We start from the raw sequence: 56,996 nt of genomic DNA, 5'->3' as shown, positions 1-56,996 counted from the left end.
CGAGGTGCGGCTGGAAGACGGCTTTGAATACGACGGCGACACGGTGATCGGCACCCGCACCGCGCTGTACACGCTTGAGATCAAAGACGGCAAGATCGCCGCCATTCACGCCGCCAACGCCGCGTTGCCCGCCGGCGTGCCCCGCTATCAGGCGCAGGGCCGGCTGCTGCTGCCGGCGTTTCGCGATATGCACATCCACCTGGACAAAACCTTCTACAGCGGCCCGTGGCAGGCGCCGCGCCCGCGCCAGGGCAAAACCATCATGGACATGATCGCGCTGGAGCAGACGCTGATCCCGAAACTGCTGCCCACCTCGCAGCAGCGGGCGGAAAATCTGATCGCCCTGCTGCAATCCAAAGGCAGCACCGTGGCGCGCAGCCACTGCAATATCGATCCGGTCAGCGGCCTGAAAAGCCTGGAGCACCTGCAGCGCGCGCTGGAAAACCACCGGGCGGACTTCAGTTGTGAGATCGTCGCCTTCCCGCAGCACGGCCTGCTGCACTCCAAAGTCGATGCGCTGATGCGCGAAGCGATGCAGATGGGCGTGCAGTACGTCGGCGGGCTCGATCCGACCAACGTCGACGGCGCGATGGAGAAATCGCTGGACGCCATGTTCCAGATCGCCCTCGATACCGGCAAAGGCGTGGATATCCACCTGCATGAAACCAGCCCGGCCGGGGTCGCCGCCATCAACTACATGATCGCCACCGTGGAGAAAAACCCGGCGCTGCGCGGCAAGGTCACCATCAGCCACGCTTTCGCCCTGACCACGCTGACGCCGGGCGAACTGGCGGAAACCGCCACCCGGCTGGCGGCGCAGCAGATCACCATCGCCTCCACGGTGCCGATCGGCAGCCTGATGATGCCGCTGCCGCAGCTCAGCGAGAAAGGGGTGTTCGTGATGACCGGCACCGACAGCGTGATCGACCACTGGTCGCCGTTCGGCACCGGCGACATCCTGGAAAAGGCCAACCTGTACGCCCAGCTGTACCGCGGCTCCGACGAGTATCACCTGTCGCGCGCCATGGCCATCTCCACCGGCGGCGTGCTGCCGCTGGACGATAAGGGCCAGCGCGCCTGGCCGAAAGCCGGCGATGCCGCCGAGTTCGTGCTGGTCAACGCCAGCTGTTCCGCCGAGGCGGTCGCCCGCCTGCCGGCGCGCAGCGCCACCTTCCATCAGGGGCGCCTGGTGGCTGGCCAGGTGAGCAAAGCTTAAGGTCGGTCCGCTGTTGTCATCATGATGGCCGTTTTTGGCCTTCTGCCAGAGTAATCAGCGGCGCAATATGGTCGCTACACACATTGGCGGAGGGCCGAAAATGTCACAGAGCGCGTTATTGATCATCGATGTCCAGCAATCATTCCAGCACCGTCCATTCTGGCAGGAGGACGATCTGCCGGCGTTTCAACAGGCGCTGACCCGTCTGATCGCGGGCTGCCAGCAACGCGGCGCGGCGCTGGTCGACGTGCTGCACGTCTCGCCGCAGGGGCCGTTCTCGCTGGCTTCAGGCCACGTGCAGCGCCTGCCGTTCCTCACCCACCAGGCGGATATCACCGTGCATAAGCATGTACACAATGCGCTGACTGAATCCGGCCTCGACGCCTGGCTGCGCGAGCGGGATATCAACCACCTGATCATCTCCGGCATCCGCACCGAACAGTGCTGTGAAACCACCACCCGGGTGGCGTCCGATCTCGGTTATCGGGTGACCTTCGTCACCGAGGCGACGCTGACCTTCCCGATGCGCCATCCCGACGGTGAAGTCTTTACCCCCGCGCAGCTGAAGCGGCATACTGAAACCGTACTGGTCGATCGTTTCGCCCGCATCGCCAGCGTGGATGAGGCGCTGGCGCAACTCGCACAGGAGTAACCATGCCGCAGGCCGTCTATTTTCTGCTGTTGCCCAACGTGCTGTCGCTCGACGTCAGCGGCCCGGCGGAAACCCTGCGCCTCGCCGGGTCGTTCAGCCTGCGTTACCTCAGCCCGGCGCCGCAGGTCGTCTGCTCCATCGGTATGACGCTGAGCGGCCTGCAGCCGTTGCCCGAACGCCTGGAAGACGGCGCCATTCTGGTGTTGCCGGGCGTCGGCGATTCGCAGCGCTATTTCGCCGGTGAAGAGGCCGAGCAGGCCCGCCGCTGGCTGGCGACGCTGCGGCCCGCTCTGCAGCGGCAGCGCATCACCCTGGTGTGCATCTGCTCCGGCGCGCTGCTGGCGGCGCAGGCCGGGCTGCTCGACGGCTATCAGTGCACCACCCACCACGACGTCATCGAACGTATCCGCCTGCAGGCGCCGGCGGCGCAGGTGAAAGAGAACCGCATCTTCGTCGAAGACCGCGGCGTCTATACCAGCGCGGGCATCACCACCGGCATCGATTTGGCGCTGCATCTGGTTCACCGTCACTGCGGCTCCGGCCGGGCGCGCGACGTCGCACGCGACATGGTGGTCTATTTCCGCCGCGCCGGCGACGATCCGCAGCTGTCGCCCTGGCTGCGTTACCGCAACCACCTGCACCCGGCGGTGCACCGCGCGCAGGACGTGATGGCCGCCGAGCCGGAAGCCGACTGGTCGGTGCCGCAGGTGGCGGAGAAGGCGCACGTCAGCAGCCGCCATCTGGCGCGGCTGTTTCGCAGCCACGTCGGCATCAGCGTGCGGGAATATCATGAGCAGCTGCGGTTGGCGGTGGCGCAACAGCGCCTGCAGCAAGGGTATGGGCTGGAGAAGGCCGCGCTGGCGGCCGGTTTTTCTTCCGGGCGGCAGCTGCGCCGCGCCCAGCAGCGCCAGCGCTCGCCGCTATGACACCAGCCGGCGGGTATCCAGCCGCTGCAGGCCGACAGACAGCAGCAGGCTGCCCCCCAGCGCCACGCCGAACACCCAGAAGATATCCAGCAGCGGGTGGCCGGTGAAATCCAGGTGCCGGCTGCGCATCACGTTAACGATAAGGGCGTGAAAACCGTAAATCGCCAGCGAATGGCGGGAAAATACGCTCAGCCAGCCGATCGGCTGCGGCAAACAGTGTTTCACCCACACCAACAGCGCCACCGCCGCCATAAACACCAGCGGGCCGCTGTAGATGTAGTAGGTATCGGCGAAGTTGCCGTTGATGAACAGCTGATGCTTGGTGCCGCGCGCGATCAGCGCCACGCACAGCGCAAATCCCACCGCCGCCAGCCAGCCCACGGCGCGCCCGCGCGCCTCCATCATGCCAATCGCCCGCCCGGCCAACGCATACAGCAGGTAGTAGAAGGTATCGCCGTAGATATACAGGTTAACCGGCAGCAGGTGCGCGTTGCCGAAGGCCAGCTTGTCGGTATTCGGGTTGGCGAGCGCCGCCAACACCACCAGCGCGGCGGCCAGATAGCGGCGTGACACCGGCTTGACGCTGATCAGCGGCGACAGCAGGTAAATCACTGCGATGGCGTAGAAAAACCACAGGTGGTAAAACACCGGCTTTTGCAGGATGCCGCGCAGCGACGGCCAGAAACCGATCTTGGTGAAGGCCGCGATATAGATCAGCGCGATGGCGCTGTAGAACAGAATGCAGCAGGCGATACGAGTGAAATGCCGCCGGCCGGCGCTCTTTTCGCCGAAGAACAGGTAGCCGGAAATCATGAAAAACAGCGGCACCGACACGCGCGACAGCGAGTTCAGCACGTTGGCGATATCCCAGTTGTGCAACCCTATCGCCGCGCCGTTGGTGACGTAATAGGTGGTGGCGTGGATCATCACCACCATCATGCACGCCATCGCCCGCAGGTTGTCTATCCAGCCGATTTTCTCGCTCAAACGCTCGCCCGATCTTATGTCATATTGATATGTTAAGAAGAGGTTATCGGGCACGGCGTTCGGCGACAACCCAAAAGCGAAATATCAGAATGCACTTAAACAACACCTTATGATTGCGAAGGTGAACAATTGGCGGCAAAATAGCCGCCACAACTCGCTCAGTTTGCGCTTCCCGCCCTGGCAGTTCCTTTTTCTCTTTTACTATCAGTACAATAATATGAAAACGACATTACCACCTGCGGCACGTTTGGGCCGACAGGCGCTTTTATTCCCTCTTTGTCTGGTGCTGTTCGAGTTCGCCACCTATATCGGCAACGATATGATTCAGCCGGGCATGCTGGCCGTCGTGGCGGATTTCAACGCCGGCGAAGAGTGGGTGCCCACCTCAATGACCGCCTATCTGGCCGGCGGCATTTTCCTGCAGTGGCTGCTCGGGCCGCTGTCGGATCGTCGCGGCCGTCGCCCGGTGATGCTGGCCGGGGTGGCGTTCTTCATCGTCTCCTGCCTGGCTATCCTGCTGGTCACCACCATCGAGCAGTTTATCGCCATGCGTTTCCTGCAGGGCATCGGCCTGTGCTTTATCGGCGCGGTCGGCTACGCCACCATCCAGGAGTCATTCGAGGAGGCGGTGTGCATCAAAATCACCGCCCTGATGGCTAACGTGGCGCTGATCGCCCCGCTGCTCGGGCCGCTGGCCGGTGCGGCGTTGATCCACGTCGCGCCGTGGCAGAGCATGTTTGTGCTGTTTGCGGCGCTGGCGGCCATCGCCTTCTACGGCCTGTGGAAAGCGATGCCGGAAACCGCCACGCTGCAGGGCGAGGCGTTTTCCGCCGCCAACCTGTGGCGCGACTACCGCCAGGTGCTGGGCAACCGCCGCTTCCTGTGCGGCGCTCTGGCGATCGGTTTCGCCAGCCTGCCGCTGCTGGCCTGGATCGCCCAGTCGCCGGTGATCCTGATCAGCGGCGAGTCGCTGTCGACGCTGGACTACGGCCTGCTGCAGATCCCGGTGTTCGGCGCGCTGATCCTCGGCAACCTGACGCTGGCGCGCCTGACCGGCAAGAACAGCGTGGAGCGCCTGATCAAGCTGGGCGCGGGCCCGATGCTGCTGGGGCTGCTGATCGCCGCGCTGGCGACCCAGTTCTCCAGCCACGCCTACCTGTGGATGACCGCCGGCCTGAGTCTGTACGCCTTCGGCATTGGCCTGGCCAACGCCGGGCTGTACCGCCTGACGCTGTTCTCCAGCAACGTCAGCAAGGGCACAGTGTCGGCCACTATGGGCATGCTGAGCATGATGGTGTTCACCGTCGGCATCGAGCTGGCCAAGGTCGCCTACGTCTGGGGCGGCAGCGGGCTGTTCAACCTGTTCAACCTCATCAGCGGCCTGTGCTGGCTGACGCTGGTGGCGCTGTTCCTCGGCAAACGCCGCAACGGCGACCCCACGCCGCAGCCGAACGGCGCGGCGTAAACGCGACGATAAAACGCCGGTCCGGTTTCCCGACCGGCGTTTTTTATGCGGCTTCAGCCGAGCAACCCCCACAGTGCATACCCCGTTCCCACCACCGCCACCGCCAACAACAGCAACGCCGACAGGACAGAGATCGCCCGCCGCGCGCGCTGCAGCGCCGTTCCCGACAGCAGGGTGATATAGGTCAGCAAAATGGCGAAGTCCGCCAGCACCCACAGCGCGGTCAGCAGCGTCAGGCTGGCGCCGATCGAGGGGGTGACGGCGATGAACTGCGGGAAAAAGGCGACGAAGAAGATAATGTCTTTGGGGTTGGCGATGCCCACCAGAAAACCGTTCAGGATCGCCGAGCGTTTTTGCGGCGGCGCAACGGGCTGCACAACGGGGGCTCGCGCGGATAAATCCTCATACAGCGAGACGATCGCCATACGGCCGATAAACAGGCAACCCAGCAGGCCTATCCACTGCAGCAAGCGCATATCCACGGTGAACAGCCCGGTGATAATCAGCGCGGCGACGCCGATCAGCAACAAGGAGGCTCCGTTGCTGCCCAGCGCGGTCAACAGCGCGCGCCGGGCGCCAAAGCGCGCCGCGGTGTTGGCCACCATCGCCACCACCGGCCCCGGCGTGGCGATCAGCAACAAAATGGCGGCGAAATACGCCGCCAGTAACGACAGGTTCATCTTTATTTCACTCACATTCAGTCAGTTGGCGTCGTGCCATTATCATGCCGCCGCCCCCGCCTTGAAAAAGGAGTAATCCTGTCGTTTACTGTGAATCAGACTCATTATTAGAGACGCCGCGATGGCCAGTTCCCTTCCGCCGCTTTACGCCCTGCGCGCCTTCGAAAGCGCCGCCCGCACCGGCTCGTTCACGCTGGCCGCCGAGGAGCTGCATCTCACCCCGAGCGCGGTCAGCAAGCACATCAAAACGCTGGAGCAGCACTTTGGCTGCCGGCTGTTCCAGCGCAACGGCCCGCGTATCGAGGTCACGCCGCAGGGGAAAATCTTCGCCGCCGAGCTGCAGCAAGGGTTTGGCCGCATCGAGCAAGCCTGCGAGCTGTTCAGAAGCCACCGCGATCTGCTGCGGCTGAAGGCGCCCTCCACCCTGACCCTGCACTGGCTGCTGGACTGCCTGAGCCGGTTCCGGCAAACGGCGCAGGCGTTCGAGGTGCAGGCAGCCAGCGTCTGGATGGACATCGACAGCGTGGATTTTTTCAGCGAACCCTACGACTGCGCCATCCTGCTCGGCAACGGCCATTTTGGCGCCAATACCGCCGCCGCCAAGCTGTTCGACGAATGGCTGATCCCGATTTGCGCCCCCGCGCTGCTCGCCGACGGGCAGCGGGATCTCGCCGCCTGCCCGCTGATCCACCCGTCGCCCGATCGGCGCGACTGGCGGCGCTGGCTGCAGAAAAGCGGCATCGCGGCCCCGATCGATCTCACGCGCGGCCAGGTATTTGATTCGCTGGAACAGGGCAACGCGGCGGCCATCGCCGGGCACGGCGTCTCGATCGGCGATCTGGCGCTGAGCCTGCGGACGATTGAGGAGGGATTATTGGTGTTGCCTTGTGACGTCGCCGTGCGCACCGGCGACGGTTACTATCTGGTTTGGCCGGAAGAATCGGCAAAACGGCCGCTGATCGAACGTTTACAGGCATTTCTCACCGCCCAAACGCCCGACGTCAGCCGGGCCGCCGTCAGATTTATCGGGTAGGGGACTCGCTACCGAACAGCCCGCCGTCGCGCAGCAGATGCTCGTTACCCTTGCGGCGGGTAAAGCCGCTGCGATCGAAGAACTCCAGCACCTGGATCGCCAGCTTGCGCCCGACGCCGAGCCGATCGCGGAAATCGGCGGCGTTGGCGCCCCCGCGCTCCGCATCCAGCTCGCGGATCAGCGCCGCGAACTGATCGATGCGTCGGCTGAGGTAGTAGCGATCCACCACCACCGCCGTCACATGGCCCAACTGAGCCGCCTTGCGCAGCAGCGCGCGCACCCGGCTCTCTTCCTCGCCCAATTCGCTCGCCAGATCGCGCACCCACCACGGTTCGTCGCCGAACAGCGGTTCGATGCGCGCCCACAGCGGCGCCTCTTCGGCGCTGAACGCCAGGCCGTGTTCCGGCAGGTGCAGCCAGCCGCGCGTATTGCGCAGCGCGCCGGCCCGCAGCAGCCGATCGATCATCATAAACACCAATGCTTCAGGCTGCTGCGGCAGCGCCATGCGCCGCAGGCGGGCGCGCCCTAAGCCCAGCTGATCGGCGTGCTGTTGGTGGTACTCCGCCAGCACCTGCAGCAGGCGGCTTTCCGCCTGTTGCACCTGATCCTGCGCCAGCGCCCGGTCACCGACGATCAGCAGATCGCGGTTCGCCAGCAGCTCGTTCAGGCCATCGTCCGTCAACTGACACGCCCAGGCGAACGCTGCCAGTGACAGCGCGCCGTGCGGCAATTCAAGCGCCAGCGCCTGCGCATCGTCTTGCGCCAGCGCCAGGGCCTGCAGCCATGCCAGATAGTCTGGCTGACGCTTGCCGCGCTTGGGCGCATTCAGCCTGAGCACCCGAGCCGCGCCCAGCGTTTGCCGCGCGCCAATATCGCGCAGCACCAGCCGATCGTTCTGCGCCAACCACAGCGGGCGATCGAGGATCAGTTCCGCCAGCCCGTCGTTCAGCAACGAAATGCGCCCGGTGATGTGGCTGGCGGCATGGTGCAGATGCAGCGGCTGCCAATGGCGGATCGGCCGATCCGTCTCCAGCGCCACCAGAATGCGTTCCGCCGCCTCCGGCGGGCGCTGCGCCAGCAGCCAATCGCCGCGCGCGATCCGCTCTTTATCGACATCGCCGCTGATGTTCAGCGCAATGCGCTGCCCGGCCTGCGCCTGCTCCACGGTCTGATTTTGGGCATGCAGGCCGCGCACTCGCACCGGCGCGTCGGCGCCGGTCAGCCACAGCGTATCCCCCACCTTCACCCGGCCGCCGAGCGCGGTGCCGGTCACCACCAGCCCCGCCCCTTTGACGCTGAACGCGCGGTCTACCGCCAGGCGAAAACGGCGCGTCAGCGCATGTTCAGCGGGCGACAACGCCAGCAAATGCGCGCGCAGCGCCTCGATGCCCTCGCCCGCCGCCGCCGCGGTCACGAACAGCGGCGCATCGGGCCAGCCCTGGCGCGCCAATTCGTCGCGCACCTGACCGCGCACCTCATCGATACGCGCCGCGTCCACCCGGTCGGCCTTGGTCAGCGCCACCGTCAGCGCCGGGCGCCCGCTCAGACGCAGGATCGCCAGATGCTCGCGGGTCTGCGCCATCACGCCGTCGTCGCAGGCCACCACCAGCAACGCATGATCGATGCCGCCGACGCCCGCCAGCATGTTGGCGAGGAATTTCTCGTGGCCGGGCACGTCGATAAAGCCCAGCACCCGGCCGTCCGGCTGCGGCCAGTAGGCGTAACCCAGATCGATGGTCATGCCGCGGCGCTTTTCTTCCGGCAGGCGATCCGCGTTGATCCCGGAGATCGCCTGCAGCAGGGTGGTTTTGCCATGATCGACATGGCCGGCGGTGGCGATGATCATGATGCGCTCAGCGCTGCGATCAGCGCCCCTTCCTGTTCCAGGCAGCGCAGATCCAGCCACAGCCTGCCGTCGCCGAGGCGGCCGATCACCGGCTGCGGCAGACGGCGCCAGCGTTCGGCCAGCGCTTCCAGCGTGGCGCCGCGGCCGTCGCGCGGCGTGAAGGTCAGGGCATAGCTGGGCAGGCGATCCACCGGCAGCGAACCGCTGCCGATCTGCGACCAGCACGGTTCGGCGCGCAGGTCGAAATCGGTGGTGAACCGCGGCGTCAGCGCCGTCAGCAGCCGCTCGGCCGCCTGTTGCATCTCCTGCTGCGGGCGAGTCAACAGCCGCAGCGTCGGCAGCTGCTCAGCCAGTTTTTCCGGCTGCAGATAGAGCCGCAGCGTGGCCTCCAGAGCCGCCAGCGTCAGCTTGCCGACGCGCAGCGCGCGTTTGAGCGGATGCTGCTGCAAACGCGCGATCAGCGCCTTTTTGCCGACGATGATGCCAGCCTGCGGGCCGCCCAGCAGCTTATCGCCGGAGAACGTCACCAGATCGACGCCGGCGGCCAGCAGCCGCTGCGGCATCGGTTCGGCGGGCAGGCCGTACTGCGCCATATCGATCAGCGAGCCGCTGCCCAGATCGGTGGCGGTCGGCACGCCCTGTTCGGCCCCGAGCTGCGCCAGCTCGGCCTCGTCGACCGCCGCGGTAAAGCCCTGAATGCTGTAGTTGCTGGTGTGCACTTTCATTAACAAGCCAGTCTGCTCGTTGATGGCCTGGCGGTAATCCTTCAGATGGGTGCGGTTGGTGGTGCCGACCTCGACCAATTGACAGCCGGCCTGGCGCATCACGTCGGGAATGCGGAACGCGCCGCCGATTTCCACCAGCTCGCCGCGCGACACCACCACCTCTTTGCCGGGGGCGATCGCCGCCAGCATCAGCAGCACCGCCGCCGCGTTGTTATTGACGATGCAGGCGTCTTCCGCGCCGGTCAGCCGACACAGCAGACTCGCCACCGCCCGATCGCGATGGCCACGCCCGGCGCCGTCCAGATCGTACTCCAGCGTCACCGCCTCCCCCATCACCGCGTTCACCGCATCCTTCACCGGCTGCGCCAGCAGGGCGCGCCCGAGGTTGGTGTGCAGCACGGTGCCGCTGAGGTTGAACACCGGCAGCAAAGCCGGGCGTTGCTGCCGGGCCAGCTCGGCCCGCAGCGCCTGCGGCCAGTCGCCGCACCAGGCCGGCAAGCGTTGCCGTTGTTTGATCGCGTCGCGCGCCTGGGCCTGCAGCCGGCGCAGCAGTTCGCCGATCAGCGTCTGGCCATGCTGTGCCACCAGCGGTTCAATCGCGGGTTCACGCAGCAGGCGGTCGATGGCGGGCAGTTGGCTGTAAAGAAGGTGGGATTCAGTGCTCATGGTCGCTCGGTTTTCAGTTTAAACGTATCGGCATAGCAAAACCCCGCCGCAGCGGGGAGAAAAAACTCAGGGCGGCGCAGTGCGGGCGAAGCTTTCGCGGGCGAACAGGCGTTCGGCCAGTTTGACCAGCGTCGGGCGTTCGACGCACCAGTTGGGCAGGATGCGGCGGAAATTGAGGTAGCCCAGCGCGCAGCCGGTGGCGATATCCGCCAGCGTCAGCCGCTCGGCATTGAGCCACGTTTTTTCCCGCGCCAGCGCCTCCAGGGCGTCCAAGCCCTGCGTCAGCTTGTCACGCTGGCGCAGCATCCAGTTTTCGTCCTGTTTTTCCGGCGCGCGCCGGCTTTCACGGAACAGCGTCGCCGCCGCTTCGGTCACGCCGTCCGCCAACGCCGCCACCTGGCGAACCCGCAATGCGGCGGCGCGTTCGGCCGGCAAAAACGCCGGCTCCACCGCCAGCAGCTCGAGGTATTCGGCCACCACCGGCGAGTCGTAAAACACCTCGCCGTCATCGGCGATCAGCACCGGCACCTTGGCGAGCGGGTTCAACTCCTTCACCCGGCTGCCGGGCTCATACGGCGGATCGTTGACGAACTCGAACGCAATCCCCTTCTCCAGCAGCATCACGGAAATCTTGCGCACAAAGGGGCTGGTGTAACTGCCGATAAGCTTCATCCGGTCTCCTCCGCTTCGTCCTGGCTGCGGCGTCCTTACTTCACCGCCAGGGTATCGATAATCCGCTGCACCAGCGCCTGATGCACTTCCGGCGTTTTGGCCGGCGACAGCATTTGCAACGTCACCACCCGCTTGTTGAACACCGTCAACACCAGGGTGGAGACCACCTTTTGCCCGTTAACGGTCTGTTCGGTATCCACCCGGCGAAACTTCTGTTTGCCGACGCTGAAGTTCTCTTCTTTGGTGGTCTGGATATTCTGATAGCGTTCGGCCAGCACCGTGATGGCGCTCTGCGTCAGCTCTTTCAGCATTTTGTCGCTGGTGTTGAGCTTCATGCCGTCCGGCGGGATCACTTCGGACGAGACCGCGCTCTGGCGCGACTTGCCGTCAAGGAAGCGCTGAATGGTGGAGGTGCTGTCGTTGATGATGCCGCTGTTCAGCGTTTGATCGCTAAAGCCCGGCGGCAGCTCGAAGGTGATCTTGCCCTTCTGCAGCGACACGTTCAGCCCCGGCGGCGCGGGCGGGGTTTCTACCGGCGCAGGCGGCGGCGGTGGCGCGGGCTGCGTCACGGTCGGCTTGGTGTCCGGCGGCGGCACCGCCGGTTTGGTGTCGTCTTTGTTGTCGCAGGCCGCCAGTCCAACCGCCAACACGGCGACCGCGGTCAGTTTTGCCAGGGTGTTTAACATCGTGGTTCCTTTCGCTTGGCGCGTTATGGCCTAAACGTAGCAACTCGCCCGGGCGATTGCCAGAAGCCCGTTCTGAAATTGCTCATCCGGCCCCGCGCGAACGGGGCCGGGCGGTTACTCCGCCGGGAACAGGAACGGATTGATGCTGCTGCGGCCGAAGCCTTCTTCTTCCATACGGGCATCCAGCACCAGCGAAGCCAGATCGTCGGCCACCGCTTCGACCTGCGGGTCTTTTTCCTGATAGAGGATCTTCAGGTAAGTGCCGCAGTCGCCGCAGCTCTCCGCCTTCACCGCCGCCTGCTCGCTGTCCAGCGACCAGTAGTTGAGATCGCGGGTCTGCTCGCAGTTGCTGCACTTCACCCGCACCACGTGCCATTCGCTTTCGCACAGGTTGCAGTGCAGGTAGCGCAGGCCGTTGACGGTGCCGATGTGTACCATGCTGGAGACCGGGATGCTGCCGCACACCGGGCAGAACTGGCGCTGCTCGCCGTATTCGGCGCGCGCCTTGCCGGGGATCAGGCTGGCCATCTGCGCCCAATAGAGCGACAGCGCGGCCCAGAGAAACGGCGCCTTCTCGCTGCCCACCTTGCCAAACTCGCGGTTGAGCAAGGCGTCGGCCATCAGCTCCAGCTCGTGCGCCGAGGCCTTCTCCAGGTTGTCCAGCACCGCCAGAATGTGTTCCGGCGCCTGCGGGCGCAGCTCGGCGATCAGCGACGTCAACAGCTTGCGCCAGTGCTCGCTGCGCGGGAACACGCTCAGATCGAGCGGCGGTTTGCCGCTGGCGGCGCCCTGCGCCAACGCTTCGCTAAGATCGAGCGCCAGCGGGTTATCGTGCAGCGCATGCTGCTGCGCCTGCGCCAGCTCGGCGGCAAAGTTCAGGTAGTCACCCAGCGGGTTGTCGACCGCCAGCTGACGCAGACGTTCGGCGCGGCGGCTGTACAGGCTTTTCAGGTTGGCGAAAAGTAACGGCGGGATGTTCTCCGCCGTTGTGGACTTCTCACGCTGTGCCCCTAACTGCTCTTTAGGAACGATGCGGATACTCATCAGGGTTTATCTTCCTGTCGTTTCTCGCGGACCTCACGGTACCAGCGCGGATGATGTTTCTTGGCCCAGGCCGCCGGCACCCAGCCTTCCACCATCGCGGTAATGGTGCCTTTTACCCACAATGCGGCGTAAATGTGCACCATAATCACGATGATAAGGCCGACCGCGGCCAGCGAATGTACCAGCAGCGCGATGCGGATCAGCGGAATGGAGAACGACGGCGCAAAATACGGCCGCCAGATCACCACGCCGCTGGCCAGCAGCAGCACCAGGCTGATAATCGCCGCCCAGAACACGCACTTCTGGCCGAAATTATAGCGCCCGGTGTCACCCACTTCCTCGTTCATGGCGATTTTGTGGATGTTCTTGGCCCAGACGATATCTTCCCGGTTGATCAGGTTGTGCTTCCAGTAGCGCAGGAACATCAGCAGGAACGCGGCGAACATGATCACCCCGACAAACGGGTGCAGAATGCGCGCCAGCTGCGGCGTCCCGAAGATGTTCATCAGCCAGTTGAAGGAGGGGAAGAAGAACCCCAGCCCGCTGATGGCGGCGAACACGAAGCAGAACGCCACGATCCAGTGGTTGATGCGCTCCGGCGCGCTGTAACGCTGAATGGGCTTTTCCTTTCTCATTTGCGCGTCTCCTCGTCGTGCGACTCGTCGTGCTCGTCCTCATCTTCGACGCGGTTAGGCCCGACGCCGACATAGTGGAACACGCTGGCCGCGAAGGTGGCGGCAAAGCCGATGGCCGCCAAGGGTTTCCACACGCCCTTCCAGAAGGTCACCGCCGGGCTGATGCTCGGGTTGTCCGGCAAACCGTGGTACAGCTGCGGTTTGTCGGCGTGGTGCAACACGTACATCACGTGCGTGCCGCCCACCCCCGCCGGATCGTACAGACCGGCGTTCTGGTAGCCGCGGGTATTCAGCTCGCTGACGCGATCCGCCGCCACCTGCTTCATCGCTTCCTTGGTGCCGAAGTGAATGGCGCCGGTCGGGCAGGTTTTCACGCAGGCCGGTTCCTGGCCGACGTCCACGCGGTCGACGCACAGGGTGCACTTGTACACCCGGTTGTCGTCCTTGTTCATGCGCGGCACGTCGAACGGGCAGCCGGCGATGCAGTAGCCGCAGCCGATGCAGTGCTCGGACTGGAAGTCGACGATGCCGTTGGCGTACTGAATGATCGCGCCTTCCGACGGGCAGGCCTTCAGGCAGCCCGGATCGGCGCAGTGCATGCAGCCGTCCTTGCGGATCAGCCATTCCAGCTTGCCGTTTTCCTCCACCTCGGAGAAGCGCATCACCGTCCACGACTTGGCGGTCAGATCGGCGGGGTTATCGTACACCCCGACGTTGTGTCCCACTTCGTCGCGGATGTCGTTCCATTCGGAACAGGCCACCTGACAGGCCTTGCAGCCGATACAGGTGGTGACATCGATCAGTTTGGCCACTTCTTCCTGGTGGTCACGGGCGCGCGGCGCCGGCGTGAAACCATTGGTGGCGGATTTACGAATGATGTCTTGAGATTGCATGGCCATAATTCGTCTCCGTTACACCTTTTCCACGTTGACCAGGAACGCCTTGAACTCCGGCGTTTGCGTATTGGCGTCGCCGACGAACGGCGTCAGCGTGTTGGCGATAAAGCCTTTCTTCGCCACCCCTTCGTAACCCCAGTGGATCGGGATGCCGATGGTGTCGACTTCCTGGCCGTGCACCTGCAGCGTGCGAATACGCTTGGTCACCACCGCCTTGGCCTTGATGTAGCCACGGTTGGAGCTGACTTTCACGGTATCGCCCTGCTTGATGCCCTTCTTCTCCGCCAGCTTTTCGCCGATTTCCACGAACTGTTCCGGCTGGGCGATGGCGTTCAGCCGCGCGTGCTTGGTCCAGTAGTGGAAGTGCTCGGTCAGACGATAGGTGGTGCCGACGTAAGGGAACTTGTCGGATTTGCCCATCGCCGCCAGATCGTCCTTGAACACGCGCGCCGCCGGGTTGGACACCACGTTCGGGTGCAGCGGGTTGGTGCCGAGCGGCGTTTCGAACGGCTCGTAGTGTTCAGGGAACGGCCCTTCCGCCATCTTGTCGGTGGCGAACAGGCGGCCCATGCCTTCCGGCTGCATGATGAACGGCCCGACGTCGCTGCCCGGCGCGGCGGTGCTGTAGTCCGGGATATCGGCCCCGACCCACTTGGCGCCGTCCCACTCCAACAGCTGGCGTTTCGGATCCCACGGTTTGCCCTGCGGATCCGCCGAGGCGCGGTTGTACAGAATGCGGCGGTTGAGCGGCCATGCCCAGGCCCAGCCCAGCGTATTGCCGAGGCCGGACGGATCGGCGTTGTCGCGCCGCGCCATCTGGTTGCCGGCCGGCGTCCAGCTGCCGGCGAAGATCCAGCAGCCGCTGGCGGTGGTGCCGTCGTCGCGCAATTGCGCGAACGAGCTGAGCAGTTCGCCTTTTTTCACCAGCACTTTGCCGTCGGCATCCAGCAGATCCGCCAGCGCCTTGCCGTTGTTCTCCTGCGCCACCTCTTCCGGCGCCGGGTTGTCCGGCGTCAGGTAGTCCCAGGTCATGTTCAGCACCTGCTCAGGCACCGCGCCACCGTCGCGCGCATACATCTCGCGCAGGCGGCTGAAGATGCCCGCCAGGATCTCGCCGTCGTTCAGCGCTTCACCCGGGGCGTCCGCGCCTTTCCAGTGCCACTGCAGCCAGCGGCCGGAGTTGACGATCGAGCCGTTCTCTTCGGCGAAGCAGGTGGACGGTAGGCGGAACACTTCGGTCTGGATCTGCGACGGATCCACTTCGTTGAACTCGCCGTGGTTCTGCCAGAAGTTGGAGGTCTCGGTGTTCAACGGATCGATGGTCACCAGGAACTTCAGCTTGGACAGTGAAGCCACCACCTTGTTTTTGTTCGGGAACGACGCCACCGGGTTAAAGCCCTGGCAGAAGTAGCCGTTGACCTTGCCCTGCGCCATCATCTCGAAGTACTGCAGCACGTCGTAGCCTTTGTCCCACTTCGGCAACCAGTCAAAGCCCCAGCTGTTGTCCTTCTGCGCCTTGTCGCCGTAGAAGGTCTTCATCATGCTGACGAAGAATTTCGGGTAGTTGCCCCAGTAGTTCACCTGGCCCGGCAGCAGCGCCTTCGGCGTGTTAGCCTTCAGGTAGGTCTCGAGATCGGTCTGTTTCTCCGACGGCAGCGTCAGGTAGCCCGGCAGGCTCTGCGACAGCAGGCCGAGATCGGTCAGACCCTGGATGTTGGAGTGGCCACGCAGCGCGTTGACGCCGCCGCCCGCCATGCCCATGTTGCCGAGCAGCAGCTGGATCATCGCCATGGTGCGGATGTTCTGTGCGCCGACCGAGTGCTGAGTCCAGCCCAGGGCGTACAGGAACGAAGCGGTCTTATCCGCCACGCAGGTTTCGGCGATGTATTCGCACACCTTGAGGAAATCGTCCTTCGGCGTGCCGCAGATGTTGCTCACCACGTCAGGCGTGTAGCGGCTCACGTGCTGCTTCAGCAGGTTCCACACGCAGCGCGGATCCTGCAGCGTGACGTCGCGCTTGGCGAAGCCGTTCTCGTCGAACTGGTAGTTCCAGGTGGTTTTGTCGTACTTGCGGTTTTCCGCGTCGTAGCCGCTGAACAAGCCGTCTTCGAAGGCAAAGTCTTCCCGCACCAGCAGGCTGGCGTTGGTGTAGGCCTCGACGTATTCGCGGTTAAATTTGTTGTTGGTCATCAGATACAGCAACACGCCCGACAGGAAAGCGATGTCGGTCCCGGAGCGGATCGGCGTGTAGAAGTCCGCCACCGATGCGGTTCGGGTAAAGCGCGGATCGATCACGATCAGCTTGGCATTGTTGTGTATTTTGGCTTCCATCGCCCAGCGGAACCCCACCGGATGCGCTTCCGCCGCATTACCGCCCATGACGATAATCAAATTCGCGTTCTTGATATCAACCCAGTGGTTGGTCATCGCACCGCGACCAAATGTTGGAGCAAGACTTGCTACCGTTGGTCCGTGTCAGACACGCGCCTGGTTGTCTACGGCAAGCATGCCGAGAGCGCGACTAAATTTTTGCGACAGAAAACCGGTTTCGTTGCTGGCGGCCGAGGCGCACAGCATGCCGGTGGTCAGCCAGCGGTTGACGGTAACGCCCTGGTCGTTGGTTTTGATGAAGTTGGCGTCACGGTCTTCCTTCACCAGCTTGGCGATGCGGGTAAAGGCGTCGTCCCAGCTGATGCGCTGCCATTTGTCCGACCCTGGCGCCCGGTATTCCGGGTACTTGAGGCGGCTTTCGCTGTGGATGAAGTCAACCAGGCCGGCGCCTTTCGGGCAAAGCGCGCCGCGGTTTACCGGGTGATCCGGATCCCCTTCGATATGGAAAATGCTTTCTTTGGCGTTTTTGGCGCCATCACCAAGGCTGTACATCAACAGCCCACAGCCGACGGAACAATACGTACAGGTATTACGGGTCTCGCGGGCGCGCAGCAGTTTGTACTGCCGGGTTTCCGCCAACGCCACTTCGGGGGCAAAGCCCAGCGCGGCCACCGTCGTTCCTGCCATACCGCCAGCGCAGATCTTAAAGAACTGCCTTCTGCTGACCTGCATGGGGGTCTCCTTTACTCTCGATTGTCACATTGTTCAAATGCGCCTGCCCGCTAGCGCGGCAAACGCGAATGTCACTGTTGTTATGCTTGCTACGAACGCCGGCCATATTACCACAGCGTGCTTGTGGTTGTTACACACTCGTGCTCATTCAGTGAACGCATTGGCACATTTCGATACATTTCGGCGTTGGCGCTCCCTACAGTATAGAGAGTAACCAACGCGCCGGGGCGGCGGTTCGACGCGGCCCCCCAGCGCCCTCTTCTATCAGCATGTTAACGCAACGATTTGTTCATTAACCACACAGTTCACAGGGCATTGATAATCATTTTCAATATCATTTAATTAACTATAATGATCCGACTGCTTACGCGGTGCTCGCCCTTTGCGCCGCCCATACACCACTGGAGATGATGATTATGAGTTATTCACTGCCATCCCTGCCTTACGCTTACGACGCACTGGAACCGCATTTCGACAAGCAGACGATGGAAATCCATCACACCAAACACCACCAGACCTACGTCAACAACGCCAACACCGTGCTGGAAGCCTACCCTGAGCTGGCCAAATACAGCGTTGAAGAGCTGATCCAGGATCTGGATAAAGTGCCTGCCGACAAACGCACCTTCATGCGTAACAACGCCGGCGGCCACGCCAACCACAGCTTCTTCTGGAAAAACCTGAAAACCGGCACCACGCTGGGCGGCGATCTGAAAGCGGCCATCGAGCGCGATTTCGGCAGCGTTGAGAAATTCCAGGAAGAGTTCGAGAAAGCCGCAGCCACCCGCTTCGGTTCCGGTTGGGCCTGGCTGGTGCTGAAAGACGGCAAGCTGGCCGTAGTGTCTACCGCCAACCAGGACAGCCCGCTGATGGGCGAAGCCGTCGCCGGCGCTTCCGGTTTCCCAATCATCGGCCTGGACGTGTGGGAACACGCTTACTACCTGAAATATCAGAACAAACGTCCTGACTACATCAAGGCGTTCTGGAACGTGGTCAACTGGGACGAAGCCGCCGCGCGCTTCGCCGCGAAGAAGTAATTCGCCCCCGTTGATGAAGATGCCCGCCGCCGGCGGGTATTTTTTTGCCTGAAATCCGCTAAAGTTTGACCACTTCCTGCCGATGGTTTGTTCAATTGACGTTCGCCCGGAGAAGGAAAAACGCTATGGCGGCATTGCAAGCATTGGCAGGAAAGTTCACCCATCTCACCGTAGGTAAAAAGCTCGGTCTCGGCTTCGCGCTGTTGCTGCTGTTGGCGGTCGTCATCGCCGGCACCGGGGCGCAATACCTGCACATCATCGAATCCCGCGCCGATCGCATCGACTTCAGCAACCGGCTGAACGAGGAGATCAACCAGGCCAAATACAACCGCGCCATGTACGGCCAGACCTACCAGCCGGAGTATCTGCAGAACAACCGCGCCAATATCGATAACGCCGTCAAACTGATAGACCAGGGCCAGGCGTTGGACTGGGACGCCCAAAGCCGCAAGGATCTGCAGCGTCTGGTGACGCTGATTGGGGAATATCAGCAGCAGCAAAAAATCTTTGAGCAGGCGGTCTCGGCCAAAGACGCGGTGCGCCAGAGCTGGAACATGTCGGAAGTGCAGGCCAGCCTAAGCCAGGTGGAGCGCCAGCTCACCAACGGCGATCTGCAGCTGGCCTTCATCCAGCTGAACCAGAAGCTGACCCAGGTGCGCTACGGCGCGCGCGGTCTGCTGCTGAGCCTGAACAAGGAAACCGAAGCGCCGCTGATGGCGGCCATCGATGACGCGCGCGACGCGGCCAATGCCTTGAGCCGCCGGGTCAGCGACGCGCAGCGCCCGCAGCTGCAACCGCTGCTGGCTGCCCTGGACGATTACAAAAACCGTATCGCGGCCTACCTGCCGGCCTATGAGCACGAGCAGCAGATCAGCCGACAGCTCGGTGAACGCGCGCATGAGATCGGCACGCTGGTGAACGCCTTTATGCAGGACGAACTGGCGCAGACGCGCAGCAACATCAACCTGGCGCAGCTGCAGATGGGCATCACCACCCTGATCGCGATTATCGCCGGAGTGCTTATCGCCTGGCGTATCACGCTGCAGATCACCCGTCCGCTGCAAAGTACGCTGGCGATGGCGGAACGCATCGCCGGCGGCGATCTGCGCCAGGCGCAGACCAGCACCCGCCGCGATGAGTTGGGGCAGTTGCTGAACGCGGTGGCGGCGATGAGCCAAAATCTGCGCACCATGATTGAGAAGATCCAGATGGGGGTCAGCCAGGTCTCCACCGCCTCCGCGGAAATCGCCGCCGGCAACACCGATCTCTCGTCCCGCACCGAGCAGCAGGCGGCGGCGGTCGAGGAAACCGCCGCCAGCATGGAGCAGCTGACCGCCACGGTGAAACAGAACGCCGACAACGCCCATCACGCCAATCAGCTGGCCACCGACGCCTCGCAGACCGCGCAGCAGGGCGGCAAGCTGGTGGAAAACGTGGTCAGCACCATGCGCGATATTTCCAGCAGTTCGCAGCGTATCGCCGAAATTACCACCCTGATCAACGGCATTGCCTTCCAGACCAACATCCTGGCGCTCAACGCCGCGGTGGAAGCGGCGCGCGCCGGCGAACAGGGCCGCGGCTTCTCGGTGGTCGCCAGCGAAGTGCGCAGCCTGGCGAGCCGCAGCGCCCAGGCGGCGAAGGAGATCGAAGGGCTGATCGCCGAATCGGTCAGCCGGGTGAAAACCGGCACCGAACTGGTGGAAAGCACCGGCAATACCATGGAGCAGATCGTCCGCTCGGTTACCCACGTGCGCGACATCATGGCCGAGATCGCCGCCGCCTCCGATGAACAGACGCGCGGCATCGCCCAGATTGGCCAGGCGATCGTCGAGATGGACCATACCACCCAGCAGAACGCCGCGCTGGTGGAAGAGTCCGCCGCCGCCGCCGATTCGCTGGAAGAGCAGGCCGACATGCTGTTGCAGAGCGTTTCGGTGTTCCGTTTGGCGGAGCAGACCGAACCCGCCGCCGTGAAAGCCGCCGCACCGAAAGCGCCGGCCGTAAAACCCGCGGCCGCCAACGCCGCAGCGGAAGAGAACTGGACCACCTTCTGACGCCCGCAGGCGAGGAATATCCGTTCCTCGCCCTATCTTTGTGGCAACAGGTGGGTCGCGACTCCCCAATTCAACAAATTAAAACCAGAGGCGGTCGCATCAAGCATTGCGTAGCCGCAATTGCGATGACCGTATCTGCGGAGGTCCTCCTGCGGGTCAGCCCCTTTAAGCCACCAAATCAGTGCCTGCAGAGCATGGCCGTGCGTAACAACACCAAGCGTTTGATTTTGTCCTTCGACAGCCAGATCGGACAGACAAGCCATCAGGCGCCAGGCAACCTCATAAGCATTCTCCCCTCCCGGAGCCGACGCCTCTGCCTTACCGGCAAAGAGGCACTGCGTCGCTTCAGGATAATCGCGCATGGCCTGCGCATAAGATAATCCTTCCAGTCGGCCAAAATCTTGCTCCTGCAAACGCTTATCCATTTGCACAGTGCAGCCACATCTCTCAGCCAACGTCTCCGCTGTCGTAAAAGCCCGGCCAGCCGGTGAACTGATCAACAAAGTGACCGATAACATTTGCAAGCGAGCGCCAAGCCCAGCGATTTGACGTCGCCCCTCTTCTGTCAGCGGACTGTCACTTCGCCCCTGAATAATCCCCGAGCGGTTCCATTCTGACTCCGCATGCCTCAATACAATGAAACGCATGGTTTTTTCTCGACGATAAAAGCCTAAATATAGACAGGAAAAACACATCCTTCCGTACAGGTAAACGCCGGGTAGTGTACGGGAACAACTCAGGCTATGCTGAGCCCTCGACGCGAGACACGGAGGCGCACATGCATCACCCAGACGTTTACATCGGCAGCATCCAACCCTATGAAGGCGGGCGCCCCAGCGCCATCGCCAAACGCCAGGTGGATGGCGCCATCCGGCTCACGCCGCTCGGGCTGGAAGGCGACGAACAGGCCGAAAAAAGCTATCACGGCGGGCCGGACCGCGCGCTGTGTCACTACCCGCGCGAGCATTACGCCCACTGGCGCGAGCAGTTTCCGGCGCAGGCCGAGCAGTTTTGCGCCCCGGCCTTCGGCGAGAACATCTCCACCGAAGGGCTGACCGAACACAATGTGTTTATGGGCGACATCTTCCGCTGGGGCGAGGCGCTGATCCAGGTCACCCAGCCGCGCTCGCCGTGCTTCAAGCTCAATTATCACTTCGCCATCGAGGACATTTCGCTGCTGATGCAGCAAAGCGGCCGCTGCGGCTGGCTGTATCGGGTGGTGTCGCCGGGCGCGGTCAGCGGCGATCGTCCGCTGGCGCTGGCGGCGCGCAACAGCGACGTGTCGGTGGCCGAAGCCATCGCCATCGCCTGGCACATGCCTTTCGACGCGGAACAGTATCGCCGCCTGTTGGCGGTGGCCGGCCTCTCCGCCAGCTGGAGCAAGACCATGCTCACGCGGCTCGCCGAAGGGCGCCTCGAGGACTTCAATCGCCGCCTGCTCGGCCGTTGAACGCGCGGGCGGAAAAGATGAAAAACGTGCGCCGGATGCCGCGCTAAACATTTTCTTCCGCCTATACTGTAGCCGCACGTTTTTTCAGCCAGGAGCCAGGTATATGACTACCCCGACCCATTCGATTCATCACGCCGCCGCCGAAGGCTATCAGGCCAATGCCGATCGCTATGTGAAAGGCCGGCCGGATTACCCGCCGGAAATCGCCGACTGGCTGCGTGACGTCATCGGCCTGCACGCCGGCATGACGGTCATCGATCTCGGCGCCGGTACCGGCAAGTTCACCCCGCGCCTGCTGGAAACCGGCGCGCAGGTGATCGCCGTCGAACCGGTGCCGCAAATGCTGGAAAAACTGTCGGCGGCGCTGCCGCAGGTGAAAACGCTGGCGGGCACCGCCGACGCGATCCCGCTACCGGACGAGTCGGTGGATGCGGTGGTGTGCGCCCAGTCCTTCCACTGGTTCGCCACGCCGCAGGCGCTGGCGGAAATCCAGCGCATTCTCAAGCCCGGCGGCAAACTCGGCCTAGTGTGGAACATGCGCGATGCGCGCGTCGGCTGGGTGCGTAAACTGAATCAGATCGTCGATAGCCACGAAGGCGATGCGCCGCGTTTCTATACCGGCGAATGGCGCAAGTTCTTCCCGTTCAAAGGCTTTGAACCGCTGCAGGAGCAGGTGTTTATGCTGGGCCACCGGGGCGCAGTGGAGGACGTGATCTACAACCGCGTGCGTTCAACCAGCTTTATCGCCGCGCTGCCGCCGCCGCAACAGGAGCAGGTTATCGATCAATTGCGCCAACTGGTGGCGGAAGAAGAGGAGCTGCAGGGCCAGGACACGGTCACCGTGCCCTATCAGACCAAGGCGTATTTCACGACCAAGGTCTGACGCCCGGGGTTCAGAACGCTTTCTTGGCGTAGCCGGTGACCGCTTTCAGGCCCATCTCGCGGCCCAGCGCGGTCATCGGGTGCACCACGATCAGCCCGCGCGCGCTTTTCTTCAGCGCGCCCATATCGGCCTGCTCTTTCTTGGTGATTTCACGGCTGAACGGCAGCTGGCTCAGCTTCTGCGCTTCGGCGCTCAGCTTCTCGCCGCGCACGTTTTTCAGGCGCTCGATCTCCGTCGCCAGCTTCTCTTTCTCTTTGGTGTGCTGCGCGATCAACTCAGGGTTGCCCTGTTGGATCACGGTGGCGTCCTTGTGGTTCAAGGCGTCCAGCAGGTCGCTCAGGCGCTTGATCTCTGCCTTTTCTTTCTCTTTCATGGTCTCTGGCCCGTTGTGCCCAAAATGGCACGCTAATCAATGATACCGGCATTGTAGCAAAAGGCGCGCGCCGTTACCCGTCCTGCGCAATGCCGGGCGGCAGGCCGCTCATCTCGCAGGCTTTGGCACCCAGCCGGGCCAGCGCCTGGGTGTAGCGCGCGTTGAACGGGTAGCAGCAGGAGAGCCGCAGCGCGTTGCGGTAACGCCCGCTGGGCGAATACAGGGTGCCCGGCGTCAAACAGATCTGCTCCTCCAGCAGCTGATGGAACAGCGCCACGCTGTCCACGCCGGGAGGGAATTCGACCCAGAACACGAAGCCGCCCGCCGGCTGCGTGGCCAGCGTGCCGCGCGGGAAATGCCGGGCGATCAGCGCCCGTGCCTCGTCCACCTGCGCCGCATAGCGCTTACGCAGGTTGCGCAAATGGTGATCGTAGCCGCCGCTCTCCAGGAAGGTCGCCAGCGTTTCCGACAGCAGCTGCGACTCGGACATCGACGACACCGCCTTCAGCTTGCGCAACGCCTCGTGAAAACGGCCGCCGCAGATCCAGCCGACGCGAAAATCCGGCGCCAGCGTTTTGGTAAAGCTGGAGCAAAACAGCACCCAGCCGTCGCGATCGAACGCCTTCACCGCCGGTGACAGCGCGCCGCCGAACTGGATCTCGGCATACAGCCCGTCTTCAATCAACGGCACCTGATGATCGTTCATCAGCCGCGCCAGCCGCTTTTTCGCCGCCAGCGGCATGGTGCAACCCAGCGGGTTTTGCACCGTCGGCATGGCGATCACCGCATTCAGCCGCTTCTCGTTCAATAGCAGCTCCAGCGCGTCCAACGACAGCCCCAGCTGCGGATCGGTAGGGATTTCCAGCGCTTTCAGCCCCAGGCTGGCCAGCAGCGGCAGCAGGTAAAAGTAGGTCGGCGACTCCAGCCCGACGCAGTCGCCCGGTTGGGTGGTGACGCGCAGCGCCAGCTGCAGCGCTTCCATGCAGCCGTGGGTCAGCACCACGTCGCCCGGCTCCAACAGCATGCCCAGCGTCATCGAGCGGCGAGCGATCTGCTGACGCAGCCGCAGGCTGCCGGGCGGCAACGGATACTGCCCGATCAGATCCGGCTGGCGGCGCAGCTGAGAGGACAGCATGCGCCCCAACTTGCCGCCGGGATAAAAGTCGCTGGTCTGCGGGCAGGCCAACGCAATGTTGGTGAAGGCCGGGTTTTGCTGGGCGGCGAACACGGTGTCGATCAGCGCCAGCACGTCGTCCGCCGGCGGTTCGATGCGCCCGCTGGGCGCCGAGGCCATCTTCAGCGCCGGCAGCGTGCTGCGGACATAAAACCCCGACTGCGGCCGCGCTTCAATCAGCCCGCGATCCTCCAGCGTGCGGTAAGCCGACACCACGGTATTGATGCTGACGCGATGGGTTTGCGCACAGCGCCGCACCGAAGGCAAGCGGTCGCCGGGCCGCAGCGTGCCGCGGTGAATGGCCTCGGCCAGCGTATCCGCCAGCTGCAGGTAACGGGTATCCGGGGTTTCATCGAGCAGGGTCACAGTTTCTCTCCAGGCAATGGGTACAGTTTACATTTTGCACAACTGTAACCATGACAATAGCCGATTTGTGATTCTGTCACCATCCCATCGCAGCGATTATGCTGATCCTCTCGTTATCACCGTCATTTTCAAGGAACCTGCCATGCTGGACTCCGCCTTTGTCAGCTACGTCACCGTCATGTCGATCACCCCCGGCCCCAACAACCTGCTGCTGGCCTCGTCGGGCGTCAACTTCGGCCTGCGCCGCACCCTGCCGATGCTGTTCGGCATCTGCGTCGGTTGTGCAGTACAGCTGGCGATCATTATCCCGCTGCTGGCGCTGGCGCTGAGCTGGGCCGGCGTCATCCGCTTCCCGCTGGCGGTGATCGGCTGCGCCTACCTGCTGTGGCTGTCATGGAAACTGTTTCAGGCGGCCTCGCCGGACGCCAAAGAGCAGGCGCAGCCGATGAGCCTGCTCAACGGCGCGCTGTTTCAGGCGGTCAACCCCAAGGCCTGGCTGATGGTGATCAACGTGGCGATCCTGTTCACCCCGCGCGAAGGCGCCACCTTTGTCCATACGCTGTCGGTCATCGCCGGTTTCGCGCTGCTGAACTTGCCTTGCGTGCTGCTGTGGGCGGTGCTGGGCGATCGGTTGCGCAACGCGCTGCGGGTCACCTGGAAGCTGCGGGTGTTCAACGGCACGATGTCCGGGCTGATGGCCGCCACCGCGCTGTGGTTGTTGTTCGACGAGTGGCGCGCGGCCTTTGCCTAGCCGCGGCCGAGAGGAGAAAGCCGAGAGGGTTGCTTGGCGCCGATGCCGGCGATCAGATCGGTAATGGACAACACCATGGTGGAGCGCACCATCTGCTGATAGCGCTGGCGCTGCATGGCGATCAGCGCTTCATCCGCCTCGCCCGGCTGCAGGAAAGTCGGCACCGGCGGCAGCGCGGCCACGCAGTGCAGCTCGCCGAACGGCCCGAGTATTTCGTCGTCGACGAAGCGGTATTCCGAACCGTCGTGGTTCAGCTCTTCACGCATCGCCATCAGCAGTTCGGCGTCTTCATATTCGTGGCGGGAGATCACCCCCAGCCCGTACATCAGCTTCAGGCGCACCGACAGCTCCCCCAGCGGGCCGCTGCCGGACAATAGCGGTTCGACGGCATATTTCACCGCATAGTCGTCCTTGCGGAATACCTGCACCACCAGCACGTTGAGCGCTTCCGCCAGCAGCTCTACCGCCGCGATCAGGAAGCTGCGCACCGTTTTGCCCGCGTTCAGCTTTTCCAGAACCTGGTTTTCAAATGCCTGTGCTTCTTCCATCGTCGCTTTTCGAAAGGCGTGGGGAGGGCCGTCGATGCCGAACTCGGGTTCCAGGAGCGCAGCAAGCTGCGCTCGGGTGTTCATCATCACGATTCTACTTGTGCATGGCGTTATACACAGCAACGGCCTCTTCTACAACCTCGCTTTCCGCCGGCAGGCCGGAAATTTGCGCCAGCGCGGCTTTCGGCCCGAGCGTGTTCAGCAATTCCGCCAACTCCAGCGCCTGCGGATCCTGTTCGCTGCGGTAACTCATGGCGGCGGCGATGCCCTGGATCAGGTTGGCATGCGGCAGGCCGTATTCCAGCGTGCCCAGCAGCGGTTTGATCAGGCGATCGCCGGCGCTCAGTTTGCGCAGCGGCTGGCGCCCCACGCGCTCGACGTCATCGTGCAGATACGGGTTTTCGAAGCGGCCGAGAATTTTGTTGATGTAGGCGGCGTGCTTGTCGGCGTCGAAGCCGTAACGCTTGATCAGCACCGCGCCGCTCTCTTCCATCGCCCCTTTCACCACGCGGCGGATCGCCGGGTCGAGAATGGCGTCGCGAATGGTTTGCAGCCCGGCCCGTTGGCCGAGGTAGGCGGTGATGGCATGGCCGGTGTTGAGGGTGAACAGCTTGCGCTCGACGAAGGCCATCAGGTTATCGGTCAGCTCCATGCCGGCGATCGCCGGAGGCTGGCCTTTAAACTGCTTCTGATCGACGATCCATTCGCTGAAGGTTTCCACCGTCACTTCCAGCGGATCGCTGCTGTCCGCCGGCGGCACGATGCGGTCGACCGCCGAATCGACGAAGCCGACGTGCTGCTCAACCCATGCCTGCTCGTCCTGCGGCAGCGCGGCAAACACATGCTGCTTCAGCTGGCTGGTGCCGCGCACCATGTTCTCACAGGCGATGATGTTCAGCGGCTGCACATTGCCCTGCTGATGGCGCAGCACCAGCCCTTTGGCGATCGTGCCGGCGATTTTGGCGAGAATTTGCGGGCCAACGGCGGTGGTCACCAGATCCGCCTCGGCGATCAGCGCCACCGCGGCTTCGCTGCCGCTGTTGACGGCGCTGACGTTGTTGACGCTCTCTACGCGCTCTTGCTCGCCCACCACATGCACCTGGTAGCTTTTACGGCTGTTCAGCAGATCCAGCACCGTTTGATTGACGTCGGCGAAGGTCAGCTCAACCCCGGCGTCCGCCAGCAGCTTGCCGATAAAACCGCGGCCGATATTCCCTGCGCCAAAATGTAATGCTTTCATAACTCTACCTTCTTAATGTCGAAGGGTGCAGCAAGCTGCACCCTTTAAAATGATTCTGTTATCCGGCTTTTTTGCCGCCGAGCAGGTCCAGCACTTCCTGGACACTGGTGGTATTCGCCAGCCGCTCGATCACGCTCTCGTCATCCAGCGCGTTGGTCAGGCTGGTGATCACCTGGATATGTTCGTTGTTGCGCGCGGCAATGCCGATCACCAGGCGCGCCACTTCGTCCTCTTCATCGCCGAAGCGCACGCCCTGCGGGTATTGGCAGAACACCACGCCGGTACGCAGCACCCGGTCTTTAGCCTCGATGGTGCCGTGCGGCACAGCGATCGACTCGCCCAGGTAGGTGGACGTGAGCTTTTCGCGCTCCAGCATCGCCGGCACGTATTCCGGCTCAACGTAACCGCCCTTCACCAGCTGCTCACCGGCGAAGCGGATCGCCTGCTCTTTGTCGCTGGCCTCCAGGTTGAGGAACACGTTGCTCTCGCTTAGCTTGAACAGCCCCGGTTCGCCGGCCTCTGCAGCCGCGTTCGCGCCGCTCTGCGGGGCCGCTGCGGCAGCGGTGTTCACCGCCAGCAAACGCTCAACCAGATCGCTGTATAGCTTGCTGTCGAGGAAGTTGGTCAGCGAGATGTGTTGGGCCTGCGGCGCGTGGCGCATCGCGCGCTCGGTCAGATCGCGGTGGGTGATCACCAGATCCACGTCGTCCGGCAGGCTGTTGATGGCGCTGTTGGTCACCGAGATGTTCTTCAGCCCGGCGTCGGCCACTTTCTTGCGCAGCACCCCGGCACCCATGGCGCTGGAACCCATGCCCGCATCGCAGGCGACGATGATTTTGCGCACGGTGCTCAGATCGCCGTCGACCGATGCCGGCGCCGCCGCGCCGCCTTTGGACTGCGATTTCATCTCTTGCATGCGACGGGTCGCGGCTTCCAGATCGTCATCCTCTTTCACCTTGGAGGTTTTCAACAGGAAAGCTGACACCACGAAGGAGACGGCAAAGGCTGCGCACACCGCCGCAATGTTGGCGAAATAGGCGCCTTTCGGGGTCATCGCCAGCACCGCCAGAATCGACCCAGGGGAGGCCGGAGACACCAGGCCACCGTTCAGCAGCGTCAGGGTGAAGACGCCGGTCATGCCGCCCAGGATCACCGCCAGCAGCAGACGCGGGTTCATCAGCACGTACGGGAAGTAGATTTCGTGGATGCCGCCCAGGAAGTGAATGATCGCCGCACCGCCGGCGGATTGCTTGGCGCTGCCGCGGCCGAAGAACATGTAGGCCATCAGCACGCCCATGCCCGGGCCTGGGTTGGCTTCGATCAGGAAGAATACCGACTTACCGACTTCCGTGGCCTGCTGGATACCCAGCGGCGAGAAGATGCCGTGGTTGATGGCGTTGTTCAGGAACAGGATTTTCGCCGGTTCAACGAAGATGGACGCCAGTGGCAACAGGTTGTTCTTCACCATCACGTGCACGCCCGCCGCCAGCAGCTTGGAGAGCACCTCCACCAGCGGCCCGATGCCCAGGAAAGCCAGGATTGCCAGCAGCATACCGATGATGCCGGCGGAGAAATTGTTCACCAGCATTTCAAAGCCGCTTTTGATCTTGCCGTCCACCCAGCGGTCGAAATGCTTGATAGCCCAGCCACCCAGCGGGCCGGCGATCATCGAACCGAGGAACATCGGCATGTCGGCGCCGACGATGACGCCCATGGTGGTGATGGCGCCGACCACGCCGCCGCGCTCGCCGCCCACCAGTCGTCCACCGGTGTAGCCGATCAGCAGCGGCAGCAGATAGGTGATCATCGGGCCGACCAGCTTGGCTAAGGTTTCATTCGGCAGCCAGCCGGTTGGAATGAATAGCGCGGTGATAATCCCCCAGGCGATAAAGGCGCCGATGTTGGGCATCACCATGTTGCTCAGGAAGCGGCCAAAGTTTTGCACTTTAACCTTGATGTCTGGTGAAAACATAAAACACACCCCTATTGTTACGCGCTGACAATAGAGCGCGTGATTATTGTTGTGACGATCCAGCCGTGTTGCCGCTGTATGCGAAACGGACTCTATCACGCTGTTTTTGTCACGCGAACTTCACGATTTTTTTGTGACACAAGTCACACGCAACACCCCAACAACCCCTCACTTATGGTGATAAAGATCACATTTATGGCGTGTAAAAAAAGCACAGTGAGAAAAAAACCGCCCAAAAACCGACAATAAAGTGATTAATGTCACATTTTTAACTTGGTTTTTTGTTTTTAAATTGTGATAAACATCACAATTTATTTTTAGCTGCAGCGCCCGAACGCGACGCTCTGTTTGATCTTCCCTGTGAGCACTCATCCCGCCGGGAACTAGCGAAGCGATGAATGAAAGAAAACTACATTGCCGAATGAATGGATTAATTGAAGTGTAGTACAGAAGCCTGCGTAATAAACCAGCAAGCTATTGGAAACGCTGAGGGGAAATAAAACAGGCCGGCCAATGCCGGCCTGTAGATCGTCGTAGGCGCGTTATTGCGTCACGCTTTGAATGGCTTTCTGCGCATTCACCAGGTTCTGCTGTTTGGCCACCAGATTCGACATCATGGTGTTGTACTGCGCCACCTGCTGCGCGGTGCGGAACTGCACGCCGTTGTTGTTGAAGCTGACCTGATTGCCCTGGCTCTGCAGGAAATCGCCAACCTGCACCAGATCCTGCACAAAGCTGGCGGTGGTCGGGATTGCCGGCATCAGGGCGTTGGCTGGCGCGGTGACGATTTTGTCATAGGCCTGGTTATACACCGCCTTCAGATCGTCGGGCTGTTTCAGCGCCGTGCGGGCGGTATCCGCCTGCGACTTGGCGGACTGGATCTGCTGGCCCAGCAGGTTTAACGCCCCGACAGATTGCTGCAGCGCATCGCGTTTGTTCAGATAGTCCTGCGCGGTGCGGATCTGGTTAATCTGATCCAGCGCTGGCGTCAGGCTGGCGCCGACCGACTTGGACAGCTGCTGTGAAAAGCCGACCAAAATCGCGTAATCGCCGGCATAGTTGCCGAACTTCTGCTTTTGGTCTTCGCTCAGCGTGGGGATGTTCGCCCCGCTGCGCATCACGGTATTCTGTAAGTAATCAATGAATGCTTTGCGCTGTTCCGGCTCTTTATCGCCGCAGGCGGTCAATTGCATGACCACCAACAATGCCAATACCGGTGCCAACCAACGCGCGAAACCTCTGCTCTGGATCCCTACCGCCATGTGACATAACTCCTGTTATAAACCTGCTTTTTCATTGGACTCCGCCCCTTTTTCCGCACTCCGTGCGCCTATAAGAATAGATCAACTGGCGGCGTTCCGATACGCGATTCCGTTTGCGGTGAACATTGTCTCGGCCGGAGGCGGTTGAACATCGTGCGCAAAACGCACTGAGGTTCATTGCCGTCGGCGACCGGATGCTTCAATTTCCCCAAGTCGCCCCCCAAGTCGCCCCCCAAGTCGCCCCCCAAGTCGCCCCCCAAGTCGCCCCCCAAGTCGCCCCCCAAGTCGCCAGGCGACCTTGCCTTCGCACCCAGGAAACGGAAATAAAAAAGGCGCCCGCAGGCGCCTTTTCACAGCACAGAGCCGTTTTACTGCAGTACGGAGATATCCGCCACCTGCAGGAACAGTTCACGCAGTTTGCTCAGCAGCGTCAGACGATTCACGCGCACTTCCGCATCGTCCGCCATTACCATCACGTTGTCGAAGAACGCATCCACCGGCTCACGCAGCGCAGCCAGTTCCACCAGCGCTTCCTGGTAGTTGCCCGCCGCGAAGTACGGCTGCAGCTTGTCGCGCAGCACCACCAGGTGGGTCGCCAACTGGATCTCCGCCGCGTCCTTCAGCACCGAGGCGCGCACGCTGTCGTTCAGCGTTTCGGTAGATTTGGCCAGGATATTGGAGACGCGTTTGTTGGCCGCAGCCAACGCCGCCGCTTCGTCCAGCGTGCGGAAGTGGGATACCGCCTTGACGCGTGCGTCAAAGTCGGCCGGCTTGGTCGGACGGCGCGCCAGCACCGCCTGAATGGTATCGACCGCGTGGCCTTCTTCCTGATACCAGGCGCGGAAGCGGCCCAGCATGAATTCCACCACCTCATCGACCACTTTGGCGTTGGTCAGCTTGCTGCCGTACAGGCGCACGGCCTCTTCGGTCAGGGTCTGCAGATCCAGTGGCAGGTTTTTCTCGACGATGATGCGCAGCACGCCCAGCGCGGCGCGGCGCAGCGCGAACGGGTCTTTATCGCCTTTCGGATGCTGCCCGATGCCGAAAATGCCGGCCAGGGTGTCCATCTTGTCGGCGATCGCCAGGGAACAGGCCACCAGTGACTGCGGCAGCGCATCGCCGGCGTAGCGCGGCTGATACTGCTCGTTCAGCGCAACGGCGACGTCTTCCGCCTCACCGTCGTGGCGCGCGTAGTGCATGCCCATCACGCCCTGGGTGTCGGTGAATTCAAACACCATGTTGGTCATCAGGTCGCACTTCGACAGCAGGCCCGCGCGGGTGGCGTGGTTGACGTCGGCGCCGATCTGGCCGGCAACCCAGCCCGCCAGCGCCTGAATGCGATCGGTTTTGTCGCGCAGGGTGCCCAGCTGCTGTTGGAACAGCACGGTTTCCAGGCGCGGCAGATTGTCTTCCAGACGTTTCTTGCGATCGGTGTTGAAGAAGAACTCGGCGTCAGCCAGGCGCGGACGCACCACCTTCTCGTTACCGGAGATGATCTGCTGCGGGTCCTTCGACTCGATGTTGGCCACGAAGATAAAGTTCGGCAGCAGTTTGCCCGCGGCGTCGTACACCGGGAAATACTTCTGATCGCCCTTCATGGTGTACACCAGCGCTTCCGCCGGCACCGCCAGGAATTTCTCTTCGAATTTGGCGGTCAGCACCACCGGCCATTCCACCAGCGAGGCCACTTCTTCCAGCAGGCTGTCGCTCAGATCGGCCTTGCCGCCAATCTTCTGCGCCGCCAGCTCGGCGTCGCGCTTGATGAGCGCTTTACGCGCTTCGTAGTCGGCGACCACTTTGCCGCGCTCCAGCAGGATCTGCGGGTATTGGTCGGCGTTATCGAGGGTGAACTCGGCTTCGCCCATGAAGCGGTGGCCACGCACGGTGCGCGCGGATTCGATGCCCAGCACGGTGCCCGGGATCAGATCGGCGCCCAGCAGCATCGTAACGGTGTGCACCGGACGCACGAACTGCACGTCGGAGTCGCCCCAACGCATCAGTTTCGGGATCGGCAGTTTAGCCAGCGCGGTACTGACCATGCCGGCCAGCAGTTGTTGCGCCGACTGGCCTTTGACATGGGCGCGGTACATCAACCACTCGCCCTTGTCGGTCACCAGGCGTTCAGCCTGATCGACGGTGATGCCGCAGCCGCGCGCCCAGCCTTCGGCCGCTTTGCTCGGTTTGCCTTCGGCGTCGAACGCCTGGGCGATCGCCGGGCCGCGTTTTTCAATTTCGCGATCGGCCTGCGCCGCGCTCAGGTTAGCCACTTTCAGCGCCAGGCGGCGCGGTGCGGCGAACCAGCTCACTTCACCGTGTTCCAGGCCGGCGTTGTCCAGCTCGGCGGTGAAGTTGGCGGCGAAAGATTCCGCCAGGGAACGAAGAGCCTTCGGCGGCAGCTCTTCCGTGCCGATTTCCACCAGGAAAGTCTGTTGAGTCATGGCTGCCTCTTAGTTCTCGTTCTTCTTGTTGCACATCGGGAAGCCCAGCGCTTCGCGGGAAGCGTAGTAGGCTTCGGCAACGGCTTTGGTCAGCGTGCGGATGCGCAGAATGTAGCGTTGGCGCTCGGTCACCGAAATCGCCTTGCGCGCGTCCAGCAGGTTGAAGGTATGGCCCGCCTTCAGGATGCGTTCGTAGGCCGGCAGCGGCAGCGGTTTTTCCAGCGCCAGCAGCGATTGGGCTTCTTTCTCGTACTGCTCGAAGCAGGAGAACAGGAAGTCGACGTCGGCGTATTCGAAGTTGTAGGTAGACTGCTCCACTTCGTTCTGATGGAACACGTCGCCGTAGGTGGTGACGCCCAGCGGGCCGTTGCTCCACACCAGATCGTACACGCTGTCCACGCCCTGGATGTACATCGCCAGACGCTCCAGACCGTAGGTGATCTCGCCGGTCACCGGCTTGCACTCCAGGCCGCCGACCTGCTGGAAGTAAGTGAACTGCGTCACTTCCATGCCGTTCAGCCACACTTCCCAACCCAGGCCCCAGGCGCCGAGCGTCGGGTTTTCCCAGTTGTCTTCCACGAAGCGAATGTCGTGGATGGTCGGATCCAGACCCAGCTCTTTCAACGAGCCCAGGTAGAGTTCCTGAATGTTGTCCGGCGATGGCTTAATCACCACCTGGAACTGGTAGTAGTGCTGCAGACGGTTCGGGTTTTCGCCGTAGCGGCCGTCGGTCGGGCGGCGAGATGGCTGCACATAGGCGGCGGCCATCGGCTCCGGCCCCAGTGCGCGCAGGCACGTCATCGGGTGTGAGGTTCCCGCGCCGACTTCCATGTCCAATGGTTGAACGATGGTGCAGCCCTGGCGCGCCCAATAATCCTGCAGTGTCAGGATCAGGCCCTGGAAGGTCTTGGTATCAAACTTTTGCATGTTGAATTCGCACGCGATACAAGTGGATTTAGATGGAATGAGCCAGTATACCCGTTGACCGTAAGATATACAGCCAGAATCCGGCAACAAGTGCGAATCGGGGCGAGAAACGCTGGATTTTCGCGCGCGGCGCGCGCAGGACAGGGCGCCGGTTAGCCGGCTAATTTCACCGGCGACGAACGGGGCGAAAATACGGCCCGCCAAAAACATTAGAATAACTTAACAAAAAACGAGACAAATCGTTGCTTAAATCGTCACTTATTCGCCCGCAGCTCCTGTTCTCACCAACCCTATTTACGCAGATTGAAATGCACACATGCTTATATTTGCCACAGGGCAAAGTTACGCCAATGTTATTTTTGTTAATTTTATCAACTAAAAAACTCGCCTCACCGGCAGATAATGTGACTAACCGCCAAATTATTTCTTATATCGTGAAAAATAAGGAGAGATCGCGCGATGGGCCGCTGCAGCGACTCGAGGAGAAACAAGCGGATATGTAATACGCCAACAATGAGCCACATAAACCCATTGACAGTTAATCTTTGGTTATACAATAATAATTAAAATTTTCCCTGGTGTTGGCCAAGTGGCTACCTGATCCTTTCATAGGATCAGTTTTTTTTTGTATTTCCGTCAGCATCATGGCGGCCCTCATAATTAATTCCCGTCCGCTTCCTCTTAATTAGCTTCCCTTATAAGAACGTATCGCTTACGCAATGCCATTTAGCGCGCCTTTGGCAAACGCGCTCTGCAGGCACCCCATTCAAAAACGCGCGCTGACGCCGACGTTATACATAAACTGCTCGCCGCTGCTCAGGCCGCCGGTTTGCGAGACGGTGGCGAAGGCCGACACCCTGTCCGTCAACGGCATGTTGGCCCCGAGCGTGACATCCACCCAGTTTTTGTCCTGACCCGCACTGTCACGAGTAAATGAGGTTTGCGTCGATTTCAGGCCGCCGCCGGCGCGGTAGACGTCGTCGCCGAACTGATGCTGATAACTCACTTCCGCATAAGGGTTAAACACGCCGAATTGCGTATCCAGCCGCCAACCCAACGCACCGATCTGCGAGTGGTAGGTTTGATCGTTGAAGCGCATGGCTGTGCTGTCATCGCCGTCTTCGCTGTAACCGGAAACGCGGCTGTAATCCCAGGCGAACTGCGCCACCGGCCCGGTGGTCAGGTAAGAAGCGATCGGGAAGTCATAGCCGGCGGTCACGCGCGCCCCCCACTGCCTGCCGGTGGTCGAACCGGTTTCGGTGCGCGTCAGCGGCCCCAGCCGCATGCAGCGGCGGATGTCGTCATAATCCATCGTCGCATAGTGCAGATCGGCGTTGACCCAACCGTGCTCGAATATCGCCAGTGAACTGAAAGCCGAGAGCAGCAGCCCGCGCGCCTTGTAATCAAAGCGGCTGGAAGGATGCTGATCGTCGTTGGAACCGGCGATCAACGCGCCGATCAACCAGCTGTCGGTCAGCTGATAGTCCACGCCGACGGTCAGGTTGTGGGTGGTAGCGTTGCCGTCCCCCGCCGCCCGGTTATCGGCATAGTCGTAGTGCTGGCCGGCGTAACCGCCGAACACGCCCAGCGAACCCTGCGGGTTGTCGCCGTTGCGCAGCTGCTGGAAGCGGCTGTCGAGCGTGGCGCGGCTGTCACGCGCCATCGCCGCCGTCGCCTGATTCAGCGCCACCACCTGCGCCGGGCCATCCAACACCGCCTGGATATAATCCGCAATCAGCAGATGCGCCTGTGGGCTGGGGTGGAAATGGTCGGAGAACAGATAGGACTGGCCGGCGTCGAAGCCGGGCATGTCGGAACGGCAAACCGCCGAGGAAACGCCCGGCGGGCAAGCCATGCCGGCGGTGTTGGCGAAGCCGAACTGCGCCGGATTGGCGATCGCTTCGGCGAACAGCTTGTTGACGTCCACCCGCACGATATTGCCGCTCCCCTGCGCCAGCAAACGGTCTTCGCTTTGATTATAGAAATCGGTCAGCTGAGCGGCCTGCGCGCTCAGGCCGTCATACGCCGCGATAAGCTGCGCGGCGATCGCCTGCTGCACCTGAGGAATGGCGCTGCCCTGCTTCGCCGCAGCGGCCAACGCTGCGTGGATCGCCTGCGTGCGTGAAGCGTTGTCCGGCGTCGCCACCGAATTAAGCGTGGCATAGGCCGCCTGGATCGCCGCCCCCTGCACCGGAGACAGCGCCTGTTGAATGATCAATTCCATCAGCTGCGGCGTGGAGCCGATGTTCGGCACCGTCGGCACGATCACCGTGCCGGCGCCGGCGTTCAGCAGCGAATGCACCTGCGCGGCCGCCGCGGCGGCGCTGTTATAGGCCACGCCGGGCGCGGTAGCGGCATTCAGCGCCGCCGCCGCCAGATCGTTGCCGCCGATCCAATGAATATACAAACCGTCGCCGTCGGCCTGGCCATTGACCCGGTTCAGATAGCGCTGCACCTGCTCCTGGGTGTTGTCGGCCGGGTTCAGGCCCGGCACCGCCACGGCGCCGCCGGCGGCGTAGTTCTCACCGCCGTTGTCCGAAGCCACCAGCGCCGCCCCGATGCGTTGCGCCAATGCTTCGTCGTACAGCAGGTGCTGGCTGCCGTCATAGGTGAACCGGCCGTTGTTGCCGGTATCGCTCAGGCTGTCGCCAAAGACGTAGAGTTGATCGTACGCCTGAGCCGGAAGGGTCACACTGCAAAGTAACGCCACTGCAAGCGCCGCCGGGCGGGGCATGCACGTTATTTTTAGAGGCATGAATCGACTCCTGAGAGCCTGCAAATGAAGGCCATGTCGTTTTTATCGTTGGTCAGTTTTCCACCGGCCATGTAGTAACTATTGTCGGCTTTTTCGTCACGTCAAGCGGGCTGATGACAAAACAATCAGAGACTTGCCAAGTTCGGCGCTTCGAGCGATGATTACTGTTCATAAACACAGCATAAGGACATTCAGGATGGCAGACGAACGTTGCGGTTGGGTGACGGCCGATCCGTTGTATCTCGAGTATCACGACAAGGAATGGGGCGCGCCCACCACCGACGCGCGCGAGCTGTTTGAAATGTTGTGCCTCGAGGGGCAGCAAGCCGGCCTTTCCTGGATCACCGTCCTGAAAAAGCGCGAGAACTACCGCCGCGCTTTCCACGGTTTCGATCCGCAGCGGGTTGCCGCCATGACCGAACAAGATGTGGAAAACCTGCTGCAGGACAGCGGCATCATCCGCCATCGCGGCAAGATAGAAGCCATCATCACCAACGCCAAGGCCTATCTGGCGATGGAGGCGGCCGGAGAGAATTTCGTTACCTTCATTTGGGACTTCGTCGGCGGCCGGCCGCAGCTCAACCGCTGGCAAGCGCTGAACCAGGTGCCGGCCAAAACCGAGCAGTCCGACGCCATGTCCAAGGCGCTGAAAAAGCGCGGCTTCAAGTTTATCGGCTCCACCATCTGTTACGCCTTCATGCAGGCCAGCGGGCTGGTGAACGATCATCTTACGGGGTGCATGTGTTACCCAAAGCCACGGTGATCCGCCCCTGTGGCCCGGAGGATATCGAACGGCTGATGGCGCTGTGGCTGCCCAGCACCATCGCCGCCCATCCGTTCGTGGCGGAAAAATACTGGCGTGAGAGCGCCGCGCTGGTGCGGGAAAACTACCTGCCGCGCGCGCAAAGCTGGGCCTGCTGGCACGAAGGCGAGATCGTCGGCTTTATCAGCGTGCTGGACGAGCAGTTCATCGGCGCGCTGTTTGTCGATCGGGCGTTTCACGGCCGCGGCGTCGCCCAGGCGCTGATGACGCACGTGCAGCAGCGCTACCGCCGACTCAGTCTGGAGGTGTACCAACAGAACCTGCGCGCCTGCGCGTTCTACCACAAGCACGGCTTTCAGATAACGCAGCGCCTGTTCAATGATGAAACCCAGGCCTATACGCTGATCATGAACTGGCCGGCAGTCGAAAACTCAACCGGTTACGCTTAAAAAAGGCGCATCCGCACCCCGGATGCGCACAATTAGGAATCCGCTGCATGGCGCCGCCCGGCGTTTTGCCGCATAACTCCCCCAGCACTTACCTGCGCTCATCATTTGTCACGTTTTTCTCCGGAACTGCCGGCGAAAGCGCGCGTCATAGGTAGCGCGGCGATGCGGGCTCCCTGCGTCACCCACTTTTTTGCGTCCCCGTTTTGGGCCGGCGCGTACAGATTCTGATGCCATTAAGGACAAGAACATGAAAAAACGCATTGCAATTATTGCCGGCGCCGTGAGCCTTACGCTCGCGCTGTCGGCCTGTACCACCAACCCTTACACCGGTGAATCCGAAGCCGGCAAATCCGGCATCGGCGCAGGCCTCGGCGCCGCACTGGGCGCCGGCGTCGGCGTGCTGTCCTCTTCCAAGAAAGATCGCGGCAAGGGTGCGCTGATCGGCGCAGCGGCCGGTGCAGCCCTCGGCGGCGGCGTAGGCTATTACATGGACGTGCAGGAAGCCAAACTGCGCGACAAGATGAAAGGCACCGGCGTCAGCGTCACCCGTCAGGGCGACAACATCGTGCTGAACATGCCGAACAACGTGACCTTCGACAGCAGCAGCGCCACGCTGAAACCGGCGGGCGCCAACACCCTGACCGGCGTCGCCATGGTGCTGAAAGAGTATCCGAAAACCGCGGTCAACGTGGTCGGCTACACCGACAGCACCGGTTCCCGCTCGCTCAACATGAACCTGTCGCAGCAGCGCGCCGACGGCGTAGCCAGCGCGCTGATCACCCAGGGCGTGGCGGCGAACCGTATCCGCACCACCGGCGCCGGCCCGGACAACCCGATCGCCTCCAACAGCACCGCGGAAGGCAAGGCGCAAAACCGCCGCGTCGAGATCACGCTCAGCCCGCTGCAGTAATCCCGTGCGGGGCGCCACCTGCGCCCCGCCGCCTCCCTGCGATTTTCTCCTTACCCTTCAACATTCCCGCCCGCACATCGGGTATGGTAGTCTCCTTGGCAATTAACCGCAGGAGGGATCGGCTGTGAGCACTGTCAAGGCAACGCGCGCATCGGGACGCGCCACCATCAGCGATGTGGCCAGCATCGCCAAAACCGGCAAGACCAGCGTGTCGCGCTATCTGAATGGTGAACAACACCTGCTTTCCGACGATCTCAAACAGCGCATCGAACAGGCGATCCAGCAGCTCGACTACCGGCCAAGCCAGATGGCGCGCAGCCTGAAGGGCGGCCAGACCCGCCTGATCGGCCTGATCCTCGCCGATATCACCAATCCCTACTCGGTGGACGTGATGCGCGGCATCGAGGCCGCCTGCCGCCAGCACGGCTTTACCCTGCTGGTGTGTAATACCAACAACGAAGTCAATCAGGAACAGCACTACCTGCAGTTGCTCAGCAGTTACCGGGTGGAAGGTATCGTGGTCAACGCGGTCGGCATGCGCGAGGAAGCGTTATCCACGCTGCAACAGTCGATGCTGCCGATGGTGCTGATCGACCGCAAAATCCCCGATTTCGCCTGCGACGTGGTGGGCCTGAACAACCGCGAAGCCGCTACCGTCGCCACCGAACACCTGCTGCAACAAGGTTTCGAAGCGATCCTGTTCCTCAGCGAGCCGCTCGGTACGGTCAATACCCGCCTGGAACGCCTGCACGCCTTCAGGCATACCATGGCGCAGCACCCCGCGCTGTTGGCGGAGCAGGCCGAAACGCCGCTCAACGATCGGCAGAAGCTGGAGCAGGTGCTGAGCGATTTCAGCGGCCGCCACCGCGGCATGCGCAAGGCGGTGATCTCCGCCAACGGCGCCCTGACGCTGCAGGTGGCGCGCGCCATGCGTCGGCTCGGCATCCAGTGGGGCAACGACATCGGCCTGCTGGGCTTTGACGAACTGGAGTGGGCGGAACTGGCGGGCGTCGGCATCACCACGCTGAAACAGCCCACCTACCAAATGGGGCACGCGGCGCTGGAGCGGCTGGTGCAGCGCATTCAGGGCCTGGCCGCCCCCAGCGGCGAGCAGATGTTCTCCGGCGAGCTGATCGTCCGCGGCTCCACCACCCGCTAACCCGCCTTTTCCGGGGCGTTAACCGCCCCGCCCTCACCGTCTGTTTTTTGCTCAGCTTCGTGATTGCGATCATATTTTTACACTCTGCCGCTTTTCGCTGGAACCGGTTCCATTTAACGTACCGGTAACAGCAGCGGCGGCGACAATGCCGCCTCAGGAGTCAAAATGAAAACAGAAATCATCGTGGTCACCGGCGCCTACGGCACCGATACCGTCAAACAACACGGCGGCCAGCGCGCGCTGTTGCCCCTCATCGCCGGCGCTGGCGCCGACGGGGTGGAGATCCGCCGCGAACTGTTCGCCGCCGGCGAGCTGGACAGCCTGCCGGCGCTGGCGCAAGAGATCGATCGCCAGCAGCTGTTCGCCGTCTACTCCGCCCCTGAGGCGCTGTTCACTCCGCAACATACGCTGAACCCCAACCTGCCGGCGCTGCTGGCGGAAGCGCAGGCGCTGAACGCGCGCCAGCTGAAGCTGTCCCTCGGTCATTTCCGCCCCGGCTTCGATTTTACCGAGCTGAAAGTGGCGCTGGAGCAACACCCGGTCAAGCTGGTGGTCGAGAACGACCAGACGCCGGACTGCGGCATTTTGTCGATGCTGAACGCCTTTTTCCACGCCGCGGAAGATAGCCACCTGCCGGTCAGCATGACCTTCGATATGGCCAACTGGCTGTGGGTGGGGCAAGACGCCTTCGCCGCCGCCGAGCGCCTGGCCCGCCACGTCGGTTACGTGCACGTCAAAGCCGCCACCCAAGGCCCGCGCGGCTGGCGCGCCGTCGCGCTGGACGATACCGACGGCAGCTGGCGCGATCTGCTGGCCCGCCTGCCGCACGATGCGGCGCGCGGTATCGAATTCCCGTTGCAGGGCGATGACCTGGAGGCCGTCACCCGTCATTACGTCAATATTTTGCGTGCGGAGTAACCCCATGATGACAACGTTAACGGCAACGACGGCGCAGCAGACGCCCCTGGATGTGGTCACGCTGGGCGAAGCCATGGCAATGTTCGTGGCGGCGCAAACCGGCGACCTGGCGGAGGTGGAAACCTTCACCAAACGCATCGCCGGCGCCGAACTGAACGTGGCGATCGGCCTGGCGCGTCTGGGCATGAACGTCGGCTGGGTCAGCCGCGTCGGCAATGACTCGTTCGGCCGCTTCGCCCTGCAGCAGCTGAAAAAAGAAGGCATCAACTACCGGCAGGTGACGGTCGATGGCCACTATCCGACCGGTTTTCAGGTGAAATCCAAAACCACCGATGGTACCGATCCCAGCGTGGAATACTTCCGCAAGGGCTCGGCGGCCAGCCACCTGTCGATTGCCGATTTTAACCGCGAGTATTTCGGTTCCGCGCGCCACCTGCACCTGAGCGGCGTGGCGGCGGCGCTGTCCGGCGAATCGCTGGCGCTGTGCCACCATGCGGCGCGCGAGATGCGCGCCATGGGCAAAACCATTTCGTTCGACCCCAATCTGCGCCCGGTGCTGTGGCCCAGCCGCGAGGTGATGATCGAGCAGCTGAACCAGCTGGCGTTCGCCGCCGACTGGGTGCTGCCGGGGCTGAAAGAGGGGCAGATCCTCACCGGCCAATCGACGCCGGAAGGCATCGCCGATTTCTATCTGGAACGCGGCGTGCAGGCGGTGATCATCAAAACCGGCCCGGACGGCGCCTGGTTTAAAACCGCCGCCGGCGATAAGGCGGCGGTGGCCGCAGTCAAGGTCGACAACGTGGTGGATACCGTGGGGGCGGGTGATGGCTTTGCCGTCGGCACCCTCAGCGCCCTGCTGGAAGGCAAAACGCTGGTACAGGCGGTGCAGCGCGGCAACAAAATCGGTTCGCTGGCGATCCAGGCCATCGGCGACAGCGAAGGCCTGCCGACCCGCGCGGCGCTGGCCGAATAACAATAAAAAAACGACTTCTCCGCATGACGTCAGCCTCTGGCCCTACACCGGGACGCGTCGGGAGAGCATCTGCCCCTTCTTCTGGCATCCAGGCGAAGGGGATGCAACACCACTGAAGGATACTGAACATGAACAAAGCGACTGTCGCGGCCAAACGCTGGTGGTACATCATGCCCATCGTGTTTATCACCTACAGCCTGGCCTATCTCGATCGCGCCAACTTCAGCTTCGCCTCCGCCGCTGGCATCAATGAGGATCTCGGCATCACCAAGGGCATGGCCTCGCTGCTGGGCGCGCTGTTTTTCCTCGGTTATTTCTTCTTCCAAATTCCCGGCGCCATCTACGCCGAACGCCGCAGCGTCAAAAAATTGATCTTCTGGTGCCTGATCCTGTGGGGCGGTTGCGCCTCGCTGACCGGCGTGGTGAGCAATATCCCGATGTTGGCCGCCATCCGCTTTATCCTCGGCGTGGTGGAAGCGGCGGTGATGCCGGCGATGCTGATCTACATCAGCAACTGGTTCACCAAATCGGAGCGGTCACGCGCCAATACCTTCCTGATCCTCGGCAACCCGGTGACGGTGCTGTGGATGTCTGTGGTGTCAGGCTACCTGATCCACGCCTTCGGCTGGCGCGAAATGTTCATCATCGAGGGCATTCCGGCGGTTATCTGGGCGTTCTGCTGGTGGGTGCTGGCGAAAGACAAACCGGCGCAGGCCGGCTGGTTGAGCGCCAATGAGAAACAGGCACTGCAACAGCAGCTGGACGAAGAACAGAAAGGCATCAAGGCCGTGCGCAACTACGGCGAAGCCTTCCGCTCACGCAACGTGATCCTGTTGTGCGTGCAGTACTTCGCCTGGAGCATCGGCGTATACGGCTTCGTGCTGTGGCTGCCTTCCATCCTGCGCAGCGGCATGCAGATGGGCATGGTGGAAGCCGGCTGGCTGTCGGCGGTGCCTTACCTGGCGGCAACCATCGCCATGATCGTCGTCTCCTGGGCGTCGGACAAAATGCAAAACCGCAAGCTGTTCGTCTGGCCGCTGCTGCTGATCGGCGCGCTGGCGTTCTTCGGCTCTTACGCCGTCGGCACCAACCACTTCTGGATCTCCTACGGCCTGCTGGTGGTCGCCGGCGCCGCGATGTACGCCCCTTATGGGCCGTTCTTCGCCATCATTCCGGAAATGCTGCCGAAAAACGTCGCCGGGGGCGCCATGGCGCTGATCAACAGCATGGGCGCGCTGGGTTCGTTCTTCGGTTCGTGGTTCGTCGGCTATCTGAATGGCGCCACCGGCAGCCCGGCGGCCTCTTACATGTTTATGGCCATCGCACTGGTGGTGGCGGTGGTGCTGACGCTGATCGTCAAGCCCGCCCGCAACGAGATCCAGCCACAATTGGCTTGATCCGGTTATACTTTTTCTCTGTTAACCCAACCGGGGGGGCGCCATGCCCCCTTTGGCCCAGCTGGAGTTCGTGATGAAGCCTTCTATCGTATTGTACAAAAGCCTGCCCGCCGATCTGCGTGAACGTCTGGAACAGCACTTCACCGTGCACGCCTTCAACGGCCTGCAGCCGGAGAACCGCGACGAACTGCGCCAGGCGCTGCAGCAGGCCGAAGGGATCATCGGTTCCGGCGGTAAAATTGACGAAGCTTTCCTGCAGCAGGCGCCCAAACTGCGCGCGGCCTCGACCGTTTCCGTCGGCTACGACAACTTCGACGTCGAGGCGCTCAACGCCCATAACGTGCTGCTGATGCATACCCCGACGGTGCTGACCGAAACCGTCGCCGACACCATCATGAGCCTGGTGCTGGCGACCGCGCGCCGGGTGGTGGAAGTGGCGGAGCGGGTGAAGGCCGGCGAATGGCGCGGCAGCATCGGGCCGGACTGGTTCGGCGTCGACGTGCACCACAAAACCATCGGCATCCTCGGCATGGGGCGCATCGGCCTGGCGCTGGCGCAGCGCGCGCACTTCGGCTTCGGCATGCCGGTGCTGTACAACGCCCGCCGCACGCACGAAGAGGCGGAGCAACGCTTCAACGCCCGTCGCTGCGATCTGGATACCCTGCTGGCCAAATCGGATTTCGTTTGCATCACGTTGCCGCTGACCGAACAAACTTTCCATCTGATCGGCCGCGATCAGCTGGCGAAAATGAAGAAAAGCGGCATTCTGATCAACGCCGGCCGCGGGCCGGTGGTGGATGAGCAGGCGTTGATCGAAGCGCTGCAAAACGGCGTGATCCACGCCGCCGGGTTGGACGTGTTCGAGAAAGAGCCGCTGCCGGCCAATTCGCCGCTGCTCAGCATGCCGAACGTGGTGGCGTTGCCGCACATCGGCTCCGCCACCCATGAAACCCGCTACGGCATGGCCGCCTGCGCGGTGGATAACTTGATCGCGGCATTGACCGGCACGGTGAAAGAAAACTGCGTCAATCCGCAGCTGTTGCGGAAATAACTCAGCGCGGCCGGTGGTCTGCGGATAACCGGCCGTGTTGCTCTTCCTGCTGCGGCGCGAACAGCGCCTGCAGCTGATGTTCTTCGGCGAAGTGCTGCAATTCGGCATCCTGAATTGCCCGAACGATCTCTTCTCGCCAGTTTTTGTCCGTCATCGCTAACCTCCTTTGATGTTCATCGTTTAATCTGCCGCAGCGCGCGCGCAAAGCCAAGCCGAATCAATCCGAAAACGCTCCGCCCTTCTCCTCCTCCCCGAAAAACCCTCGCAGGGAGGAGGCCATTTTTCCGCCGTTTGCCACACTGGCGCTACCCAGCGGAAAAAACGCTTCCTGCCACGCGTAAGGAGAGCCATGAAACTGTTACCCCTGCCCTTGTTGATACTGCTGTCGCCTTCGGCACTGGCCGGCTGGACGTTGGCGGGTTTCCCGGCCTTCGACGAAACTGCCGCCGGGCTGTTCGCCAGCCAGGCCGCGCTGCCCAAAGGCCAACTGCCGCTGCGGCTGTATCAGGATAACCACTGCTGGCAGCCCGCCGAGGCGGTGAAGCTTAACCAAACGCTGTCGCTGCAGCCCTGCGGCGCCCATCCGCCGGCCAGCTGGCGGCAGTTCCGCGCCGGCGATTATCAGGTGCGCATCGACACCCGCAGCGGCACGCCGACGCTGCAGCTCAGCCTGAGCAGCGCGCCGGAAAGCGCTGCCGTTGCCGTGCGCAGCTGCCCGCGCTGGGACGGCAAGCCGGTCACGGTCGACGTCGCCTCCACCTTCACCGAAGGCGAAACGCTGCGCGATTTCTATTCCGGCCAAACGGCGCAGGTGAGCCAGGGGAAAATCACGCTGCAGCCCGCCGCCGCCAGCGGCGGCCTGTTGCTGCTGGAATCCGCCGCCACGGCGAAACCGGCGGCGTTCAGTTGGCATAACGCCACGGCCTACTTCGTGCTGACCGATCGCTTTGAGAACGGCAATCCGGCCAATGACCACAGCTACGGGCGCCGCAGCGACGGCCTGCAGGAAATAGGCACCTTTCACGGCGGCGATCTGGCCGGCCTGACGCAGAAGCTGGATTATCTGCAGCAGCTCGGCGTCAACGCCTTGTGGATCAGCTCACCGCTGGAGCAGATCCACGGCTGGGTCGGCGGCGGCACCCAAGGCGATTTCCCGCATTACGCCTATCACGGCTATTACGCGCTGGACTGGACGCGCCTCGACGCCAACATGGGCACCGAACAGGAGCTGCGCACGCTGGTCGAGCAGGCCCATCAGCGCGGCATTCGCATTCTGTTCGACGTGGTGGTGAACCATGTCGGCTACGCCACGCTGGCGGATATGCAAACGTTCCACTTCGGCTCGCTGTATCTGCAGGGGGCAGAGGTGGAGAAAACCCTGGGGAAAAACTGGAGCGACTGGCGCCCCGGGCCAGGGCAAAACTGGCACAGCTTCAACGACTACATCAATTTCAGCGACAAGGCGGGCTGGCGCCCATGGTGGGGGAAAAACTGGATCCGCACCGACATCGGCGACTATGACGCGCCGGGCTATGACGACCTGACGATGTCGCTGGCCTTCCTGCCGGACATCAAAACCGAAGCGCCCGGCGCCAGCGGCCTGCCGCTGTTCTATCGCCACAAACCCGACACCGCCGCTCGCGACATGCCCGGCGCCACCACCCGCGATTACCTGACCGTCTGGCTCAGCCAGTGGGTGCGCGATTACGGCATCGACGGTTTTCGCGTCGACACCGCCAAGCACGTGGAAAAACCGACGCTGGCGCTGTTGAAGCAGCGCGCCACGGCGGCATTGGCGGCGTGGAAAGCGGAGCATCCACAGCAGGCGCTGGATGACGCGCCGTTTTGGATGACCGGCGAGGCCTGGGGCCACGGGGTGATGAAAAGCGACTATTACCAAAACGGCTTCGACGCGATGATCAACTTCGATTTCCAGGACCAGGCGTCGCAGGCGCTGGGCTGCTTTGCCGACATCGATGCCACCTACCGGCAGATGGCCGAGCGGCTGCAGGATTTCAACGTGTTGAGCTACCTCTCTTCACATGACACCCGGCTGTTCTTCGCCAGCGACGCCAAAGGCTCGCAGGTGCGCCAACAGCGGGCGGCGAACCTGCTGTTGCTGGCGCCGGGGGCGGTGCAGATTTACTACGGCGATGAAAGCGGCCGCCCGCTCGGCCCAACCGGTTCCGATCCGCTGCAGGGCACCCGCTCCGACATGAACTGGCCTGAGTTGCAGGGGGAAAAAGCCTCGCTGCTGGCCCACTGGCAACGGTTGGGGCAGTTCCGCGCTCGCCACCCGGCGATCGGTGGCGGCGTGCAAACCCCGCAGCCGCGCGCCGCCTACTATGCCTTCAGCCGTCGACTCGGCGACGATAAGGTGATGGTGGTATGGGCCGGCGAACGGTCACAATAATCCAGCGTAATATGCTGACAATCGGCTAATGAGCGAAGCTTTTGCCCATTGGTCGATTTGTCGGCCGCATTGCAGAGGAATTTGTCTGGCGGTATGGTGGGGGATTACCTGCTAAAAAACAGTACTGCTGCACCTATGACTTTCTCACTTTTCGGCGAAAAATTTACCCGTTATGCGGGCATTACCCGTTTGATGGACGACCTGAACGAAGGCCTGCACACCCCCGGTGCCATCATGCTCGGCGGCGGCAACCCGGCGCAGATCCCAGAGATGGAAGCCTACTTCAAACAGCTGTGCCAGGAGATGCTCGACCAGGGCAAACTGACCGAAGCGTTGTGCAACTACGACGGCCCGCAAGGCAAGGACGCGCTGCTGAAAGCGCTGGCCAATCTGCTGCGCGACGAGCTCGGCTGGGAGATTTCACCACAGAATATTGCACTGACGAACGGCAGCCAAAGCGCGTTTTTCTACTTGTTCAACCTGTTCGCCGGCCGCTACGCTGACGGTTCGCGCCGCCGCGTGCTGTTCCCATTGGCGCCGGAATATATCGGCTATGCCGATGCCGGGCTGGACGAAGGGCTGTTCGTCTCCGCCAAACCGAACATCGAGCTGCTGCCGGACGGCCAGTTCAAATATCACGTTGATTTCGAACACCTCACCATCGGCGACGACATCGGCATGATCTGCGTTTCACGGCCGACCAACCCGACCGGCAACGTGATCACCGACGAAGAGCTGATGAAGCTCGACCTGCTGGCGCAGCAGCGCGATATTCCGCTGGTGATCGACAACGCCTACGGCGTGCCGTTCCCCGGCATTATCTTCAGCGACGCCACGCCGCTGTGGAACCCGAACACCATCCTGTGCATGAGCCTGTCCAAACTCGGCCTGCCGGGCTCGCGCTGCGGCATCGTGATCGCCGACGAGAAGGTGATCACCGCGCTGACCAACATGAACGGCATCATCAGCCTGTCGCCGGGCAGCATGGGGCCGGCGATGGCGACGGAAATGATCGCGCGCGGCGATCTGCTGCGCCTGTCGAACGAGGTGATTCGCCCGTTTTACAAACAGCGCGTCGAACATACCATCGAGATTATCCGCCGCTACCTGTCGCCGGAGCGCTGCCTGATCCACAAACCGGAAGGGGCCATCTTCCTCTGGCTGTGGTTCAAGGATCTGCCGATCACTACCGAGGTGCTGTATCAGCGCCTGAAAAAGCGCGGCGTGCTGATGGTGCCAGGCCACTACTTCTTCCCGGGGCTGGAGCACGACTGGCCGCACACCCACCAGTGCATGCGCATGAACTACGTGCCCGACCCGGAGAAAATCGAGCGCGGCGTGGCGATCCTGGCAGAAGAGATCGAACGCGCGCATCAGGAAGGCTAATGCCAGCTGATTGAAAATCGACCGATAAAGATATACGATGCATATATCGTATATCTTTTTTTGGAGGGCTAGCGATGACTCGCATCGTGATCGATTTACCTGAAGAAGACCTGCGGCAGCTCGACAATCTGAAAAATATCCGCCACGTTCCCCGGGCCGAAATCATCCGTCAGGCCGTCTCCCGCTATCTGACGGAGAACCACGTTGAAGATCCCAGCAATGCTTTCGGGCTCTGGTCCGGGGCGATGGGAGATGGCGTGGACTACGAAAATCGTCAGCGCGAGGAGTGGGAATAATGGTGGCTCAACGGGCGTTATTCGACACCAATATTCTGATCGATTATCTCAACGGCATTCCTCAAGCCAAAGACGTTTTGACCGAATACCACACCAATCCGGCTATTAGCGCCATCACCTGGATGGAAGTGATGGTGGGTGCCAAAAAGCAGGGGCCGGCGCTGGAGCTGAAAACGCGCCAGTTTTTAGGGCAATTCCTGCTGCTGCCTATTACCGATGAAGTTGCCGAACGCGCCGTAGAACTGCGCCACTCACAGCATGTGAAGCTGCCGGACGCCATTATCTGGGCCACCGCGCAGGTGGGGTTCCGGACGCTCATCTCCCGCAACCCCAAAGATTTTGGCACTGACAACGGCGTGTTAATGCCTTACCGGCTGTAGACGGGCAGCGCTATAGCGTCCAGAACAGCACCGCCAGCAGCTGCGGCGACATGATGCGCAGGAACATCGCCAGCGGATAAACGGTGGCGTAAGACAGCGCCGCGGCACCGCTGGTGGGATGCAGACCGTTGGCGAACGCCAGCGCCGGCGGATCGGTCATCGATCCCGCCAGCATGCCGGACAGCGTCAGGTAGTTCATCTTGCCCACCGTGCGCGCCAGAATACCGACGCTCAGCAGCGGAATCGCGGTGATCAAGGCGCCGTACCCGACCCACGTCAGCCCCTCGCCGTGCAGCAACGTATCGATGAAGTTACCGCCCGATTTCAAACCAACCACCGCCAGAAACAGCACGATGCCCAGTTCGCGCAGCGCCAGGTTGGCGCTCGGCGGCATAAACCAGTACAGCTTGCCGATGCTGCCGATGCGCCCCAGGATCAGCGCCGCCACCAGCGGCCCGCCGGCCAGCCCCAGCCGCAATGCCGCCGGGAAGCCGGGCACGAACAGCGGAATGGAACCGAGCAACACCCCGAGGCCGATACCGATAAAGACCGGCAGCATCTGCACCTGCTGCAGTTTTTGTTGGGCGTTGCCGACAATCGCCGTCACCGCGTCGATGGCCTCCGGCCGGCCGACCAGGTTGAGAATGTCGCCAAACTGCAGCGTGACGTTGCTGCCGGCCACCAGCTCCACGCCGGCGCGGTTGAGGCGTGAAATCACCACGTCATACTTTTGCTTCAGATTCAGATCGCGGATTTTCTTGCCCAGCACCTGCTCGTTGGTCACCACCGCCCTCACCACCTGCAGCGCAGTGCCGCGCGTCGACAGCGAGGCATCCACCTCTTCGCCGATCACCAACCGGGCGTTCTCCAGATCTTCGCGTTTGCCCACCAGGTGCAGGTAGTCGCCAAGCTCCAGCCGCTCGTGCGGCGCCGGCACCATCAACAGCTCCCCGCGCTTGAGGCGCGAACAGACGATCGCTTCACCGTTGAGCAGCGGCACGCTTTTGATCGCCATGCCCTGCAGATTGGGGTTGCGCACCGCCACGTTGATGGCGTGCAGCAACTCGCGCTGATTGCCCAGACTGCTTTCAAACGCCTGAGCCTCACGCTCGATGTTGATGCGGAAAATCAGCCGGATCAGCCACATCACCAGCAGGATGCCGCATATGCCGAACGGATAGGCCATGGCGTAACCCATCCCCATGCCGTCCACCAGCGCCGGATCGGAACCGAGATCGGTCAGGATTTGTTGACCGGCGCCCAGCGCCGGGGTGTTGGTGACCGCGCCGGAGAACACGCCGAGGATGATCGGCAGCGGCACGTCGAACAGCTTGTGTACCGCCGCCGCCACGACGCCGCCGGTCAGCACCAGCAGCACCGCGAAGGCGTTGAGCCGCAGACCGGAGACACGCAGCGAAGAGAAGAAACCGGGGCCGACCTGGATGCCGATGGTGTAGACGAACAGGATCAGGCCAAACTCCTGGATAAAGTGCAGCATGTCCCCATTCAGGCTGATTTGCCCGCTCTGGGCAAAGTGGCCAACCAGGATACCGCCGAACAGCACGCCGCCAATGCCCAACCCGACGCCATACAGCTTCCAGTTCCCCATCCACAGCCCAATGACGGCCGCCAACGCCAACATGCTGACGGTCAGGGCGATATCGCTCATAGGTCACATCCTTGCCAAAGTTGAACATGGGATTTGCGGCCAAAGACACACAATTAACAAGGATTATGGCATCGGGCAGACGGGGGGACTGTGGCGTGCGCCACATAACGCAACGGGGGAGATCCGTTTGGATCTCCCCCGCATGATGATGACCGTTTTTCAGCCGGTTATTTCGCTTCCAGCTCCGGCGTCGCGCCGATGGCGATGCGCTGAGGCTGCAAGGCTTCCGGCACCTGACGCACCAGATCGATGTGCAACAGGCCATTTTCAAATTTGGCCTCGGACACCTGCAGGTGTTCCGCCAGGGTGAAGGTCAACTGGAACTCTTTGCACACCAGCCCCTGATGCAGGTACTCGACCTGTTTTTCCGGCGGCGTGGGTTTACCGCTGACGGTCAGCCGCGGCCCTTCCACTTCAATATTCAGTTCGCTCTGCCGGAAACCGGCCAGCGCCAGAGAAATGCGGTAGTGATTGTCGTCACTTTTCTCGATGTTATACGGCGGGAACCCCTGGGGTTCCTGGCCGCCCATTGAACTGGCCAATTTATCAAAACCAATCCACTGACGCAGAAGCGGGGATAAATCGTAATTACGCATAGGAACAACTCCTTTCATTAAGCGAGATGTGTTTATTCAGCCCCCTGACGGCAGGCTAATCATGACTTCATATTTACCGGCAGCGTACCTGCCGGCGGAACGGAAATTTATTTAATTTCGATGCGGCGCGGTTTTAATGTTTCCGGCACGATGCGTTGCATGTCGATATACAACAGGCCATTCTCCAGTTTGGCGCCTTTAATTTGAATATGTTCGGCCAGCTGGAATTTACGCTCGAAATTGCGCTCGGCGATGCCCTGGTATAAATAGGTTTTTTCTGCCGGTTCATTGTTGTGCGCCCCGCGCACGATCAGCAGATTGTCCTGCGTGGTGATCTCCAGCTCCTGCTCGGCAAACCCGGCTACCGCGATGGCGATCCGATAATGATTTTCATCCACCAACTCGACATTATAAGGGGGATAACCGCCGTTGCCCTGACTCTGGCCAGCCTCCAGCGCGTTGAACAGGCGATCGAAACCAATGGCGGAACGGTATAGCGGGGAAAGATCAAAATTACGCATAAAACAGCCTCCTAAGGCACTTCAGCGAGGTTGAAATAAATACGCCTTCCACTCTGGACAGGCTAATTAAGCCAGAATTCCCTTACGGCGAATTCTCAATTCGGCTCTGATGATAAAATGGGGGTTGCTTTCATCAATTCAACAGGCGAGGATCAAAAAAATTTGCACCAATAAGGTAAAAGTTTTTTTTACCACTTACACTAAAGTGAGAGAGCCGCCACAGAGCGGGATTTTGCTTCTTTTAAAGCAGCAACAGGATGTTATAAATCAGCTTAATTTAGGGGCACAGCAACCCTGCAGGATGGATTAATGACGATGATGAAAGCGATAGCGACGGGCTGCATGTTGTTGGCGACCAGCGGTTGCTCCAGCGTGATGAGCCATACCGGCCCGAATCAGGGTTACTATCCCGGCACCCGCGCCAGCGTGGATATGCTGAAGGACGACAACACCAGCTGGGCGATGATGCCGCTGGTGGCGCTGGATCTGCCGTTCTCCGCGGTGATGGATACCGTGCTGCTGCCTTACGACTATCTGCGATCCGGCAACGACGCCACCGCAGACTCGCCAAAAGCGCGTATCCTGCGCAGCGAGCAGCAGAATTTGGCGGCGACCGGCAATCCCGGCCAGGGCGACGACAGCACCGCCACGCACTAATCGCGCACGCAGCGGGTCATCAGGCCCGTCTTACGCCTCAACCACGAAGATCTGGTTGAACCCCGCTATCTCGCGCATAAACGCCACTTTCTTGCCATCCGGCGAGAACACCACGGCATCCCCCGACGGCGGCTGCACGCTGCGCTGCGTCAAACGCTGCAGGCGACCGCTGGCCACCTCGCACAGCATCACGCTGTTGTCGCACACCAGGGCTATCGTCCCGCCCTGCGGGTGCCAGCTGAACGCCGACTGGATGTCATGCTCGCTGCGGCTCACCTGGCGCGGCTCGCCACCGTTAGGCGGCACCGTCCACAGCTGCACCACGCCGCCGTCGTCCTTCATCAGAAAAGCTATCTGGCTGCCGTCCGGCGAACTGCGCAACCAGTGGCGCGGCGCACCAGCCACGCCAGGAAAACGGCGATCCCCGGTAAAGGTTACCCGCCGCTGCCTGACGCCAAGCGGCGGCGCCGGCAGCTCGCTTTCCGTCCCCTGCAGCGGCAGAGCGCCCGCCCGGGCGTAGTCGACGTCGTTCTCCGGCAGATCGACGATAAACACCTCAGACAGCTTCTCTCCGGCGGCGGACAACGTATCGCCGATAAATGCCAGCGCCCAGCGCTGCCGGCTGCCGTCGGCCTTACGGTAGCCTTCGCGGCCGATCCAGCCTTCTTCGTAAGCGCGATTGATCTGATCGCTACCCGGCTGCGGCTGCGGTACCGTCTCGCTGACCAACACGCAATAGTGGCTGCCGTCGTACTCGCGCGGGTGCTGTTTTGGCGGATTAACCCCGTGCAGCGGCACGGCCACGCCGACGTTGCGCAGATCGCGCGCCGGATCGCGTTCATGCATCACGTGATCGTTGTAGGTAAAGCTGAGGCGGCTGCCGTCCGGACTGAAAACGTGCACGTGGCTGCCGCCGCGCAGCGCGCCGGGGGTATAGGGCGCGGTGATATCCAGCGCGTCGAGGGTAATGGCCAACTCGCGATCCGGTTCGCTGACGATCACCCCGCGGCGGTGGTGAAAATCATACTGCCAGGCGCTGTCCGGGTGCTCAGGTCCGTGAATAAAGGCATAGCGCGCCGGCGCATCGGGGCTGACCGTGACCACGCCGACGTGGGCGCCGTGCTGGGCGCGATAAATCACCTCCACCGCGCCGCTGGCGACGTTGACACGCTCGATGCTGAGGCCGGTGAAAGAGGCGCCGCGCGGGCGCACGTCATAAGCCAGCCATTGACTGTCCGGCGTCCAGACGTTGATATTGGTTAACTGATGCCCGCGTGGGTCGAAAGTCAGTTGTTTTTCCCGATGGCTCATGGCGGCTCTCCTGCACATGCTGGCACTGAGCCGTCATCTTACCGGATCGCCCGCAGCGTTTCATATGGCCTGTGAGGGTGAGGCGGGAGGATTTTTCGATTCGAAATCACGCAATTATTTTCCAGCGTCTTATCATTTAAGCCGATCGACGGCGTCGGCAGGAAATAAGCGGCCGACCAGGCGAGCGAATTCCTGCCGGCGAGACTCAACGGCGCCAATGTAATAGAGGTGGGTGATGCAAACGCTATTTTTTCATTCTCACTTCCCTTATAAGAATAAGGCAGCGGCAGCGCCTTACTTAACGCAAATAAATAAAAAATTGTGCCGCTAAACGACAGGTTTATGATTATTTTCACCGAAAACGGCAATGCTCCCGCCGACCGTTGCCGTTTTCTGATCGGTGTGCCCGAAGGTCGGGCCGCGGGGTTTACAATCAACACAAAAAAGTACAAACTGGATTTTTAAGTCCAAATAAATCTTCTGGAGCCGGTATGAACCCCCTCTTCGATGCCATTGTTTCCGCTCATCAGCAACTGCGCCCTCAGGTGCGGGTCACGCCGCTGGAGCGCAGCGTGCTGCTTTCACAGCAGTTGGGCTGCGAGCTGTATCTGAAATGCGACCACCTGCAGCACACCGGTTCCTTTAAATTTCGCGGCGCCAGCAACAAGCTGCGGCTGTTGGATAACGAGCAACGCCGGCGCGGCGTGATCGCCGCCTCAACCGGCAACCACGGCCAGGCGGTCGCCCTGGCGGGGCAACGGATGGGCGTTGGCGTCACGGTTTATGCGCCGGAGACGGCAGCGAGCATCAAGCTCGACACCATCCGGGCGCTGGGCGGCACCGTGGAATTGGTTCCGGGCGACGCGCTGAACGCCGAACTGGCGGGGGAACAAGCCGCACGCGAACAGGGGAAAACCTACATCTCGCCGTATAACGACGAGCAGGTCATTGCCGGCCAGGGCACCTGCGGCATGGAGCTGGTTGAACAACTCGCCGATCTTGACGCGGTGTTCGTGGCGGTCGGCGGCGGTGGCTATATCGCCGGCATCGGCACCGTTCTGCGGCAACTGTCGCCGAACACGCAGCTTATCGCCTGCTGGCCGGAAAACGCCACCAGCCTGTACAGCGCGCTGGAAGCCGGCCATATCTTCCCGGTGGAAGAACAAGAAACCCTGTCCGACGGCACCGCCGGCGGCGTCGAGCCGGGCGCCGTGACCTTCCCGCTGTGCCAGCAGCTGATTGACCGTAAAGTGCTGGTCCGCGAGGCGGAGATCAAACACGCGATGCGCCGGATCGCCGCCAGCGATCGCTGGATTATCGAAGGCGCGGCCGGCGTAGCGCTGGCGGCGGCGATCAAACTGGCGCCGGAATACCGAGGTAAAAAGGTGGCGGTGGTGCTGTGCGGTAAAAACATCGTGCTGGAGAAATACCTCAAGGCCATCGCCGATGCGCATCCTTAATCGGCAGCAAATTCTCGCCGCGTTCGACGCCGAGGCCATAACGCCGCTGCTGAAGCAGGGTTTTATCGCCTACTCGCAACAGCGGGTGCAACAGCCGCCGGCGCAGCATTTCCTGTTCGAGCAGGCCGCCGGCGACTGCTGTATCAAATCCGCCTGGTTGGAAGGCGACGAACTGTTCGTGGTCAAGATCTCTACCGGTTTCTATCGCAATGCCGAACACGGCCTGCCGAGCAATCAGGGGCTGATGATGGCGTTCTCCGCCCAGACCGGCGAGCCGCAGGCGCTGCTGCAAGATGAAGGTTGGCTGACCGCGCTGCGCACCGCCCTGGCCGGCCGCATCGTCGCCGAGCTGTGCGCGCCGCCGCATATTCAGGCGATCGGCATGGTCGGCACCGGCCTGCAGGCGCGGCTGCAGCTGCAATGTCTGAAACCGGTGACCGATTGCCGCGAGGTATGGGTGTGGGGCCGCAACGAACAGGCGCTGGCGGCGTATCGCCGCGATGTCGAGGCCGAGGGTTTTCGGGTGCGGGTCACGCAGGATGCGGCGGAGCTGGCGGCACACTGTCAGCTGATCGTCACCACCACGCCCAGCCGCGAACCGATTTTGCAGGCGGCGGATATTCGGCCCGGCACGCACATTACCGCGGTGGGTGCCGACGCGCCCGGTAAGCAAGAGCTGGCGACCGAGCTGGTGGCCCGCGCGGACGCGCTGCTGGTCGATGCGCTGGCTCAGTGCACAGACTATGGCGAGATCGCGACGGCTTATCGGCAGAACAAACTGACTTCAACGCCGATCGTCGAAATGGGCGCCGCATTGGCGCAGGGCGGGCGGGTACGACGCGAGCCGCAGCACATCACCATCGCCGATCTCACCGGCTTGGCGATTCAGGATCTGCAGATCGCCAAAGGGGTGTTGGCGAAAGTATAAAGGGGCGCCGCAGCGCCCCGTTTTCTCAGGCGTTGAGCACGAACTTCTCGATAGCGCGCGCCACGCCGTCTTCGGTATTGGCGCTGGTGACAAACTGCGCCACCGCTTTCAGCTCGGGAATGGCGTTGCCCATCGCCACGCCGACGCCGGCATATTCGATCATCGCCGTATCGTTAGCCTGATCCCCCAGCGTCATGATGTTTTCCCGCGCCACGCCGAGGTGCTCGGCCAGCATTTTCACCCCGGCGCCCTTATCGACGTTTTTATGTAAGATCTCGAGGTAGTAAGGCGCGCTTTTCAAGATAGTGTAACGCGCGCGCGTTTCCTCCGGGATGCGCGCGATAGCGCTGTCCAGCAGCGCCGGCTCGTCGATCATCATCACTTTAGGGAAACGCATCTGGCGATCCATCTCTTCCACGCTGCGGTATTTCAGCGGAATGCCGGTCATTTCCGCCTCGTGTATGGTGTACTTGCCGATGTCCTTGTTCGGGGTATACAGGGTATCGAAATCAAACGCCTGGAAGTGAACGCCGAACTCGCGCGCCATCTGCTCGAAATGCAGATAATCCTCAAAGCCCAGCGTTTCTTGCAGAATGCAGGCGCCGTCGACCGCACGCAGCACCAGCGCGCCGTTATAGGTGATACAGAAATCGCCGGGGCCCTGAATGTCCAACTGGCGCAGATAGTCCTGCACGCCGACATAAGGCCGCCCGGTGGCCAGCACCACGTGCACCCCTTTGCGCCGCGCCGCCGCGATAGCCTGCTTTACCGCCGGCGTGATTTGATGCTGCGGATCCAGCAACGTGCCGTCCATGTCGATCGCAATCAGTTCAATAGCCATTCAACGCTTCTCCCAGTGGTTTTTATTCATGCTAACGCGTTTCAGCCTCAGCTGTCAGCGCCAAAAAAGGCGTAAAAAAATCCGCGCGGGTCGCCCGGCGCGGATTTTCACGGCCATTAACGCATCAGATATCGATGTTCGCCGCTTTCAGGGCGTTTTCTTCGATAAAGGCGCGGCGCGGCTCAACCGCATCACCCATCAGCGTGGTGAACAGCTGATCGGCTGCGATGGCGTCCTTGACGGTCACGCGCAGCATGCGGCGGCTTTCCGGATCCATGGTGGTTTCCCACAGCTGCTCCGGGTTCATCTCGCCCAGACCTTTATAACGCTGCACCGACAGGCCGCGGCGCGACTCTTTCACCAGCCACTCCAGCGCCTGCTCGAAGCTGTCTACCGGCTGACGGCGTTCGCCGCGCTCGATGAACGCGCCCTCTTCGATCAGCCCGCGCAGCTGCTCGCCCAGCTGGCAGATCTTGCGGTATTCACCGCCGTGGAT

At 62.0% G+C, this 56,996-nt stretch carries 53 protein-coding genes (2 of these 53 only partly in view); 25 read left to right on the top strand and 28 right to left on the bottom strand.

Annotation, left to right across the window (positions count from 1 at the left end):
- The 3 genes from ACJ8QF_RS23045 to ACJ8QF_RS23035 all read left to right on the top strand — a co-directional run.
- Positions 1–1,216, top strand: the 3' portion of a protein-coding gene (locus tag ACJ8QF_RS23045) for an amidohydrolase family protein (protein ID WP_442537884.1). It extends 173 nt beyond the left edge of the window; the window shows 1,216 of its 1,389 coding nt (coding positions 174–1,389); its start codon lies beyond the left edge, outside the window; the stop codon is at positions 1,214–1,216.
- 100 nt (positions 1,217–1,316) lie between these two features.
- Positions 1,317–1,868 carry an isochorismatase family protein gene (locus ACJ8QF_RS23040; protein WP_004934049.1) on the top strand — a complete coding sequence of 184 codons (552 nt, stop codon included), beginning with the start codon at positions 1,317–1,319 and terminating at the stop codon, positions 1,866–1,868.
- A 2-nt stretch (positions 1,869–1,870) separates the two neighbouring features.
- Positions 1,871–2,794, top strand: coding sequence for a GlxA family transcriptional regulator (locus ACJ8QF_RS23035; RefSeq protein ID WP_280631071.1), 924 nt, complete (start codon positions 1,871–1,873; stop codon positions 2,792–2,794).
- On the opposite strand, the gene ACJ8QF_RS23030 is transcribed toward ACJ8QF_RS23035, so the two are convergent.
- Entirely contained in the window at positions 2,789–3,781 is a 993-nt protein-coding gene (locus ACJ8QF_RS23030) for an acyltransferase (protein WP_280631072.1), read from the bottom strand. The two genes, ACJ8QF_RS23035 and ACJ8QF_RS23030, sit on opposite strands and share 6 nt — an antisense overlap.
- Positions 3,782–3,998: 217 nt before the next feature.
- Between ACJ8QF_RS23030 and ACJ8QF_RS23025 the strand changes: the two genes are divergently transcribed.
- Positions 3,999–5,246 (top strand): MFS transporter, encoded by a 1,248-nt coding sequence (locus ACJ8QF_RS23025; protein ID WP_004934040.1) that lies wholly within the window; start codon positions 3,999–4,001, stop codon positions 5,244–5,246.
- 53 nt (positions 5,247–5,299) lie between these two features.
- Here the strand turns inward: ACJ8QF_RS23025 and ACJ8QF_RS23020 are convergent, their stop codons facing one another.
- Positions 5,300–5,926: a LysE family translocator gene (locus tag ACJ8QF_RS23020; RefSeq protein WP_265261701.1), complete on the bottom strand. Its 627-nt coding sequence runs from the start codon at positions 5,924–5,926 to the stop codon at positions 5,300–5,302.
- 121 nt (positions 5,927–6,047) lie between these two features.
- Between ACJ8QF_RS23020 and ACJ8QF_RS23015 the strand changes: the two genes are divergently transcribed.
- Positions 6,048–6,959, top strand: a complete 912-nt coding sequence (locus ACJ8QF_RS23015; protein WP_154871861.1) for a LysR family transcriptional regulator — start codon at positions 6,048–6,050, stop codon at positions 6,957–6,959.
- Here ACJ8QF_RS23015 and selB read toward each other — a convergent pair.
- The 8 genes from selB to fdnG form a co-directional block, all read right to left on the bottom strand.
- Entirely contained in the window at positions 6,949–8,805 is a 1,857-nt protein-coding gene (gene selB / locus ACJ8QF_RS23010) for a selenocysteine-specific translation elongation factor (protein ID WP_265261702.1), read from the bottom strand. The two genes, ACJ8QF_RS23015 and selB, sit on opposite strands and share 11 nt — an antisense overlap.
- Positions 8,802–10,196, bottom strand: a complete 1,395-nt coding sequence (selA, locus tag ACJ8QF_RS23005; protein ID WP_088381115.1) for an L-seryl-tRNA(Sec) selenium transferase — start codon at positions 10,194–10,196, stop codon at positions 8,802–8,804. Before selA ends, selB begins: the two co-directional genes overlap by 4 nt.
- A 66-nt stretch (positions 10,197–10,262) precedes the next feature.
- Positions 10,263–10,868: a glutathione S-transferase gene (locus ACJ8QF_RS23000; RefSeq protein WP_004934025.1), complete on the bottom strand. Its 606-nt coding sequence runs from the start codon at positions 10,866–10,868 to the stop codon at positions 10,263–10,265.
- A gap of 35 nt (positions 10,869–10,903) precedes the next feature.
- The gene (locus ACJ8QF_RS22995; RefSeq protein ID WP_004934023.1) at positions 10,904–11,554 is read right to left on the bottom strand and encodes a DcrB-related protein; all 651 of its coding nucleotides are present in this window, start codon (positions 11,552–11,554) and stop codon (positions 10,904–10,906) included.
- 114 nt (positions 11,555–11,668) lie between these two features.
- Complete coding sequence (gene fdhE, locus ACJ8QF_RS22990) at positions 11,669–12,598, bottom strand: formate dehydrogenase accessory protein FdhE (RefSeq protein ID WP_004934019.1); 930 nt, start codon at positions 12,596–12,598, stop codon at positions 11,669–11,671.
- Entirely contained in the window at positions 12,598–13,233 is a 636-nt protein-coding gene (gene fdoI, locus ACJ8QF_RS22985) for a formate dehydrogenase cytochrome b556 subunit (RefSeq protein WP_004934017.1), read from the bottom strand. Before fdoI ends, fdhE begins: the two co-directional genes overlap by 1 nt.
- Positions 13,230–14,132 carry a formate dehydrogenase subunit beta gene (fdxH, locus tag ACJ8QF_RS22980; RefSeq protein WP_004934014.1) on the bottom strand — a complete coding sequence of 301 codons (903 nt, stop codon included), beginning with the start codon at positions 14,130–14,132 and terminating at the stop codon, positions 13,230–13,232. The genes fdoI and fdxH overlap by 4 nt, the downstream gene beginning before the upstream one ends.
- A gap of 12 nt (positions 14,133–14,144) precedes the next feature.
- Positions 14,145–17,192, bottom strand: coding sequence for a formate dehydrogenase-N subunit alpha (fdnG, locus tag ACJ8QF_RS22975; RefSeq protein ID WP_103086119.1), 3,048 nt, complete (start codon positions 17,190–17,192; stop codon positions 14,145–14,147).
- A gap of 416 nt (positions 17,193–17,608) precedes the next feature.
- On the opposite strand from fdnG, the gene sodA reads away from it, so the two are divergent.
- Together sodA and ACJ8QF_RS22965 are read left to right on the top strand one after the other, a co-directional pair.
- The gene (sodA, locus tag ACJ8QF_RS22970; protein ID WP_004934003.1) at positions 17,609–18,229 is read left to right on the top strand and encodes a superoxide dismutase [Mn]; all 621 of its coding nucleotides are present in this window, start codon (positions 17,609–17,611) and stop codon (positions 18,227–18,229) included.
- Positions 18,230–18,354: 125 nt separating this feature from the next.
- Entirely contained in the window at positions 18,355–20,283 is a 1,929-nt protein-coding gene (locus ACJ8QF_RS22965; RefSeq protein WP_047025983.1) for a methyl-accepting chemotaxis protein, read from the top strand.
- A gap of 32 nt (positions 20,284–20,315) precedes the next feature.
- Here ACJ8QF_RS22965 and ACJ8QF_RS22960 read toward each other — a convergent pair whose 3' ends face one another.
- Positions 20,316–20,930: a histidine phosphatase family protein gene (locus ACJ8QF_RS22960; protein WP_049240365.1), complete on the bottom strand. Its 615-nt coding sequence runs from the start codon at positions 20,928–20,930 to the stop codon at positions 20,316–20,318.
- A 131-nt stretch (positions 20,931–21,061) separates the two neighbouring features.
- Here ACJ8QF_RS22960 and yiiM point away from each other — a divergent pair, with 131 nt between their 5' ends.
- Complete coding sequence (gene yiiM / locus ACJ8QF_RS22955) at positions 21,062–21,733, top strand: 6-hydroxyaminopurine reductase (RefSeq protein ID WP_147881514.1); 672 nt, start codon at positions 21,062–21,064, stop codon at positions 21,731–21,733.
- Between the two features lie 103 nt (positions 21,734–21,836).
- Positions 21,837–22,616 carry a class I SAM-dependent methyltransferase gene (locus ACJ8QF_RS22950; RefSeq protein WP_280631078.1) on the top strand — a complete coding sequence of 260 codons (780 nt, stop codon included), beginning with the start codon at positions 21,837–21,839 and terminating at the stop codon, positions 22,614–22,616.
- Positions 22,617–22,626: 10 nt separating this feature from the next.
- On the opposite strand, the gene ACJ8QF_RS22945 is transcribed toward ACJ8QF_RS22950, so the two are convergent.
- The gene (locus tag ACJ8QF_RS22945; RefSeq protein ID WP_021504152.1) at positions 22,627–22,989 is read right to left on the bottom strand and encodes a YibL family ribosome-associated protein; all 363 of its coding nucleotides are present in this window, start codon (positions 22,987–22,989) and stop codon (positions 22,627–22,629) included.
- 73 nt (positions 22,990–23,062) lie between these two features.
- Entirely contained in the window at positions 23,063–24,529 is a 1,467-nt protein-coding gene (locus ACJ8QF_RS22940) for an aminotransferase-like domain-containing protein (protein ID WP_442537883.1), read from the bottom strand.
- Positions 24,530–24,671: 142 nt separating this feature from the next.
- Between ACJ8QF_RS22940 and ACJ8QF_RS22935 the strand changes: the two genes are divergently transcribed.
- The gene (locus ACJ8QF_RS22935; protein WP_275095300.1) at positions 24,672–25,280 is read left to right on the top strand and encodes a LysE family translocator; all 609 of its coding nucleotides are present in this window, start codon (positions 24,672–24,674) and stop codon (positions 25,278–25,280) included.
- Here ACJ8QF_RS22935 and ACJ8QF_RS22930 read toward each other — a convergent pair.
- From ACJ8QF_RS22930 to ACJ8QF_RS22900, 7 genes are all read right to left on the bottom strand, one after another.
- A complete protein-coding gene (locus tag ACJ8QF_RS22930) occupies positions 25,277–25,828 on the bottom strand; it encodes an MltR family transcriptional regulator (RefSeq protein WP_016929575.1) in 552 nt (183 codons plus the stop codon). The genes ACJ8QF_RS22935 and ACJ8QF_RS22930 overlap by 4 nt on opposite strands.
- 94 nt (positions 25,829–25,922) lie before the next feature.
- A complete protein-coding gene (locus ACJ8QF_RS22925; protein WP_275095299.1) occupies positions 25,923–27,068 on the bottom strand; it encodes a mannitol-1-phosphate 5-dehydrogenase in 1,146 nt (381 codons plus the stop codon).
- A 58-nt stretch (positions 27,069–27,126) separates the two neighbouring features.
- The gene (locus ACJ8QF_RS22920) at positions 27,127–29,040 is read right to left on the bottom strand and encodes a PTS mannitol transporter subunit IICBA (protein ID WP_275095298.1); all 1,914 of its coding nucleotides are present in this window, start codon (positions 29,038–29,040) and stop codon (positions 27,127–27,129) included.
- A gap of 542 nt (positions 29,041–29,582) precedes the next feature.
- Positions 29,583–30,302, bottom strand: a complete 720-nt coding sequence (locus tag ACJ8QF_RS22915) for a DUF3053 domain-containing protein (protein ID WP_015376162.1) — start codon at positions 30,300–30,302, stop codon at positions 29,583–29,585.
- A gap of 368 nt (positions 30,303–30,670) precedes the next feature.
- The gene (gene glyS / locus ACJ8QF_RS22910) at positions 30,671–32,740 is read right to left on the bottom strand and encodes a glycine--tRNA ligase subunit beta (RefSeq protein WP_004933969.1); all 2,070 of its coding nucleotides are present in this window, start codon (positions 32,738–32,740) and stop codon (positions 30,671–30,673) included.
- Between the two features lie 9 nt (positions 32,741–32,749).
- A complete protein-coding gene (gene glyQ / locus ACJ8QF_RS22905; protein WP_004933966.1) occupies positions 32,750–33,667 on the bottom strand; it encodes a glycine--tRNA ligase subunit alpha in 918 nt (305 codons plus the stop codon).
- Between the two features lie 766 nt (positions 33,668–34,433).
- Entirely contained in the window at positions 34,434–36,422 is a 1,989-nt protein-coding gene (locus tag ACJ8QF_RS22900) for an autotransporter outer membrane beta-barrel domain-containing protein (protein ID WP_442537882.1), read from the bottom strand.
- Between the two features lie 196 nt (positions 36,423–36,618).
- Between ACJ8QF_RS22900 and ACJ8QF_RS22895 the strand changes: the two genes are divergently transcribed.
- From ACJ8QF_RS22895 to ghrB, 8 genes are all read left to right on the top strand, one after another.
- A complete protein-coding gene (locus ACJ8QF_RS22895; RefSeq protein WP_004933960.1) occupies positions 36,619–37,185 on the top strand; it encodes a DNA-3-methyladenine glycosylase I in 567 nt (188 codons plus the stop codon).
- Positions 37,182–37,634, top strand: coding sequence for an N-acetyltransferase (locus ACJ8QF_RS22890; protein WP_015376160.1), 453 nt, complete (start codon positions 37,182–37,184; stop codon positions 37,632–37,634). Before ACJ8QF_RS22895 ends, ACJ8QF_RS22890 begins: the two co-directional genes overlap by 4 nt.
- 247 nt (positions 37,635–37,881) lie before the next feature.
- Positions 37,882–38,544 carry an OmpA family lipoprotein gene (locus ACJ8QF_RS22885; RefSeq protein WP_004933954.1) on the top strand — a complete coding sequence of 221 codons (663 nt, stop codon included), beginning with the start codon at positions 37,882–37,884 and terminating at the stop codon, positions 38,542–38,544.
- 124 nt (positions 38,545–38,668) lie between these two features.
- The gene (locus tag ACJ8QF_RS22880; protein ID WP_004933951.1) at positions 38,669–39,703 is read left to right on the top strand and encodes a LacI family DNA-binding transcriptional regulator; all 1,035 of its coding nucleotides are present in this window, start codon (positions 38,669–38,671) and stop codon (positions 39,701–39,703) included.
- Between the two features lie 165 nt (positions 39,704–39,868).
- On the top strand, positions 39,869–40,621 hold the full coding sequence (locus tag ACJ8QF_RS22875) for a sugar phosphate isomerase/epimerase (RefSeq protein ID WP_265261708.1): 753 nt from the start codon (positions 39,869–39,871) through the stop codon (positions 40,619–40,621).
- Between the two features lie 7 nt (positions 40,622–40,628).
- On the top strand, positions 40,629–41,594 hold the full coding sequence (locus ACJ8QF_RS22870; RefSeq protein WP_033645233.1) for a sugar kinase: 966 nt from the start codon (positions 40,629–40,631) through the stop codon (positions 41,592–41,594).
- Between the two features lie 128 nt (positions 41,595–41,722).
- The gene (locus ACJ8QF_RS22865) at positions 41,723–42,991 is read left to right on the top strand and encodes an MFS transporter (protein ID WP_049187072.1); all 1,269 of its coding nucleotides are present in this window, start codon (positions 41,723–41,725) and stop codon (positions 42,989–42,991) included.
- Between the two features lie 73 nt (positions 42,992–43,064).
- Positions 43,065–44,042: a glyoxylate/hydroxypyruvate reductase GhrB gene (ghrB, locus tag ACJ8QF_RS22860; protein ID WP_442537888.1), complete on the top strand. Its 978-nt coding sequence runs from the start codon at positions 43,065–43,067 to the stop codon at positions 44,040–44,042.
- A gap of 1 nt (position 44,043) precedes the next feature.
- On the opposite strand, the gene ACJ8QF_RS22855 is transcribed toward ghrB, so the two are convergent.
- Entirely contained in the window at positions 44,044–44,196 is a 153-nt protein-coding gene (locus ACJ8QF_RS22855) for a hypothetical protein (protein ID WP_015376155.1), read from the bottom strand.
- A 195-nt stretch (positions 44,197–44,391) separates the two neighbouring features.
- Between ACJ8QF_RS22855 and ACJ8QF_RS22850 the strand changes: the two genes are divergently transcribed.
- From ACJ8QF_RS22850 to ACJ8QF_RS22835, 4 genes are all read left to right on the top strand, one after another.
- A complete protein-coding gene (locus ACJ8QF_RS22850) occupies positions 44,392–46,455 on the top strand; it encodes an alpha-amylase (RefSeq protein WP_442537881.1) in 2,064 nt (687 codons plus the stop codon).
- Between the two features lie 135 nt (positions 46,456–46,590).
- Positions 46,591–47,841, top strand: coding sequence for a valine--pyruvate transaminase (locus ACJ8QF_RS22845; RefSeq protein ID WP_442537880.1), 1,251 nt, complete (start codon positions 46,591–46,593; stop codon positions 47,839–47,841).
- A 74-nt stretch (positions 47,842–47,915) separates the two neighbouring features.
- Positions 47,916–48,137, top strand: a complete 222-nt coding sequence (locus ACJ8QF_RS22840) for a ribbon-helix-helix domain-containing protein (protein ID WP_004933932.1) — start codon at positions 47,916–47,918, stop codon at positions 48,135–48,137.
- On the top strand, positions 48,137–48,517 hold the full coding sequence (locus ACJ8QF_RS22835; protein WP_004933929.1) for a type II toxin-antitoxin system VapC family toxin: 381 nt from the start codon (positions 48,137–48,139) through the stop codon (positions 48,515–48,517). The genes ACJ8QF_RS22840 and ACJ8QF_RS22835 overlap by 1 nt, the downstream gene beginning before the upstream one ends.
- A gap of 10 nt (positions 48,518–48,527) precedes the next feature.
- Here ACJ8QF_RS22835 and ACJ8QF_RS22830 read toward each other — a convergent pair whose 3' ends face one another.
- From ACJ8QF_RS22830 to ibpA, 3 genes are all read right to left on the bottom strand, one after another.
- Positions 48,528–50,186, bottom strand: coding sequence for a putative transporter (locus tag ACJ8QF_RS22830; RefSeq protein ID WP_004933926.1), 1,659 nt, complete (start codon positions 50,184–50,186; stop codon positions 48,528–48,530).
- Between the two features lie 167 nt (positions 50,187–50,353).
- Positions 50,354–50,782: a small heat shock chaperone IbpB gene (gene ibpB / locus ACJ8QF_RS22825; RefSeq protein ID WP_004933922.1), complete on the bottom strand. Its 429-nt coding sequence runs from the start codon at positions 50,780–50,782 to the stop codon at positions 50,354–50,356.
- A 107-nt stretch (positions 50,783–50,889) separates the two neighbouring features.
- The gene (ibpA, locus tag ACJ8QF_RS22820; RefSeq protein WP_004933919.1) at positions 50,890–51,303 is read right to left on the bottom strand and encodes a small heat shock chaperone IbpA; all 414 of its coding nucleotides are present in this window, start codon (positions 51,301–51,303) and stop codon (positions 50,890–50,892) included.
- A gap of 309 nt (positions 51,304–51,612) precedes the next feature.
- Here ibpA and ACJ8QF_RS22815 point away from each other — a divergent pair, with 309 nt between their 5' ends.
- Positions 51,613–51,960, top strand: coding sequence for a YceK/YidQ family lipoprotein (locus ACJ8QF_RS22815; RefSeq protein ID WP_004933911.1), 348 nt, complete (start codon positions 51,613–51,615; stop codon positions 51,958–51,960).
- A 30-nt stretch (positions 51,961–51,990) separates the two neighbouring features.
- Here the strand turns inward: ACJ8QF_RS22815 and ACJ8QF_RS22810 are convergent, their stop codons facing one another.
- Positions 51,991–53,271: a DUF3748 domain-containing protein gene (locus ACJ8QF_RS22810; protein WP_442537879.1), complete on the bottom strand. Its 1,281-nt coding sequence runs from the start codon at positions 53,269–53,271 to the stop codon at positions 51,991–51,993.
- Positions 53,272–53,309: 38 nt separating this feature from the next.
- A complete protein-coding gene (locus ACJ8QF_RS22805) occupies positions 53,310–53,627 on the bottom strand; it encodes a hypothetical protein (protein WP_152733851.1) in 318 nt (105 codons plus the stop codon).
- A gap of 135 nt (positions 53,628–53,762) precedes the next feature.
- On the opposite strand from ACJ8QF_RS22805, the gene ACJ8QF_RS22800 reads away from it, so the two are divergent.
- Both ACJ8QF_RS22800 and ACJ8QF_RS22795 read left to right on the top strand, forming a co-directional pair.
- The gene (locus ACJ8QF_RS22800) at positions 53,763–54,731 is read left to right on the top strand and encodes a threonine/serine dehydratase (RefSeq protein ID WP_442537878.1); all 969 of its coding nucleotides are present in this window, start codon (positions 53,763–53,765) and stop codon (positions 54,729–54,731) included.
- A complete protein-coding gene (locus tag ACJ8QF_RS22795; protein ID WP_131165264.1) occupies positions 54,718–55,659 on the top strand; it encodes an ornithine cyclodeaminase family protein in 942 nt (313 codons plus the stop codon). The genes ACJ8QF_RS22800 and ACJ8QF_RS22795 overlap by 14 nt, the downstream gene beginning before the upstream one ends.
- A gap of 25 nt (positions 55,660–55,684) precedes the next feature.
- On the opposite strand, the gene yidA is transcribed toward ACJ8QF_RS22795, so the two are convergent.
- A complete protein-coding gene (gene yidA, locus ACJ8QF_RS22790; protein ID WP_197753710.1) occupies positions 55,685–56,500 on the bottom strand; it encodes a sugar-phosphatase in 816 nt (271 codons plus the stop codon).
- A gap of 124 nt (positions 56,501–56,624) precedes the next feature.
- Positions 56,625–56,996, bottom strand: partial view of a DNA topoisomerase (ATP-hydrolyzing) subunit B gene (gene gyrB, locus ACJ8QF_RS22785; protein WP_004933898.1) — the 3' end only. Its footprint extends 2,043 nt past the window's final position; 372 of the gene's 2,415 nt are visible here — the last part of the coding sequence; its start codon lies off the right edge, out of view — the gene reads right to left on this strand; the stop codon is at positions 56,625–56,627.

This window comes from Serratia sp. CY81684 (assembly GCF_052166595.1).
Classification (GTDB): domain Bacteria; phylum Pseudomonadota; class Gammaproteobacteria; order Enterobacterales; family Enterobacteriaceae; genus Serratia; species Serratia nematodiphila.
This window is presented reverse-complemented; position numbering and strand designations above follow the sequence as displayed.

Bases quoted from the DNA above. Each gene is read 5' to 3' on its own strand.
- fdhE (WP_004934019.1), bottom strand. From the start codon at position 12,598: ATGAGTATCCGCATCGTTCCTAAAGAGCAGTTAGGGGCACAGCGTGAG.
- ACJ8QF_RS22960 (WP_049240365.1), bottom strand. From the start codon at position 20,930: ATGCGTTTCATTGTATTGAGGCATGCGGAGTCAGAATGGAACCGCTCG.
- ACJ8QF_RS22950 (WP_280631078.1), top strand. From the start codon at position 21,837: ATGACTACCCCGACCCATTCGATTCATCACGCCGCCGCCGAAGGCTAT.
- ghrB (WP_442537888.1), top strand. From the start codon at position 43,065: ATGAAGCCTTCTATCGTATTGTACAAAAGCCTGCCCGCCGATCTGCGT.
- ACJ8QF_RS22795 (WP_131165264.1), top strand. From the start codon at position 54,718: ATGCGCATCCTTAATCGGCAGCAAATTCTCGCCGCGTTCGACGCCGAG.
- ACJ8QF_RS22895 (WP_004933960.1), top strand. From the start codon at position 36,619: ATGGCAGACGAACGTTGCGGTTGGGTGACGGCCGATCCGTTGTATCTC.
- ACJ8QF_RS22925 (WP_275095299.1), bottom strand. From the start codon at position 27,068: ATGAAAGCATTACATTTTGGCGCAGGGAATATCGGCCGCGGTTTTATC.
- fdoI (WP_004934017.1), bottom strand. From the start codon at position 13,233: ATGAGAAAGGAAAAGCCCATTCAGCGTTACAGCGCGCCGGAGCGCATC.
- yidA (WP_197753710.1), bottom strand. From the start codon at position 56,500: ATGGCTATTGAACTGATTGCGATCGACATGGACGGCACGTTGCTGGAT.
- ACJ8QF_RS22855 (WP_015376155.1), bottom strand. From the start codon at position 44,196: ATGACGGACAAAAACTGGCGAGAAGAGATCGTTCGGGCAATTCAGGAT.
- ACJ8QF_RS22920 (WP_275095298.1), bottom strand. From the start codon at position 29,040: ATGTTTTCACCAGACATCAAGGTTAAAGTGCAAAACTTTGGCCGCTTC.
- ACJ8QF_RS22995 (WP_004934023.1), bottom strand. From the start codon at position 11,554: ATGTTAAACACCCTGGCAAAACTGACCGCGGTCGCCGTGTTGGCGGTT.
- ACJ8QF_RS23035 (WP_280631071.1), top strand. From the start codon at position 1,871: ATGCCGCAGGCCGTCTATTTTCTGCTGTTGCCCAACGTGCTGTCGCTC.
- ACJ8QF_RS22935 (WP_275095300.1), top strand. From the start codon at position 24,672: ATGCTGGACTCCGCCTTTGTCAGCTACGTCACCGTCATGTCGATCACC.
- ACJ8QF_RS22850 (WP_442537881.1), top strand. From the start codon at position 44,392: ATGAAACTGTTACCCCTGCCCTTGTTGATACTGCTGTCGCCTTCGGCA.
- ACJ8QF_RS22915 (WP_015376162.1), bottom strand. From the start codon at position 30,302: ATGGCGGTAGGGATCCAGAGCAGAGGTTTCGCGCGTTGGTTGGCACCG.
- ibpA (WP_004933919.1), bottom strand. From the start codon at position 51,303: ATGCGTAATTTTGATCTTTCCCCGCTATACCGTTCCGCCATTGGTTTC.
- glyQ (WP_004933966.1), bottom strand. From the start codon at position 33,667: ATGCAAAAGTTTGATACCAAGACCTTCCAGGGCCTGATCCTGACACTG.
- ACJ8QF_RS22835 (WP_004933929.1), top strand. From the start codon at position 48,137: ATGGTGGCTCAACGGGCGTTATTCGACACCAATATTCTGATCGATTAT.
- ACJ8QF_RS23025 (WP_004934040.1), top strand. From the start codon at position 3,999: ATGAAAACGACATTACCACCTGCGGCACGTTTGGGCCGACAGGCGCTT.
- ACJ8QF_RS23040 (WP_004934049.1), top strand. From the start codon at position 1,317: ATGTCACAGAGCGCGTTATTGATCATCGATGTCCAGCAATCATTCCAG.
- ACJ8QF_RS22840 (WP_004933932.1), top strand. From the start codon at position 47,916: ATGACTCGCATCGTGATCGATTTACCTGAAGAAGACCTGCGGCAGCTC.
- ACJ8QF_RS22815 (WP_004933911.1), top strand. From the start codon at position 51,613: ATGACGATGATGAAAGCGATAGCGACGGGCTGCATGTTGTTGGCGACC.
- ACJ8QF_RS22800 (WP_442537878.1), top strand. From the start codon at position 53,763: ATGAACCCCCTCTTCGATGCCATTGTTTCCGCTCATCAGCAACTGCGC.
- ACJ8QF_RS22945 (WP_021504152.1), bottom strand. From the start codon at position 22,989: ATGAAAGAGAAAGAAAAGGCAGAGATCAAGCGCCTGAGCGACCTGCTG.
- ACJ8QF_RS22810 (WP_442537879.1), bottom strand. From the start codon at position 53,271: ATGAGCCATCGGGAAAAACAACTGACTTTCGACCCACGCGGGCATCAG.
- ACJ8QF_RS23015 (WP_154871861.1), top strand. From the start codon at position 6,048: ATGGCCAGTTCCCTTCCGCCGCTTTACGCCCTGCGCGCCTTCGAAAGC.
- yiiM (WP_147881514.1), top strand. From the start codon at position 21,062: ATGCATCACCCAGACGTTTACATCGGCAGCATCCAACCCTATGAAGGC.
- glyS (WP_004933969.1), bottom strand. From the start codon at position 32,740: ATGACTCAACAGACTTTCCTGGTGGAAATCGGCACGGAAGAGCTGCCG.
- sodA (WP_004934003.1), top strand. From the start codon at position 17,609: ATGAGTTATTCACTGCCATCCCTGCCTTACGCTTACGACGCACTGGAA.
- ACJ8QF_RS23020 (WP_265261701.1), bottom strand. From the start codon at position 5,926: ATGAACCTGTCGTTACTGGCGGCGTATTTCGCCGCCATTTTGTTGCTG.
- ACJ8QF_RS22965 (WP_047025983.1), top strand. From the start codon at position 18,355: ATGGCGGCATTGCAAGCATTGGCAGGAAAGTTCACCCATCTCACCGTA.
- ACJ8QF_RS22865 (WP_049187072.1), top strand. From the start codon at position 41,723: ATGAACAAAGCGACTGTCGCGGCCAAACGCTGGTGGTACATCATGCCC.
- selA (WP_088381115.1), bottom strand. From the start codon at position 10,196: ATGAGCACTGAATCCCACCTTCTTTACAGCCAACTGCCCGCCATCGAC.
- ACJ8QF_RS23000 (WP_004934025.1), bottom strand. From the start codon at position 10,868: ATGAAGCTTATCGGCAGTTACACCAGCCCCTTTGTGCGCAAGATTTCC.
- ACJ8QF_RS22930 (WP_016929575.1), bottom strand. From the start codon at position 25,828: ATGGAAGAAGCACAGGCATTTGAAAACCAGGTTCTGGAAAAGCTGAAC.
- ACJ8QF_RS22885 (WP_004933954.1), top strand. From the start codon at position 37,882: ATGAAAAAACGCATTGCAATTATTGCCGGCGCCGTGAGCCTTACGCTC.
- ACJ8QF_RS22870 (WP_033645233.1), top strand. From the start codon at position 40,629: ATGACAACGTTAACGGCAACGACGGCGCAGCAGACGCCCCTGGATGTG.
- ACJ8QF_RS22875 (WP_265261708.1), top strand. From the start codon at position 39,869: ATGAAAACAGAAATCATCGTGGTCACCGGCGCCTACGGCACCGATACC.
- ACJ8QF_RS22900 (WP_442537882.1), bottom strand. From the start codon at position 36,422: ATGCCTCTAAAAATAACGTGCATGCCCCGCCCGGCGGCGCTTGCAGTG.
- ibpB (WP_004933922.1), bottom strand. From the start codon at position 50,782: ATGCGTAATTACGATTTATCCCCGCTTCTGCGTCAGTGGATTGGTTTT.
- ACJ8QF_RS22830 (WP_004933926.1), bottom strand. From the start codon at position 50,186: ATGAGCGATATCGCCCTGACCGTCAGCATGTTGGCGTTGGCGGCCGTC.
- ACJ8QF_RS22845 (WP_442537880.1), top strand. From the start codon at position 46,591: ATGACTTTCTCACTTTTCGGCGAAAAATTTACCCGTTATGCGGGCATT.
- selB (WP_265261702.1), bottom strand. From the start codon at position 8,805: ATGATCATCGCCACCGCCGGCCATGTCGATCATGGCAAAACCACCCTG.
- fdxH (WP_004934014.1), bottom strand. From the start codon at position 14,132: ATGGCCATGCAATCTCAAGACATCATTCGTAAATCCGCCACCAATGGT.